This is a genomic window from Caviibacterium pharyngocola, from assembly GCF_002795405.1.
In the GTDB taxonomy this organism is placed as follows: Bacteria; Pseudomonadota; Gammaproteobacteria; order Enterobacterales; family Pasteurellaceae; genus Caviibacterium; species Caviibacterium pharyngocola.
On the sequence record NZ_PHGZ01000025.1, the window covers coordinates 1 to 57,671 of the forward strand.

Below are 57,671 nucleotides of genomic sequence, written 5' to 3' on the forward strand. Positions count from 1 at the left end.
GGTGCAACAGGTGCAAAAGGTGACACTGGCGCAGACGGTAAATCAATCACTGTTACGAAAGAAGAATAAGATACTGACGGTAATACCGTAGTGACTTTCTCTGACGGTTCTACCGCAACTATTTCGAAAGGTGACACCGGTGCAACAGGTGCAAAAGGTGATACTGGGTCAGACGGTAAATCAATCACTGTCACGAAAGAAGAAAAAGATACTGACGGTAATACCGTAGTCACTTTCTCTGACGGTTCTACCGCAACCATTTCGAAAGGCGATACCGGTGCAACCGGCGAGAAAGGTGATACTGGCGCTACCGGAGCCACAGGCGCAACCGGTGAGAAAGGTGATACTGGCGCTACCGGTGCTACAGGTGCAACCGGTGAGAAAGGTGATACCGGCGCTACCGGTGCGACAGGTGCAACCGGTGAGAAAGGTGATACCGGCGCGACCGGGCCGAAAGGTGATACCGGTGCCGGTGGCGCGGCAGGTAAGACTGCGGAAGGTAAAGCCGATTTAGACGCAGATCCGACCAAAGGCGAAACCACAACCCGCATTGTCTATGAAGATAAGAACGGCAATAACCGTGAAGTCGCAACAATGGATGACGGATTGAAATTCGCCGGTAACGATGCAACGATCGTGAATAAACACAAGTTGAATTCCGTCGTAAATATCATCGGTGAAGGCGCGAAATCCGACTTCAACAGCGCGAAAGGTAACTTAAATGTTGTGGCGGACGGCAAAGACACGTTAACCGTTCAGTTATCGAAAGATCTTGATCTCACCTCGAAAGGTTCCGTCACCATCGGTGATACGAGCGTATCGAATAACGGTGTAACGATCAAAGGTAACAACGGCAAGATCATCAGCTTAACGAAAGACGGCTTAAACAACGGCGGTAACAAAATTACCAATGTTGCAGCGGGTGAAGCGAAAACTGATGCGGCGAACGTCGGTCAATTAACCGAAGTGAAAGCCGGCGATAACGTGAAAGTCGAACACTCAAAAGGCGGTAACGGACAAAATGTCTATAAAGTGAGTGTGAAAGGCGACTTAACCGGTATTACATCGATTTCTAACCAAAATACGAAAGTCTCGTTAGAAAAAGGTGCGGTGAACGTTAACGGTAGCAAAGTCACCAATGTTGCCGATGGTAATATCGCCGAAAATAGCAAAGATGCGGTGAACGGCGGTCAAATTCACCAATTAGCGAAGAATATCCAAAATAACTTTAACGGTTTGAATAACCAAATCAATAAAGTGGATAAAGATCTTCGCGCCGGTGTGGCGGGCGCAATGGCAACCGCAGGCTTGTACCACGCAACCTTGCCGGGCAAATCAATGTTTGCGGCGGGTGCGGGAACATATCGCGGTGAAAGCGCGGTAGCCGTAGGTTACTCTCGCTTATCGGATAACGGCAAAATTGGGGTTAAATTTACCGTAAACACCAACACCCGCGGTGACACCGGCGCTGCGGCAAGTGTGGGTTATCAATGGTAATTTAACTCTGCATAATATAAAAATACGGCCTTCGGGTCGTATTTTTGTATAAAATAGTCACAAGTTCCTTCGCTTAAATAGAGATTGATATGTTAAAAAAGAAAACATTATGTTTAGTAATGATCGTGCGTAATGAATCGAAAGTGATTCGACGTTGTTTGGATCGCGTCAAAGATCATATCGATTACTGGGTAATCGTCGATACGGGATCCACGGATAACACACCGGAAATTATTCAAGAGGTATTAAAATCCGTTCCCGGCGAACTTCATCGAGAAAAATGGATTAATTTCGGCGTGAATCGAACGCAAAGTTTGCAATATGCGAAAAATAAAGCGGATTATCTTTTATTATGTGATGCGGATGAACAAATTTTATTTTCCGAGCAATTTAATACCGCACTTTTAGAAAAAGACAAATATCTTATTTCTTATATCGGCGCAAATGATTATTCCGTGCCTTATTTAATTAAAGGTGATCTGGATTGGAAATATGTGGGCGTTACACACGAATATTTAGATTGTGACGGAACGGTGACGCAAGAAAAAATTACTTCCGTGAATATTTTGGATTTAAAAGACGGCGGATTTAAACAAGAAAAATATCAAAGAGATATTGCGTTATTAGAAGAAGGACTACAACAAGAACCGAATAATAGCCGATATAAATTTTATTTGGCGAATTCTTATCGAGATATTGAAAATTATGAAAAAGCTGCCTATTGGTATCAAAAACGCATTGATGACGGCGGCTGGAAAGAAGAAGTCACTTGCGCCTATGAAAATTTAGGAAATTGTTATGAAAAATTAGCACGCGGCGAAGCGGCGTTAAGCACTTGGTTAAAAGGCTATGACTACAACCCGACTCGCTTGGAATGTTTATATCAAGCCATTCGTTTTTTACGCTTACAAGATAATGTTCGTCTAGGTTATCAATTAGGTTTAGCAGCGTTGAAAATTCCGTATCCCGTCAATGATATTTTATTTATCAAAAAAAGCGTCTATGAATTTTGGATTTATTATGAAATGTCGATTTGTTCCTATTATACGGACGATTATCAACTCGGTTACGATTGCTGTAAAAAAGTTTTATTCAATCAACCGAATTCGACTATTTTAAAAGTAACGTTGAATAATCTGCGCTTTTATAAACGAAAAGCGGCAAATGATTCGCCGGAAAATATTAAAAAATTAATCGATATTTTAACGGAATATCTCAAAAATAATCAGGATGAAAACGCTAAAAATACCTTATCTTTCTTGATTACCTTATTGAAAAATTATTAATTTCAACGGTAAAGTGCGGTGAAAAATAATGAAAAAAATTCACCGCACTTTCCAATAACCAATCCATTCTTTTAATGCTTGCATATTGGCGGGCATTGCGCCGGCTTGCGGGATGAAGTGCATTAGGTTTAAGCCGTAATAATCCGGTGTCACTCCGCCGCCCACACTTGCCGGCAGTACGTCGAATCCTTGTTTTTTGAATAATGTTTTTGCCCGTTGCATATGCCATTGATTCGTCACCAAAATAATGCGTCGAACATCATCCGGCAGCAACATTTGTGCGGTGAAATAGGCATTTTGCTCGGTGGTTTGCGCTTGTTCTTCCAACCATTTGGTCGGCACGTCGAAAAAGTCGCGCAGTTCTTTCGCCATAATTTTCGCTTCGGAATTACCGTTCGGGCTGCTGCCGCTGATCAAAATCGGCAAATGAGTTTGTTTATATAAATAAGCGGCGTAACGCAAACGTTCCAGTGGAATTTGCGGCACTGCTAAAGTGGCGTAAAGTTCTTTGCTGTCGCGCAAACCTCCGCCTAAAATTACAATGGCTTGGGCATTTTTATAATCGTCGAGCGTGAGATTATCCTCGTGCACAAGGCTGTCTTGCAATTTTTGCGCGGTGTAAGGAATACTGAAAACATAGAGCAAAAGAATGCCGAGTGCGGTACAAAATCGGCTGGTTTTTTTGTAATTAATGCGATTTAACCACAAGGCGAACAGCCATAATAATAAAATGCTGAACGGCGGTAAAATCATTGCGGTAATCAGTTTGGTCAGTGCGTACATAGTCGGTTCGCTTTCAAAAGAATTTGGCGAAAGCATAATGCGCTTGTAATCTTTTGTAAAGATAATTAATCCTATTGTGCGTATTCGAAAGAATGATTTAAAATAATCCGTTTTCGGCAACAAATGCCGCTATTTCGACGACGGAAAACAGATTAACGATGAACGAAATTTTAGTTTCTCTCAAACAAGATTTGAGCAAAATCCTTGATGTAATTATTAATAAAGACGATGTGTTGTATTTCGACTATCCGCTGCATTTAAATGTGGGCGATTTGTTGATTTACGCCGGCACGGAGCGGTTTTTTCAAGATTACGGCATCAATATTCGTTTGAGACGCTGTTTGCAAAGTTTCGATATTAACGAAGTGAAAAAATATGTGAATGCAGACACCACGTTGTTATGTCACGGCGGTGGTAATTTCGGCGATCTTTATCCGAGTATTCAGCAATTACGCGAAGCATTGGTGCGCGCGTTTCCGCATAATCGCATTGTGGTGTTGCCGCAAACCTCGCATTTTTCATCGCAAGACGCGTTGCAAAAATCGGCGGCATTGTTTTCCGCGCATAAAGATTGTTATTTATTTGCGCGCGATGTGCCGACTTTCGAACTAATGCGCGAACATTTTTCCGATAAGGTGTTTTTATCGCCGGATATGGCGCATCAACTTTACGGCACGTTGCCGACCAAAGCAAAAAGTGCGGTGGAAAATTCAACGGAAAATAATTTGTATTTTTTACGCAAAGACATTGAAGCCAGCCATTTGGAAAAAGAGATTCAAGCGCATTTACCGGCGTCGGCGGCGGTAAAAGATTGGGAAGATATTTTGACCGAGCAAGATAAAAAATACGAATTGTTTTGCGGCAGATTGGCGCGCGTGGCGAATAAATTACATTGGGCGTTTTTGAAAAATAAAGTCAATGAAATGTGGTTTGCTCATTCGTTAGATGTGATCGAACGTGCGCGACAAGAATTTTTGCGTTATGACTGCGTGATCACCAGCCGTTTGCACGGGCATATTTTTTCTTGTTTATTAGAATTGCCGAATCAGGTTTGCGATAATTCTTACGGAAAAAATTCGGGCTATTTTAATCAATGGACGAAAAACATCGAGTTTACGAAAAAATATGAACGCTAATCATCGAAATCTGTTTGGTTTATTGCTTGTCACATTATTAAGTACGGGGTTGACGATGGTCAGCTCCTTTTTACTTGCCCGTTTGTTAGCGGTGGAAGAACGCGGCGCTTTTCAGCTGTTTGTCACTTCGGCGACTTATGTAGTCACGATCGGCGCGGGCGGCGTGGGATTTGCCTTTGCCCTTTGTATGCGCAATAAACAATATGATCATTGGCGTCGTTATTTTTGTTTATTTCTGAGTTTCGCCGCGCTGGTGGCGCTTGTTGCGCTGTATTGTTTTAATATTACCGATTTTTATACCTTATTCGTGCTTAATGTGGTGCTTACCGCGGTGTTGACCATTACGTTGGAAAAAAGCAAGATCGACGCGAATCTAAAAATTTACCGTTTATTATCCTTACAACAGCCGATTTTAGCCGTGTTACTTTACGGCGGATGTTATCTTTTCTTCGGCGAGCAGCAAATTTCCGTCGCTCTTGATTTATTAACCGCGTTAACGGCGATTCAGGCATTGTTCTGTGTATATTATTTATACCAAATCGAACGAAAATTTAAACGGGAAAATAAAACCACAAAAATCGAACCGCACTTTTTCGGCAAAACGTGGATTAAACAAAATTTATTGCAAACCTTCGGTGCCACGACGGTGAATTTGGATAAATTTTTAATCGTGTCTTTAATGGGCAATTACACCCTTGGGCTTTACACCGTATGCATCGCCTTCGACGCTTTATTGACCAAATTTATCAATATGTTGGCGGATTATTATTATTCCGGTTTGTTGAATAACTTAAATCGCATTAAATCGGCATTGCTGTTAATCGCCGTAATGAGCCTAAGTGCGGTGATAATTGTGCCGTTTTTAGCCAAACCCGTGGTGGTATTCTTTTTTAGTGAACGTTATGCGGAAGTGGCGCCGGCGTTAATTTGGTTTATCATCAATTCGATTTTAGCCGGTTTGTCTTGGTTGTTGTCGCAAAATATGTTAATTCTGGGCAAACAAGTTTTATTGTTTACTCGCCAACTGATTTCTATCGTCGTGCTCGCGGTGTTATTTTATTGCTTTAAAGATCACGGACTTTACGGCGTGGCGTATGCCTTAATCGGCGCGAGTTTAACCCGATTACTGATTTCGTTAGTTTATTACTATAAATTTCCGATTCGACCGGTGGAATAAAAGAGACCATAAAATGAAAAAATACCTTATTTCTTTAGAAAAGGACGTCAAGCGTCGCGAATTGTTTTTTGCCCAACCGGATACGCAAGATTTTTCCGTATTCAACGCGATTAATACAATGAACGAAACGGAAGAAAATTTGACCGCACTTTTTGATGCGGAAGGCTTTGCGCAACGCTACGGCAGAAATGTGACCAAAGGCGAAATCGGTTGTACGCTCAGTCATTTGGCGGTTTATCGTTTAATCGAAGCGGATGAAAGTATTGCCGAGGACGAATATTGCCTTGTTTGCGAAGATGATGCCTTGTTTAATCAGGATTTCGCTTATCATTTGGATTGCCTGTTAAAACAACCTTTGCGCGCGGATATTGTGCTGGTCGGGCAGTCTAAAATTCCGGCGTTTAATCATTCGGAATTGGAAATTAATTACCCGACCACCTTTTCTTTTTTACGCAAATCCATTGCCGGATCGCCTTTTAAATATGCCTATACTTACCGCAATTATTTTGCCGGCACGGTGGCATATTTAATTAAAAAATCGGCGGCAAAGGCCTTTTTAGCCGCGTCGGAAAAACGCTTGCCGTTTTGGTTGGCGGACGATTATATTTTATTCGGCGCGGATTTCGCCTTGGAGGTTTGCGCCGTGCGCCCGTTGTTAGTGATTGAAAATCCTTGTTTAACCAGCAACTTGGAAGATTTACGCGGATCGTTACAACATAATTTCTGGCAAAAACTAATAAAATATCCGGCAAAAAAATATTTGGCGGTAAAACGGAATTTAGGGCGTTAAAATGTCGGCATTGTTTAACCTTTTTTATCTTTATGATCCTTGGTTGTTTCATTTTTTCCGAACGGCATTTTTCGTCGGGATCGTCGCCTTGGCATATTTAGCTTACAAATGGCTGCGCGCCGAAAACAAACAAGGAATTTTTCTGCCTTTAGATAGTTTTGGCGTGATTATCGCCTTGATTTTATTCAGTTTTATTCCCTTGTTGATTCACGGCACGCGCGATTTTTCCGTGATTGTGCAATATACTAAGACCTTGATTTTGTTCATCTTCGCAGTCGGGATTTTCAATGTTTTTTATGCCGAATCAAACGGGCAACAAAAAGCAGTGCGTGATTTAAAAATCGGTATCGGCGTTCAAGCCGCGTTAGGATTCCTCGCCTTGGCGGGCGTATCCTTTGCCATTGATTTTGCTTTGTCAACCAATGTGATCCTGCCGAATTTTTACGGCTCGGAGCAGGAATATCGCTTATATAATTTAACTTCTTCCGCCTTTTTCCAGCTCAGTGCGTTTTATTTAATGTTGTTGCATTTTTTGCTGGCGTATAATCAGCGACATAACAACATAAGTGCGGTGTTTTTATTTTTACTTTTGTGTATCGGCTTAATTTCCGGCCGCACTTTTTTGATGTTATCGGTGATCAGCATTGCGTTGTATTTTAAATGGCGCTATGTGCCCGCATTATTAGCATTCGGCGGATTATGCGTATTTTTAGCGATGAATTATGCGGAAAATAAATATGTGGCGCACGCTTTGGAACCTTTGATTAACTTGTTAAATCATCAAGGTTTAAGTAGTTCCTCAACGGATACCTTAATGCAAAAACATTTATTTATACCGACGTTAAAGCAAATTTTAATCGGCGACGGCTATTATGTAACGGCGGACGGCAAATATTACGGCTTAACGGACAGTGGATTTTTGCGCCAAACTTTATACGGCGGCATTGTTAACGTTGCGGTTTGTTTTGCGTTCACCGCTTATTTCGTGCGTAAAATCGCCCTCGTGTGGTTTAACGGCAGTTGGCGTTTCATTTTATCCGCACTTTTTATTTTGTCCGTGCTAAATGTTAAAGCGGATACCTATGCCTTTCCGGGCATAATGTTGGTGCTATTAATGTTTTTATCGCTATTCGGGCAACAGGGAAAATATAAAATCCTCTTTCCGTCTTGGGAGAAATCATAATGTTCAGTATTATCGTGCCGTCTTATAACCGTAAAACGGAAATTCCGCCATTATTAGACAGTCTGACCAAACAAACGGATTTGCGTTTTGAAGTGATTATTGTGGACGATTGTTCTGCGGAACCGGTGGACGCGGAACAACATTATCCGTTTTCGGTGACGGTGATTCGTAACGCGCAAAACCAAGGGGCGGCGCAAAGTCGCAACATCGGCGCAAGCAATGCGCGCTATGACTGGTTGTTGTTTTTAGACGACGACGATCGTTTCGCCGAAACCAAATGCGCCGAATTGGCGCAAGCGATTGAAGCGAATCCGACGGCGAATTTTATTTATCATCCGGCGCAATGCACAATGGTGAACGAAGGTTTCGGTTATATCACGCGACCTTATTCGAATCCGGCGGATTTAACCTTGGATAATATGTTGAGCGCAAATAAAATCGGCGGAATGCCGATGATCGGTGTGAAGAAAGCTTTCTTTTTCGCCATCGGCGGATTATCCCGCGAGCTTAAATCCTTAGAAGATTATGAATTCGTACTTAAAGCGGTCAGCGCAACGGATTTTAACCCGATTTATGTGCCGACGCCCTTAACCCATTGCAGTTTCCACACCAAGCGCGCCAGCGTTTCTACCAACACAACGAATACGCAAAGCGCCATTACCGAAATTGAAAAAAACTATGTACGCAGCGCGCAACAACGCAAAAATTTTGCCTTGAACGCACAATATATGCTGGCGTACCCGAATATAATGAATTTATCCCGTCGCGCGGCAAAATATTATTTTGCAATGTTTAAATTAAGCGGAAATTTAAAATCCTTAATCATTGCAATCATTACGCTGATTTCGCCGTCGTTGGCAATTAATTTGAAAAGGTTTATTTAATGAAATTTTCCGTGTTAATGTCTTTATATATTAAAGAACAACCGCAGTTTTTAATCGAATGTTTCGACAGTTTGCAGGCGCAAACGTTGCCGGCGGACGAAATCGTGCTGGTATTCGACGGGCCGGTGACGCAGGAACTGGAAAGTGCGGTGCAAAAATATCAAGAAATTCTCCCGATTAAAACGGTGAAATTGGCGCAAAACCGCGGCTTGGGCAAAGCCTTAAACGAAGGTTTATTGCATTGTTCGAACGAATGGGTATTTCGAATGGATACGGACGATATTTGTGATCCGCAACGTTTTGAAAAACAAGCGGCGTTTATCGCCGAACATCCGGACACCGTGATTTTCGGCGGGCAAATCGCCGAATTCGGTGCAAATGTTGAGGATATCGTCAGCTATCGTCGCGTACCGACAAGCGCCTCGGACATCGTGAATTTTACCCGCAAACGCAGTCCGTTTAATCATATGACGGTGGCATATCAAAAAACGGCGGTGTTGGCAGCCGGCGGTTATCAAGATCTGCAAGAAGATTATTATTTGTGGATCAATTTGGTCGCAAAATATCCGCAAAATGTTGCAAACTTGGCTGATATTTTGGTCTTTGCCCGCGTCGGCAACGGAATGGTCGGTCGCCGCCGCGGTTGGGCACAAGCAAAATGCGAGTGGAATCTGTTTAAACTAAAACGTCGGCTGAAAATACAAGGCATCGTTTCGGGCGTAATTGTGCTAGCAATGCGCGTGATTCCGCGTTTATTGCCGCTTTCGTTGCTGAAAATCCTGTATAAATTTTTACGCAAATAGCCTGTTGATTTTTTTTTACTTTTATAACTTTAAGGAAAGCAAAATGTTAAAAACTACATTGAAATGTTCGTTACTTATCGCCTCGTTGGCGTTAGTCGGTTGTGCCGGCAATAAGCAAATTCAATCGCTGGATGATAAAGCGACGTATAACAAGCCGCGCACGCTACAAAATTTTGACGATTACGTTCGTTTCCTCAAAGTCAAAGCTGCAGGGCAGGGCGTCTCCGCCTCCGTATTGAACGCGCAGAATAATATTCGTTATATTCAAAAAGCGGTGGATTTAGACAGACAGCAAGCGGGAAAAATTAAAAAACGTGACCCGAGCGCACCGCCGGTCGCCAATCCGAACGGTACGACCAATTATTTAAACCGCGTATTAACCAATAATAAAGTAGATGTGGCGGAAACCCGTTATTGGGAACAGTTGCCGCAGTTGGAGAAAGCGTCCAAACGATTCGGCGTGCAAAAAGAATATTTACTGGCACTGTGGGGAATGGAAAGCAGTTTCGGATATTACCAAGGAAATTATGACGTGTTATCCGTATTAGCGACATTGGCGTTTGACGGGCGTCGCGAAAGTTTGTTCAGTAAAGAATTTATTGTGGCGATGAAAATGTTGGAGCGCGATCATATCCAACGACATAAAATGCTTGGTTCTTGGGCGGGCGCAATGGGACAAACGCAATTTATGCCGAGTTCTTATTTAAGCTATGCCGCGGACGGAAACGGCGACGGCGAAAAAGATATTTGGAAAAATCACTATGACGTTTTCGCGTCTATCGCCAATTACCTACATACCGTCGGCTGGAACGACAAATTGCCTTGGGGTGTGGAAGTGACTTTGACCCAATATATTCCGTTAGAAGCGGGTGGCATTGAAAAAGGCAAAGCGCGTTCATTACGCCAATGGCAAAATCAAGGTGTAATGCTAAAATCACCGACCGCACAAGAATCGCAAAAACTAACCGCACTTTCTTCCGCCGATTTATGGCTAGTTCGTCCGGATCGCGAAGCCGGACGAGCATTCTTAGTCTCAAACAACTTCCGCACAATTCTTGATTGGAACAAATCCAATTATTTTGCCGTCAGTATCGGAATGTTCGCCGACCGTATTCAACAGCGGATTGGGAATTAATTTTTCAGTCAATATCAGCTTGATATAACGAATAATCTCATCGGGAGAGAGCTAATCTCTCCCAATTCAGAACGTGACAGTGCTTAACTTTTTTGAGGCGTGGTGTGTTGAAACATCTCAAATGTCGGCGGAAGTTGCGGATCGGCATCTTCATCGTCCAGTTGTTTAATTGCCGGTTGCGGCGCTAATTCTTCGGTTGGGTGGGCGCTCGGTTCTTTGCCTAATAATTGATTTTGTAATTGTGCGTAACCGCTTTTCGACGATAACCAAACGGCGATTAATGCTTGGTTAAATTGATTATCGAATTCGTGGGCGAGGATGGTATCGTTTAAAATAAAATAGCCGCGGTTATCTAGTGCGATGTAGTTTAGTACGTCGTTAGGCGAGAAATCGGGCATAATTTCTTGCATTTTTTTCAACCAAGCCGCGGAGCTGTCTTTGTTGAAATTTAATGCGTTCATTTCTTTCACCAAACTAATGGCAAAACTTTTTCCTTCGACCGGTTTGGCAAATTTGACGGAAACCATTAGCGGACGTTGATCTTCCGTATATGTGCCGCTTTCCGTATAAAGGCCGACCGTATAAACATAAAACGGACCCCAGTTATAATCGGCGTTCCCTACGATTTTCCATTGGGCGGAAAGTGCGGTTGAAAATAAACACAAAATAGAGAACAAAAAAGCGTGAAGTTTCATCAATATCTACCTTTATGGTTGAAACCCCGCCGTTTATGGCGGATAAAATAATCGGGAGAGTGCGGTCTCTTCCGATTCAAAGTAACACAGAGCCTCGCGTGAGGCTCCGTGTATTGAATCATTGTGCAAGTATTGGGCGCATTATATCAATAAATAAGAAAAAGGCGAGAACCGCGCTCGCCTTTCCTCAAAGTTTTTCGTTTTTATTTTAAGCTGCCGACCATATCTTCCGGACGAACCCATTCATCGAATTGTTCAGCGGTCACTAAACCTAAGTTAATCGCTTCTTCTTTCAAGGTTGTGCCGTTTTTATGTGCGGTTTTGGCGATTTTCGCCGCATTTTCATAGCCGATATGGGTATTTAATGCGGTGACTAACATCAAAGATTGTTCTAATTGATGTTTGATGCGCGGGTAGTTCGGTTTGATACCGACGGCGCAATGTTCGTCGAAAGATACGCAAGCGTCGCCCAATAACTGTGCGGATTGCAAGAAGTTATACGCCATTACCGGTTTATACACGTTTAATTGGAAATGACCTTGTGTGCCGGCGAAGGAAATAGTGACGTCGTTACCTAATACTTGTGCGCAGACCATTGTCATCGCTTCGCATTGCGTCGGGTTGACTTTACCCGGCATAATGGATGAACCCGGTTCGTTTTCCGGAATTAAAATTTCACCGATACCTGAACGCGGGCCGGATGCCAATAAGCGCACATCGTTAGCGATTTTATAAAGTGAAACCGCTAATTGTTTCAACGCACCGTGGGTTTCAACCACGGCATCGTGCGTCGCAAGCGCTTCAAATTTGTTTTGCGCGGTGACAAAAGGTAAACCGGTAAATTGTGCGATGTAATCCGCAACTTTGACATCATAGCCTTTCGGTGTATTCAAGCCTGTACCTACAGCCGTACCGCCTAACGCTAATTCGGCTAAGTGCGGTAAGGTATTTTCTAAGGCTTTGATACCAAAGGATAATTGTGCCGCATATGCGGAAAATTCTTGACCTAATGTTAATGGTGTTGCATCCATTAAATGAGTACGACCGATTTTTACGACATCTTGGAATGCCGCCGCTTTTTCCGCTAAGGTTTTTTGTAAGCGTTTAACGCAAGGCAATGTATGTTCGACGACTTTTTTATAGGCGGCGATATGCATTGCTGTCGGGTAAGTGTCATTAGAAGATTGTGATTTGTTCACGTCGTCGTTCGGGTGAATAACGGATTTTTCGCCCAATTTACCGCCTTGAAGAACGTGTGCGCGGTTTGCCACCACTTCGTTCACGTTCATATTGGATTGTGTGCCGGAACCGGTTTGCCAAATCACCAACGGGAACTGATCATCCAATTTGTTCGCCAAAATTTCATCGCAAGCTTGCGCGATAAGATCACGTTTTTCTAGCGGTAGCACGCCTAAATCGTGGTTAGCATAAGCAGCCGCTTTTTTCAAATAGCCGAAGGCTTCGATAATTTCTTTCGGCATTGAAGCTGCAGGGCCGATTTTAAAATTGTTGCGTGAACGCTCGGTTTGTGCCGCCCAGTATTTATCCGCAGGAACTTGGACTTCACCCATAGTGTCTTTTTCGATACGAAATTCCATTCTAATTACCTCTTGTTAAATGTAAGAAAACGCTAGGATTTTACCACTTAGGCGGTATGAATGGAATGTCGGATAAAGTGTAAACTCCGGTTTTGTGATTTAGATCATAAAGTGCGGTAGATTTTTCGAAGGTTTTTTCGATGACAAAAAATCCGTCATTTTTTATTGAATTCAATAATTAATGTTTTATATTATGACGATTTTTCGCTAAAATCCTTTGGTTTAGAGTCTTTCTTTTTACCTTGAGTATTTTATGGCAAAGCAAGCGCAATTTTATATCCTTGAAAAAACAACGCCGAAATACGGTTTATCCGCAACGGAATCGCTAGCCTGTGATCTCGCGGCGGCGGCGTGGCGGCTGGGAAAACGGGTATTGATTAGTTGTGAAACCGAGCAACAAGCGCTGAATATCGACGAAGCCTTATGGCAGCGGGAACCGGAAGAATTCGTGCCGCATAATCTGTCCGGCGAAGTGACGCGTTATGCCGCGCCGATCGAAATTTGCTGGGCGAATAAACGTAATGCGCAGCGTCGAGATTTATTAATTAATTTGCAAACTCAAGTACCGGATTTTGCCGGCGGATTTAATCAAGCGGTGGATTTTGTACCGAATGACGAAACGTTGAAAATTCAAGCGCGCGAGCGTTATAAGCAATATCGCCAACAAGGCTGGCAACTTAGCACGGAGCAAGCGTAAAATGTTTCGATTCGCCGTGCAAAATTATGGTATTTTGTCGAACGTGGCGGATATGGGGATAAAGAAAATTTAGTCATTTTAGGCGTTTCGAAATGTGGCGATTAAAAACCTTTAAACAGCTTAGCACCTTGGACTTATTTCGAATTTATAAAGCGCGCACGGCGGTATTTGTGGTGGAACAAGAATGTCCTTATCAAGAAGTGGATGATAAGGATTTAATTTCTTCGCATTTATTTACTGAAAAAAATGATGAAATTATCGCTTATTGCCGCATTATTCCGGGGGAAACGATGTATATCGGCAGAGTGTTGGTTGCGAAAAATGCAAGAGGCACGGGCTTGGCAAGATCCTTAATGCTCGAAGCGCTTAATTATTGCCAAACCGAACATCCGGATAAAATCATTCGCTTGCAAGCTCAAGCTTATTTGGAAAATTTCTACCGCACTTTGGGATTTAAGCCGATTTCGGATATTTATTTGGAAGATGGTATTCCGCATTTGGATATGGAATCGGAAGTTAATATGGAGAAAACCAAATGACCAAGCAAGAACAAATCGCCGAGCAACAACGTCAATTACATATTTTGTTTGATGCTTGGATGGCGGATAAGAAAAAGCGTGAAGTAGTGACCTTTAAGCGTCCGAATGGGGATATTGTTGATCATTACCCAGACGGAACGGAAGTGATTATTGAGTATGCAAAAGCAAAATAATTTAGCCATTTTCTACTGTGGTACAAATGGCGCGGGTAAAACAACATTGCGAGGGTTTAACACAGATACCGTGCAAATTGTGATTGATTCCGATCATATCGCAATGCAATTAAACCCTGAAAATCCACGTTTAGCTGACAGTACGGCAGGTAGAAAAGCGATTGAATTATTTAAGTTTGCTATTGAACATCAAATTCCGTTTTCAATGGAATCCACCTTATCAGGAAGTTCCATTTTACAGCGAATAAAAAAAGCCAAAGAAAACGGCTTTTATGTACGATTAAATTATGTTGGTGTTGACGGTGTTTCCATTAACATTAAGCGTGTAAAAGCAAGAGTAGCAAACGGTGGACATTTTATTGATGAAGCCACAATCCGCAACCGTTACGACATCAGTTTGCAAAATTTAATTAAAATCTTACCGCTTTGTGATGAAGTTTTTATTTACGATAATTCAGAAGAAAGACCAAATTTAGTGTTTCATATTGAAGGGGATAATTTTATGCAGTGGTTAGATAAATTGCCGGAGTGGTGTGAGAGATTAAAAATTAATTTTATTTTGTAAAAGTGAGCATAGGAAATGAAAAATAAATGTATTATATTTTTAGATTTTATTGTAGTTGTTATATCTTTTATTTCTCTCTGTGTTTCCTATAACATAGCAGAAAAACAAAATAATTTTTCAAAAGAAAACAATCTCTTTATAATGAATCAAGGATTAGAAGAAAAAATTTCCCTTATAGATGACTTGTATCATAAGAATCAAAGTTTATTAGTTAACATTCATAGTCAGTTAAATTCTATGATTGATTTTGTAAAGAAAGAAAAACAAACTGAATATAATAATTACGAACTTATGTCTATTTTAGACATAATATCTCTTATTAGAGATATAAGGGAACTAAATATGAATAATATTCATCTTCAGCTATTGGTCATAGATAAAAATATCAACATGGCATGGAAACTGAAATAAGGCGTTATATCAGTAAATTAACAGAAGTAAATATAATTATAAATGCCATTATTCAGATTCCAGTAAATGATATAAAAATATATGAAACATCTAATAATGAAAAATTGAATGAGTTATCCAAAACCAATGAAACTTTACTCAAAGTGATGGAAGAACTAGGAACAGCTCACGGAAAATTTATATCTAAATTTTTACAACTAATAAAACATAATTAAAGGTAATCATGACAAAACCATTCCAAATGGCAGATCGCTTCGACGCATCTGCAGTAGAACAAGCCCTGTATAAACACTGGGAAGAGCAAGGCTATTTTAAGCCGAATGAAAATCCGAATGTGCCGAGTTACTGTATCGCCATTCCGCCGCCGAATGTAACGGGATCGTTGCATATGGGGCACGCATTCCAGCAAACCTTGATGGATACGCTGATTCGCTTTAACCGTATGGAAGGCAACAACACCTTATGGCAAGCGGGGACTGACCACGCGGGGATCGCAACACAAATGGTGGTGGAGCGTAAGATTGCGGCAGAAGAGGGTAAAACTCGCCACGATTACGGGCGTGAAGCCTTTATCAATAAAATCTGGGATTGGAAAGCCTATTCGGGCGGTACGATCAGCCAGCAAATGCGTCGCTTGGGGAACTCAATCGACTGGGATCGTGAGCGTTTCACTATGGACGAAGGCTTGTCCAATGCGGTGAAAGAAGTGTTCGTCCGTTTACACGAAGAAGGCTTGATTTACCGTGGTAAACGTCTTGTAAACTGGGATCCGAAATTACATACCGCAATTTCTGACCTTGAAGTAGAAAACAAAGAGAGCAAAGGCTCGCTCTGGCATTTCCGCTATCCGCTCTCCAACGGTTTAAAAACCGCAGACGGCAAAGATTATTTAGTGGTGGCGACTACTCGTCCTGAAACTATGTTAGGCGATACGGCGGTGGCGGTTCACCCTGAAGATGAGCGTTATCAATCGCTAATTGGCAAAAGCGTCATCCTACCGCTTGCCAACCGTGAAATCCCGATTATTGCGGACGATTATGTAGATCGTGAATTTGGTACGGGCGTGGTGAAAATTACCCCAGCGCACGACTTCAATGACTACGAAGTGGGCAAACGCCACGGTTTAGCGATGGTCAATGTGATGACCTTAAATGCGGATATTCGTGATGAAGCGGAAATTATCGGTTCAGACGGCAAACCGCTCACTACTTACGAAGCAATAATCCCTGCGGATTATCAAGGCTTAGAGCGTTTTGTGGCACGTAAGAAAATCGTGGCGGATTTTGAAGCATTAGGTTTATTGGAAGAGATCAAACCGCACGACTTAAAAGTACCTTACGGTGACCGTGGCGGCGTGCCGATTGAGCCGATGCTGACAGACCAATGGTATGTGAGCGTAAAACCACTTGCGGAAGTGGCAACCAAAGCGGTGGAAGACGGCGAAATCCAATTCGTGCCGAAACAGTATGAAAATCTTTATTTCTCCTGGATGCGTGATATTCAAGACTGGTGTATTTCTCGCCAATTATGGTGGGGACACCGTATTCCTGCGTGGTACGATGCCGAAGGTAATATCTATGTAGCTCGTAGTGAAGAAGAAGCGCGTGCGAAGCATAATTTGCCAGCCGATCTTGCTTTAAAACAAGATGAAGACGTGTTGGATACTTGGTTCTCATCAGGCTTGTGGACATTCTCAACGCTCGGCTGGCCGAACCAAACGCCTGATCTGAAAATGTTCCACCCGACCGATGTGTTAATCACCGGCTTTGACATCATCTTCTTCTGGGTTGCACGTATGATTATGTTTACGATGCACTTCATTAAAGATGAAAACGGCAAACCGCAAGTGCCGTTTAAAACCGTGTATGTAACGGGCTTGATCCGTGATGAACAGGGTCAAAAAATGTCGAAATCGAAAGGGAACGTGCTTGACCCGATTGATATGATTGACGGTATTTCCCTTGAAGATTTACTTGAAAAACGCACCGGCAATATGATGCAACCGCAGTTGGCGGAAAAAATTGCTAAAGCGACCCGCAAAGAATTTGAGAACGGCATTGCCGCACACGGTACGGACGCATTGCGTTTCACCCTTGCTGCCCTTGCTTCAAACGGTCGCGACATCAACTGGGATATGAAACGCTTAGAAGGCTACCGCAACTTCTGTAACAAATTGTGGAATGCAAGCCGCTTTGTGCTCACCAACGACAAGCTCGATTTAAGCGAAGGCGAAGTGGAATACAGCCTTGCAGATCGTTGGATCAATTCTGCGTTCAACCGCACCGTTGAAGAGTTCCGCACTGTATTAAGCCAATACCGTTTCGACTTAGTGGCGAACACCATTTACGAGTTTACTTGGAACCAGTTCTGCGACTGGTATTTGGAATTGACTAAACCAGTCTTTGCAAACGGCACAGCGGCTCAAAAACGTGGTGCAAGCAAAACCTTGGTGAGCGTGTTGGAAAAACTCTTGCGTTTAGCACATCCGGTTATTCCGTTTATCACCGAAGAAATTTGGCAAAAAGTGAAAGGCTTTGCGGGTGTGGAAGGCGACACCATTATGTTACAACCGTTCCCAACGGTTGATAGCAACGCCTTTGACGAACAAGCAGAAAGCCAAATCAACTGGATCAAAGAGCTGATTGTTGCCGTGCGTAATATCCGTGCAGAATGTAACATCGCCCCAAGCAAAGGCTTGGATTTACTCGTGCGTAATGCCAACGAAGTAGAACAAAACTGCTTAGAAAGCAACCGCACTTTAATTCAAGCAATGGCGAAGTTAGATGCAATCAACTTGCTAAATTCCGGTGAAAACGCACCGCTTGCAGTAACGAAATTAGTCGGCAACGTGGAATTACTCGTGCCAATGGCAGGCTTTATCAACAAAGAAGCCGAACTTGCACGTTTAACCAAAGAGATCGAAAAACTGCAAGACGAAGTATCCCGCATTGAAAACAAACTCGGCAACGAAGCGTTCGTGGCAAAAGCCCCAGAACAAGTGATTGCCAAAGAGCGTGAAAAAATGCAAGGTTACTTAGACGGACTTGAGAAGTTGAAATCGCAGTATCAGGCGATTGAAAATCTCTAAAATGAGTGTGAAAGTGCGGTCAATTTTGGCCGCACTTTTTATCGTACATAAACTAGCGTCGCAATTCTCTGGGCGATATTTTAAATTGATTTTTAAAACAGGTGGAAAAGTAGCAACTATCGTTAAAACCGCATTCTATTGCAATATCAATAATGGCTTTATCGGTATAACGAATTTGATAATAAGCATTTGAAAGACGTAATTTGATTAAATAATTTTGCGGTGTAAGCCCTATTTTATCTTTAAAGAAGCGATGTAGTGTTCTGACAGATAAGCCGAATTGTCGGGTTAATTTAGCCCAATTTATTTCTTCGGTAAAATTATAAGAAAGCCAATTCAAAATCTGTTGACCTTTTTCTTCGGTTGTTCCCTTCGTTTTGCTATTGATATAATTGTGCTGCATTAAGGTGACGAGCTGAAAAAACGAGCATTCGCATTGTAATTTAGTCTCTGGTGTATTTTGACTAATAAGATGATTAATATTGCTGTTAATTAGATCCAAGGTATTTTGATTAACGATTTTATAGCTTGCATCATTAGGCTTAAGGTTTTTGAGTAAGGCGTCTAGATTATGGATAAAACGAAAATCGTTATGATCTTTCAGCAAAATATTTGCCAGATGCAAATCACTGACATTTTCATATAAATGATGATCTGCTGCATCAATATACAACACCATACCTTTATGTAAATCGTGCTGATAACCGTTTAAAATATGACGACCTTTCCCTTTTGTTACGATAACGAGTTCGCTAAAGTCGTGCGTATGTTCCGGATAGTTCATTTGCGGTGCGCGCGGTTCGATTGCTAATTGCTGTTTAGTTGAATGAAAAAAATCTTTGAATGATAATTTTTGTATCATATCCCTTCTTTCCTTTCTTCCTAGCCATTTATTATTTTTTAGCATATCACAATATTTTTCCTCATTTTGACTAATTTATTGTTCTGTGATCACTGTCACTTCGACTTTTAAAATTTTGCCAACAAGGATGAAATATTGGCAGTAGATTGCAGGAGGAAGGCGAGGAATATTCTTAAACTGCTCTCAAATGAAATGATTCGGAGAACAGATTATGGGAATTTTAAATATTGCTGCGATTGACTTAGGCGCCTCAAGCGGTAGAGTGATGTTAAGCACTTATCATACTGAAAATAAACAACTTTCTCTGGTTGAAATCCATCGCTTCAAAAATCAATTTATTTCATACCAAGGGCACGATTGCTGGGATTTGGTGTACTTAGAGAATGAAATTCTTACCGGATTGCGAAAAATTCTTGAGTCGGGTAAACAGTTGCACAGCATCGGAATCGATACTTGGGGCGTGGATTATGTCCTTTTGGATAAACAAGGCGAAGTGATTGCCCCCACTTATGCATATTGGGATCACCGAACTCAAGGCGTATTAGAAAAAGTGCAAACGGAGCTCGGTAAAGAGAATATCTATCGTAAAACAGGCATTCAATTTCTGACCTTTAATACGCTTTATCAACTGAAAGCAATGGTTGATGAAAATCCTCAATGGTTATCGCAAGTAACAGATTTCCTAATGATTCCCGATTACCTTAATTATCGTTTAACCGGCGTAATTAATCGCGAATATACCAACGCAACAACCACACAATTAGTGAATGTCAATATCGATAGCTGGGATACGGCATTATTGGATTATCTCGGATTACCGGCAAGTTGGTTCGGACGAATTCGTCATCCCGGCATTCAAATCGGCTTTTGGGAAAATCGTGTTCCTGTAATGTCCGTTGCAAGCCACGATACGGCAAGTGCGGTTATTTCTGCACCACTTTCCGATGACTATGCGGCATATTTATGTTCCGGAACTTGGTCATTAATGGGGTTGGATACGACAACGCCTCATAATGACGAGCTGGCAATGAATCTAAATATTACGAATGAAGGTGGTATCGACGGACATTATCGCGTACTTAAAAATATTATGGGATTGTGGCTGTTTAACCGGATTTGCTTAGAAAGACAGGTGGTAAATATTCCGGAATTAGTGGCTCAAGCCGCAAATGAAACACCTTTCCGAAGTCTCATTAATCCGAATGCGGAATGTTTTCTTAATCCGAACTCAATGGTGGAGAGTATTCAACAATATTGTCGAGAACATCGCCAAGTCGTTCCCGAAACAACAAGTCAATTAGCCCGTTGTATTTTTGATAGTCTCGCAATGCTTTATCGCCAAGTTGCTGATGAATTAGCTCGGTTACAAGGACATTCGATCTCTTGTTTACATATTGTCGGTGGAGGTTGTCAAAATGAATTTTTAAACCAACTTTGTGCTGATTTATGTGGCGTTGATGTATTTGCCGGTCCGGTAGAAGCATCTGTTTTAGGGAATATCGGCTGCCAATTAATGGCGCTTGATCAAATCGGTAATGCAAAAGAATTTCGTGAATTGGTTTGCCAAAACTTTCCGTTAAAACATTACAAAAACAACCCGCACTTTATGCCGACGTCTCTCTTAGAGAAAAAATGGCGTGAATTTTGCAATCTTAATTAATTATCTCTAGAAGGAGCATTATGATGAGTAACGTACAAAAAACTTATGAATTAGCCAAACAACAATTTGCCGATATGGGCGTCGATACAGAGCAAGCATTAAAACTATTGGACGACTTGCCGATCTCAATGCATTGCTGGCAGGGGGATGATGTTGCCGGGTTTGAACTGCAAGAAGGCGGTTTAAGTGGCGGGATTCAAGCAACAGGAAATTATCCGGGAAAAGCCCGTAATGCTCAGGAATTACGCGCCGATTTAGATAAAGCGATGTCACTTATTCCGGGTAAAAAACGTTTGAATTTGCACGCTTCTTATTTAGAAGCAGATTATAAAGTTGAGCGTAATGAAATTAAACCGGAACATTTCGCAAATTGGGTGTCTTGGGCGAAAGAAAATCAACTCGGTTTGGATTTTAATCCGACCTATTTTTCGCATCCGCTTAGTGCCGAGGCGACTTTAACGCATCAAAATAAAGCCATTCGGGATTTTTGGATTGAACACGGTAAAGCTTGTCGGAAAATTTCTGAATATTTCGGAAAAGAATTAGGTACGGCATCTGTGATGAATATTTGGATTCCGGACGGAAGTAAAGATTTAGTTGTCGATAAGTTTGCGCCGAGACAACGTTTAGTTGAATCGCTTGACGCTATTATCAGTGAAAAATTGGATCCTAAATATCATTTAGATGCGGTTGAAAGCAAATTATTCGGCATCGGTGTGGAATCTTACACAGCAGGCTCCAATGAATTTTATGCGGCTTATGCCGTATCTCGTGGGACGGCGTTATGTTTGGATGCCGGACATTTTCACCCGACAGAAGTCATTTCAGACAAAATTTCTGCAGTAATGCCGTTTGTGCAACATCTATTATTACATGTTAGTCGTCCGGTACGTTGGGATAGTGATCACGTCGTATTACTTGATGATGAAACTCAAGCGATTGCAAATGAAATCGTGCGTAATCAATTATTTGATCGAGTACATATCGGATTGGATTTCTTCGACGCTTCCATTAACCGCATTGCCGCTTGGGTAATCGGTACGAGAAATATGCAAAAGCCTTATTAAAAGCGTTATTGGAACCGACACAAACATTACGTGAATTGGAGAATGCTCGTGATTTTACAGCTCGGTTAGCCTTATTGGAAGAACAAAAATCACTTCCGTGGCAAGCGGTTTGGGATATGTATTGCGAAATGAATAATGTTCCTGTCGGTAGTCGCTGGCTGAATGATGTTCGCCAATATGAAGAAAACGTGCTCAGTCAACGTTAAACGTTTAGGAGAATTATTATGCAAAATGTGATTGATTCTTGGTTTGTGCAAGGAATGATTAAAGCAACGAATGATATGTGGCTAAAAGGCTGGGATGAACGAAATGGCGGGAATATCAGTTTGCGTTTACTCGATTCGGATGTCGCACCTTATTTACACGAATTTTCATCAGCACCACGTCACGTTGATATAACACAAAATGTCGAAAAGTTAGCTAATCATTATTTTATCGTAACGGGTTCAGGTAAGTTTTTCCGTAACGTTATTTTAGATCCGGAAGATAACTTAACAATTATTCGAATAGATGAAACGGGCAAAGGTTATTACATTCTTTGGGGATTAAAAAATGGAGGCGTACCGACATCTGAATTAGCGGCCCACCTTCAATCTCATATTGTAAGAATGGAAGCGAGTGCTAATCGAGATAGGGTAATTATGCATTGTCATCCGACAAACCTTATTGCTCTGACTTATGTTATTGAATTAGATAGTAAAATTATCAGTCGTGAATTATGGGAAATGAGTACGGAATGTCTTGTTGTATTTCCCGATGGTGTTGGGATCTTACCTTGGATGACGCCGGGAAAAGATGAAATCGGTTATGCAACGGCAGAACAAATGCAACGTCATCACTTGGTTCTATGGGCTTTCCACGGCGCATTCGGGTGTGGAGAAAACTTAGACGAAGCTTTCGGCTTAATTGATACGGCGGAAAAATCGGCGGAAATTCTGGTTAAAGTTTTATCTATGGGCGGAAAACGACAAACAATTAAAACGGAGGAGTTTAAATTATTAGCTGAGCGTTTCGGTGTGACGCCAATGGAAGGTGTTTTTTAATAACCTCGGTTCGGCGCGGCGGCGTCGAACCGCTTAACTCTGAAAAACTTTAAATTATCAAGAACATAAATGATTATGTTATATAAGGAGTATATATGAGTAGTTCAATTTTGTTAGGTATCTTTTGGCATTTTATCGGCGCTACATCAGCTGCTTGTTTCTATGCACCGATGAAAAAAGTGAAAAATTGGTCGTGGGAAACAATGTGGGCGATCGCTGGTATTTTCTCTTGGATCCTATTGCCTTGGAGTATCAGCTATTTTTTATTACCTGATTTCGGTGCTTATTATGCCTCATTTAGCCAAGATGTTTTATTACCGGTATTTTTATTCGGTGCGATGTGGGGAATCGGTAATATCGGTTACGGTTTAACGATGCGTTACTTAGGAATGTCTATGGGCATCGGTATTGCTATCGGCATTACATTGATTGTCGGAACATTGATGACGCCGATTATTCAAGGGCGCTTCGGTGAGTTGCTGGCTAGTACCGGCGGGCAATTAACGATTGTGGGTGTTATCGTAGCGGTTATTGGTGTTGCAATCGTCTCTTATGCAGGATTATTAAAAGAAAAAGCGACCGGCGTTACAGCAGAAGAATTTAATTTGAAAAAAGGGCTCGCGCTGGCAGTAATGTGCGGTATTTTTTCTGCTGGAATGTCATTTGCGATGAGTGCAGCAACGCCAATGCACGAAGAAGCGGCTAGATTAGGTGTAGATCCGCTTTATGTCGCACTACCGAGCTATATCGCCATTATGGGAGGCGGCGCGATTATTAATTTAGGCTATTGTATTATTCGTCTGATGACACGACCTGAATTATCTTTTAAATCCGATGTAAGTGTCGCAAAAGGATTATTAATCAGTAATATTTTATTCTCTGCATTAGGCGGCATTATGTGGTATTTCCAATTCTTCTTCTATGCTTGGGGACACGCAAATATTCCTGCCGAATACGGATTTATCAGCTGGATGTTACATATGAGTTTCTATGTTTTGTGCGGCGGAATTGTCGGTTTGATTTTACACGAATGGAAAGGAACAGGAATCAAACCTACGCGAGTACTTTGTATTGGTTGTTTGGTTATTGTTCTTGCTGCGAATATCGTAGGTTTAGGAATGGCAAATTAGTTAAGGAGTATTTTATGATAAGAAAAGCATTTATTATGCAGATTCATCCGGATAGCCACGCAGAATATAAAAAGCGTCATAATGAGATTTTTCCCGAATTAGTTTTAGAGCTTAAATCTCACGGTAGCCATAATTACTCTATCTTTTTAGATAAAGAACGAAATCTATTATTCGGTTATGTGGAAATCGAGAGTGAAGAACGTTGGAATGCTATTGCGCAAACTGAAGCCTGTCAAAAATGGTGGCATTTTATGAAAGATATAATGCCGTCTAATCCAGATAACAGCCCGATTTCACAGGAATTGGAGCAAGTGTTTTATTTGGCTTAAATAGACGGTCCTGCCCAAAAGATCCGATAGATAAATCCATTGGTATTTTATTTATCGGATCTCACATTTCCCAATCTCCCCAATTATTGCTAGAATCTTCATCAATCTTATTTGTCTATTTGCCTAAAGTGATATTAAAGAGGGTCGCGATGAAAAATATTTATTTCGGTAAGATCTATGCGTTAGATGAAATTCTTTCCTTAAAGGAAAAGATTTGTTTGTGTGAACAGCAAATTAAATTTTTGAATCCGATTTTGCAGAAAACGACGGCGGTGGAGGAGGATTTTGCGAACTTAACATTAAAAGTGACGTTTTTTCACGGTAGTCGGTTTGTGCGGACGTTGTGTTTTTCTTCTTATCGAGCGGCGCAGTTATTTTCTTCGAAGCCGGAACAGCAGCAGGCGTTATCTGAAATTTTTGGCAAAACCGACAGTTTAGGCAATATTGTACTGACTGCCGGCGCGGAAGGGTTGAGTGAGGCGTTAATTAGAAATGCGTCTTGGTTTATTCGCTCGTCGGATACGTTGGAGCAGGGTGATTTTATGATTTTGCCGAATGAATGGCGGGCGATTGACGGGCGGGGAATGGCGTTGTTCGAACGGTTTGGTAAAATTGATCACGCGTATCGCCAAGTGTTTTTGATTATGCTGGCATTGGCATATTATGATGCCTTACATCAAATCAGCGAGGAGCTGGCGGCGATGTTGGTCGAACCGATTAATGTGGAGGAATTGGATAAACTTTATACCGAAGCGGCAGTGTTTAATGCGCGGTATTATTTCGATAATCCGGTGGAATTTTCGCGTTATGCGTTGTTTCAGGCGTGGCAAGATGTTCGCGAAGCTTATCATTTACGCGAAAAAAATGCCGAAGTCACTTCGCAGTTGGCGCAAGTTCATCAGATTTTGAGTTACACGCAGCAGAAAAAAGAACAAACCGCCAACGAAGAACGAAATTTGAAGTTAGCGGTTTTTGGGATCACACTTTCCATTCTAGGTATTGTGGAAGTGATTGATATTGTGAGTAATTGGCTGTCTTAGTGAAAATAGCCCAATAAGATCGCGCCGATAAGCGCGCCGCAAGCCAAAAGCAGCTTTTGCACTTTAGGTTCTTTTACGTCTTTATGAAAATATTCCGACGCCCAAATGGCGTAGCAAGCTAGTAACACCAGTTTGGCGATAATCCACCAAGGAAAACCGAATCCGACGCTAAACAGCACGGCGATTCCGCTGACAATCAAGAGCGTATCGGATAAGTGCGGTAGAATTTTTAATAATTTTATCGCTCGCCAATTTTTGCCGTGAAACTGCATCGTGCCGCGCGTAATGAGCAGCGCAAGGCTGATAAAGGCGCAGGCAATGTGAAGATAGAGTAGAGAAAGTATCATTTTTTATCGCTTAGGTTGAATTAAATACCGGCGCGATATCGTCTGCGCCGGCAAGGATTGTTATTTTGAAAATATCGGTAGAATAAGAAAGCGGGTGTCAGGCGAAACCCGCTTTTATGCGTTATTCTGCCGAATTTTCCACCGCACTTTCAGCCGAAATTTCGGTGTTTTCGTCATCGTCCGCATCGCAAACGCGTTCCAAGCTGACGAGGTGTTCGTCATCGCCGGTGCGAATTAAGCGCACGCCTTGGGTATTACGACCGACTATGCTAACTTCGCTGACACGAGTTCTGACCAAGGTGCCGGCATCGGTAATCAACATAATTTGATCGCTTTCTTCCACTTGGGTGGCGGCGACAACTTTACCGTTGCGCTCGCTGACTTTGATCGAAATAACGCCTTTCGTATTGCGTGATTTGGTCGGATATTCGGAAAGCGCGGTGCGTTTTCCGTAACCGTTTTGTGTCGCGGTGAGAATCGCGCCGTCATTTTTCGGCACTACAAGAGAAACCACTTTGTCGATATTCAAATCAAGAGTTTCTTCAGTGTTTTCATCGGAAACGTCGTCGATTTCCACCGCACTTTCGTCATCGGATAATTCATTGGTAAGCGCCAATTTAATTCCGCGCACGCCGGTTGCCGCGCGTCCCATTGCGCGCACGGCGTTTTCGTCGAAACGCACCACGCGACCTTGCGACGAGAACAACATAATTTCATTGTTGCCGTCGGTAATATCCGCGCCGATTAATTCGTCTTCATCACGCAAGTTAAGCGCGATAATGCCGCTTGCACGCGGTCGGCTGAATTCGGTTAAGGCGATTTTCTTCACAATACCGCCCGCCGTCGCCATTACGACGAATTTATTGTCTTCATAAGCCGTCACCGGCAGAATGGCGGTGATTCGTTCATTGGCTTCTAGCGGCAGAATGTTCACGATCGGACGTCCGCGTGAACCACGGCTGGCTTGCGGCAGTTGATAAACTTTCAGCCAATATAAACGCCCGCGGCTGGAGAAACACAAAATGGTGTCGTGCGTATTGGCAACTAAAAGACGTTCGATGAAATCTTCTTCTTTCATTTTGGTCGCCGATTTACCTTTGCCGCCGCGACGTTGCGCTTCGTAATCGGTAATCGGTTGATATTTAACGTAACCTTCGTGCGAAAGGGTGACGACGACATCTTCCTGTGCGATCAAATCTTCCAAATTAATATCGCCGGAAGCCGCGGTGATTTCGGTTCGACGCGGATCGTTAAACTCGGCTTTCACCCGTTCTAATTCTTCGCGTAGTACTTCTTTTAAGCGTACCGAGCTGTTTAAAATGTGCAATAATTCACCGATTTCTAGTAAAATTTCTTGATATTCGGTGACGATTTTTTCGTGTTCCAAACCGGTGAGGCGTTGTAAACGCAAATCCAAAATAGCGCGTGCTTGTTCGTCGGAAAGGTAATATTGTCCGTCGATAATACCGAATTCTTCGGCTAAATCTTCCGGACGGGACGCATTTTCGCCGGCGGCTTCAAGCATTGCGCTCACATTGCCGAGCGCCCAAGGACGGGACAATAAGCCTTCTCTGGCTTCTTCCGCGGTTTTTGAGGCGCGAATCAATTCGATCACCGGATCGATATTTGTCAAAGCGATCGCTAAACCTTCCAAAATATGGGCGCGTTCGCGCGCTTTGCGCAATTCGAACACAGTACGGCGAGTGACCACTTCGCGGCGATGTTTAACGAAAGCTTCAATAATTTGTTTAAGGTTGAATAATTTCGGCTGACCGTGATCCAACGCCACCATATTGATACCGAAGGTCACTTGCATTTGAGTCAAAGCGTAAAGGTTATTCAGCACCACTTCGCCGACGGCATCGCGTTTGACTTCGATTTCAATGCGAAAACCTTCTTTGTTCGACACGTCGAGCACGTTACTAATGCCTTCGATTTTTTTATCGCGCACCAATTCGGCGATTTTTTCCACCAAACGGGCTTTATTCACTTGATACGGAATTTCCGTAACGATAATGGTTTCGCGCCCTTTATCGTTGGTTTCGATTTCCGCTTTGGCACGAACATAAACTTTGCCGCGGCCGGTTTTATAGGCATCTTCGATACCTTTTCGACCGTTGATTAACGCCGCTGTCGGGAAATCCGGTCCCGGAATATAGCTCATTAATTCATCGATGGTAATTTCTTCGTTATCGATATAAGCCAAACAACCGTCCAACACTTCGCCTAAATTATGCGGCGGAATATTCGTCGCCATCCCGACCGCAATTCCGGAGGATCCATTGACCAATAGCGCCGGAATTTTTGTCGGCAACACATCGGGAATCATTTCTTTGCCGTCATAGTTCGGCGAGAAATCAACGGTTTCTTTGTCTAAATCGGTGAGTAATTCTTGGGTGATTTTTTGCATCCGCACTTCGGTATAACGCATTGCGGCGGGCGCATCGCCGTCCACCGAGCCGAAGTTGCCTTGTCCGTCAACCAACATATAACGCAATGAGAAAGGTTGCGCCATTCGCACGATAGTGTCGTACACTGCGCTGTCGCCGTGCGGGTGATATTTACCGATAACGTCGCCGACTACACGAGCAGATTTTACATAGGCTTTGTTAAAGGTAATTCCGCTTCGATCCATCGAAAACAGCACTCGACGGTGTACCGGCTTTAAGCCGTCGCGCACGTCGGGCAAAGCACGTCCGACAATCACGGACATCGCATAGTCAAGATAGGAGGATTTGAGTTCTTCCTCAATACTGACCGAGGTAACATTTGGGACTAAATCAGTCATTAATAGCTTCCTAATCGCATAAAAAATTAGCGAGATTATAGCATAATTTCTAGGGCAGCTCTAATTTTATAGTGAATTTTTACCGCACTTAGGGAATAATAAGCCATTATTTTCGTTGATTATTAAATGGGTTCGAATATGCAAAACCTTGATCCGCAAGAGTTGGAAAAATTTGAAAAAATGGCGCAAAGTTGGTGGGATCCGCAAGGCGATTTTAAACCGATTCATCAACTCAATCCGTTGCGTTTGGATTATATCTCGGCGCAAGCGGAAGGTTTGGCGGGGAAAAACGTGTTGGACGTCGGTTGCGGCGGCGGGATTTTGTCGGAAAGTATGGCAAAACGCGGAGCCAAAGTGATCGGTATCGATATGAGCGTTGCGCCGCTTGAAATGGCGAAATTGCACGCCCAATCGCAAGGGTTACAAATTGAATATCAACAAACGACGATTGAAGATTTCGTGCAAAAACACACCGCACTTCAAGGCGAAAAGTTCGATGTGATTACTTGTATGGAAATGTTGGAACACGTTCCCGATCCCGCTTCAGTGATTCAGTCGTGCAAAACTTTATTGAAACCGAACGGCGTGCTATTTCTTTCCACAATTAACCGCACGTTTAAAGCTTGGACGTTGGTGGTATTGGGCGCGGAATATGTGCTGAAGATGTTGCCGAAAGGCACGCACGATTATGATAAATTCATTAAACCAGCGGAATTACTGGCGTGGACGGATCGCGCCGAATTGGAATGTCGGAATATGGTCGGTTATCATTATAATGTATTGACCGGACGTTTTTGGTTGAACAAAGACGTAAGCAGTAATTATATGGCGAGTTTTAAGTTGAAATAGCTTGGTTAAAGACGAAAAAGTGCGGTGGTTTTTGGGATAATTTTTGCTGATTCGAGCGCATTATGTCGAATAAAAGTCGAATAAAAAAGGGATCCGCCGATCCCTTTTTTAGTATAACCGATTATTTTTTCTTTTCGTCGCAGTTCGTAATATCGCTGCATTTGCCGTATAAATATAAACTGTGGGTTTTCAGTTTAATGCCGTGTTCCTCGCTGATTTCGCGTTGGCGTTTTTCGATCACTTCATCGTTAAATTCAAATACTTTGCCGCAATCGACGCAAATAATATGATCGTGATGTTCCGTCGGCGCCAGTTCGAAAACGGATTTATTTCCTTCAAAATTATGACGAATTAAAATATTGGCTTCATCAAATTGGTTTAACACGCGGTAAACCGTGGCAAGCCCGATGTCCTCACCGCGTTCCAACAGCATTTTATATACGTCTTCCGCCGAAAAATGTGACATTTTGTTCTCTTGCATTAACGCCAAAATGGTCAAACGGGGTTCGGTAATTTTAAGACCGGCTTTTTTTAATAGTTTGATGTTTTCTTCAGACATAATTGCCCCTTATTTTCGGTATTTCGATATAAAACCAAGTGATTAAGCCAGTTCCGCCAAGCACATTTCATCGTAAACTTGTTTCGTCCATTTTTCGACGCGCTCGCCGGTTAATTCCGGTTGGCGATCTTCGTCGATACACAAACCGACGAAAGTATTTTCATCAACTAATGCTTGCGAAGATTCGAAAGTGTAACCTTCGGTTGACCAGTTACCGACGATAATCGCGCCTTTCGGTTCGATAATATTGCGCACCGTGCCCATTGCATCGCAGAAATATTCGGCATAATCCTCTTGATCGCCGCAACCGAAAATCGCCACCAATTTATCGGTGAAATCGATTTGTTCCAATGTCGGGAAAAAATCGTCCCAATCGCATTGCGCTTCGCCGTAATACCACGTCGGAATACCGAACATTAAAAAATCATAGGCTTCGATATCTTCTTTCGTGCTTTTGGCAATATCGCGAATATCAACCAATTCCGCACCTAGCTGTTTTTGAATCATTTTGGCAACATTTTCGGTGTTGCCGGTGTCACTACCATAAAATAAACCGACGATAGCCATTGTAATTACCTATTTTTCCTTGCTATTAAAATAATCTTGTAAAATTGTTACGATTAAATCCGAACGACTAACACACTGCACGGAGGCTAAATCTTCTAATTGTCGAACCAAATTTGCGTGTAATTTCAGCTCGACGCGTTTTAATCCGCTGGATTTATCTCGCCGCAGTTGATTACGTTTATTAATGCGAATTTGTTGTTCTCGGCTTAGCGGATTGGTTTTCGGCCGCCCGACCTTCGGTGTATTAGCAAACAGATCTAAGGTTATGCAATCCGCATCTTGTTTTGCCATTTTAAATCACAACCGTTATATCCACCGTAGCTAATTGAGAATGATAAGCTACAACTTATAATTGGCGCCACTATATCACAATTCACCGGTGATTAAAACCCTATTAATTAAGTCAGAATTAAGATAAAAAACGTTTTATCGCACGCACGACGAATTCCGGTTTTTCGGCGTGCACCCAATGTCCGCTGCCGTTGATGGTAAAGGATTCGGCGCGCGGAAATTGCGCCAAAACGGTTTGAGTATAAGCGGGCAAAATATAATCCGAATCGCCGCCTTTGATAAATAACGTCGGATGCGGAAAATACACATTTTGCCAATCCATTAAATGCACATAATTGCGATAAAGTGCGGTCAAATTAAAGCGAAAATATTCGGCGGCGTGCTGGTCGAAGGATTTCAGCATAAATTGTTGCACGCTTTCTTGTGAAATATGTGCGGCGAGAATCGGTTTTGCTTGTTGGCGAGTTTGCGGCGCAGCGTGTTTTACCGCAAATAATCCGGCAAATACACTGTCGTGACCGTGATTACCGTAATTCACCGGTGCAATGTCAATAACGACTAATTTTTCCACTAACTCAGGACGCAATGCCGCCGCACACATCGCCGTTTTGCCGCCCATCGAATGCCCGATTAAAATGACTTTGCGCAGCTGCAAATGATCCAATAAATCAAGCACATCCTGCGCCATTAGTGCATAATTCATTTCGTCGCAATGAAAACTTTGCCCGTGATTGCGCAAATCGATGCGTAAGATCGAATAGTCTTCGGCAAAGGCGCGGGCAATGACGCCCAAGTTATTCATATCGCCGAATAAACCGTGTAGAAACACCAAAACGGGACGGCTAGAGTCTTGTTTTAATTGATGAAATTGAAAGTTAAGTAAATTGCGATGCGACATAATTTTTGCGTAGAGTATTTGTAAAGAAGTCGTTATAATGTTGCAAAAACATAAATAGATCAAGTAATGGAGAGCGAAAATGAAAATAATCGAAGTGGATGAAGAACTTTATCAATATATTGCCGGACAAACGCAATCTATTGGCGAAAGTGCCTCGGATATTTTGCGTCGTTTACTTCATTTTTCTTCCGTTAAAAGTGCGGTGAAAACGGAGCAAGTTTTTGCGCCGGAAACTTTTATTGCGCCGCAACAAAATGAGAATGTCGAGCCGGTACAGGAAATGCGTATGCAGGCAGCGAGCGAAGCGCCGAAAGTGACGACGAAAAAACAATCGGACGAAGCCATCGGTAAAATCGTCGAGAAAGTTCGCGCGTTAATACATTCGGCGGATTTTCAGCAAGAAAGCAAAGCAGTCGTGCGTTTTTTAGCGATTTTACGCGTGCTGTATCGCACCAATCCGGAAAGTTTCGCCCAAGCGACGGAATCCCTACAAGGGCGCACGCGCGTATATTTCGCTCGTGACGAAGCCACATTATTAATGGCGGGAAACCACACCAAACCGAAACAAATTCCCGATACGCCTTATTGGGTGATCACCAACACCAACAGCGGGCGTAAAATGTTAATGTTGGAAGGTGCAATGCAATCAATGCATTTGCCTGATGATTTAATTGAAGAAGTCAGAGCGTTTTTTACCGCCAACTAATCGAACAGGACATCAAAACCCTATGTTTTTATGGCGGCAATATGCCGCGTCTCCGTTATTTCAAGATAAAATTGCCTTGCGAACCGAGCAAGGCGAATTTTTTACTTGGCGCCAGCTTGCCGAGAAAACGGAAGATTATGCCGCAGCATTACAACAACAAGGCGTAGCACAAGGCGAGGGTATTGCCTTATGCGGAAAAAACAGCACGGATATTCTCTTGCTTTATCTTGCCGGTATTCAATGCGGCGCGCGGGTGTTGGGCGTGAATCCCGCTTTTCCGACGGAAAAAATCGCCCGACTTTGCGCGGAAAATCATATCCGCTTTTATTTTTCCTCCGAACTGAAAACGTTGCCGAATGTGACCGCACTTTCTTTGCCGAGCGCCGATTCCAACGTCGTATTTATACCGATTGAAGATGATTGGCAACGTCCGGCGACAATGACCTTGACCTCCGGTTCGAGCGGCTTGCCGAAAGCGGTGGTGCATAATGTACAAGCGCATTCGGACAACGCGCAAGGCGTGTGCCGGTTAATGCAATTTTCGGCGCAAGACGCGTGGTTGTTGTCCTTGCCGCTTTATCACGTTTCCGGACAAGGCATTGTATGGCGTTGGTTAAGCGTCGGCGCCGAATTACATTTGCCGACCACGGATTTTTACGCCTCGCTGCTACAAGCCACGCACGCATCGTTGGTGCCGGTTCAGCTGCAACGCTTATTGGATTATTTACATCAGTGCGCACCGAACACATTTCGCACGCGCCATATTTTGCTCGGTGGAATGCATATTCCCGTTGCATTGACTCAAGCGTTGGCACAATTCGGCATTCAAAGCTATTGCGGATACGGAATGACGGAAATGGCGTCCACCGTATTTGCCAAGCAAAGCAACGGTTCGGCGGGCGTCGGGCAACCTTTGCCGCAGCGCGAATTTAAATTGGTGAACGGCGAAATTTGGCTGCGCGGTGCCGGTGCGGCGTTAGGTTATTGGAAGAATAACCGAATTGTGCCTATAATGAACGACGAACAATGGTTTGCCACCAAAGATCGCGGCGAATGGCGCGATGATGAACTGGTTGTATTAGGCAGAGCGGATAATATGTTCATTTCCGGCGGAGAAAATATTCAACCGGAAGAAATCGAACGGGTAATCTTAGCCTGTGAAAATGTCGAACAAGTGTTTATTCTGCCGAAAGAGGACGAGGAATACGGACAACGTCCGGTGGCAATGATAAAATTTAAGGATAATTTCAGCGAAAGTGCGGTCAAAAATTTAACGATTTGGTTAAACGATAAATTGGAAAAGTTTAAACAACCCGTGCAATATTTCCCGCTAAACTCGGAAAATCGGCAAGGAAATATCAAAATTTCTCGCGTCCAGTTAAAAGCGGAATTACTCGATTTATTAGGAAAGTAAAATGAAACGACTCTCTTTTTTCTCCCGAATTTTTGCCGTATCGGTGTTATTTTGGGCGTTTAATGCGTATGCGACGGTAGAATTGCCCACCGAACAAGCCGTGCAAACTCAGTTGGCAGCGGCAAAAGAAACGGATCAAAACGATCCGAATAACAAAGCCTTGGTGCAAAATTTAGAAGACACCTTGACGTTGTTGAATAAGATCGCGAAGCAAAAGACCGATAACAAAGCCTTAACGGATTCCATCGCTAGCGCGCAAAAAGCCACGGCGAGCGCGCAAAATGCCGTAGATGAATTGAAAGAAGCGGAGACGCAAACGGCGAATACTTTCGCTAAGCTAAGTTTAGCGGAGTTGCAAACGCAGTTGAATCAAACTCAACAAAAACTGCAACAAATTCAAACTGATCTGACCGGTATTAATGCACAATTAGTGAATCAACGCGCCGCGCCGGATCGCGCGCAAGCGGCATTAAGCGCCAATTTAATTCGCTCGCAAGAAATCGATAAACAGTTATTTAATACGGAAATCGATGCGGCGGAGAGAACCAAATTGCAAACCGAAGCGGCGTTGATTGAGTTGCAAAATGCGTATAATCAAACCTTGTTGCAAGGCAACAATGATTTAACCTCGCTTTATACCGTTCAGCTGGAAGAAAAAAATCTCATTCAGCAGCAATTACAAACTAAGCAAACTCTGTTGCAAGAGGTGATTAATGAAAAAAATCTGCAAGAAACTCAGCAACAAGCGGAGCAATTAAAGCAATCGCAACAAAAAGGGAGCGATCAAACCAATCCGTTAATTGCGGAAGAACAGGCATTTAATTTAAAAATCAGTCAAGATTTAGTGAACCAAACCGCGCAGCTTAATACCTTATCGCAAGATAATTTGCGCATTAAGGGCGTGTTGGACAATTTGCAACAAACGGAACGCAACATCAACGAGCAAATCAGTGCGCTGCAAGGTACGTTGGTCCTTTCGCGCATTATTAATAAACAAAAACAATTATTGCCGCAAGATCAAATGATTAGCGGCTTGTCAAAGCAGATTACCGATTTGCGGGTTAAAATTTTCGATTTAACGGAAGCGCGCGATCATTTATATGACACGCAAAGCTATCTTAATGATCTGGAAAAGAAAAATAATATCGAACTGAAAGATGCGGAATGGGATCGTTTGACCTCCATTTTGCAGGAACGACGCAAATTATTGTCCGATACGATCACTACATTGAATAATCAACTGAATTTGGCGATTAACATTGAATTAAATCAACAACAAGTAATGGCAATTAGTGACGCCTTGCAAGGCAAATTACAGCAACAAAGCTTTTGGGTGAAAAGTAACGCGCCGATCGATTTAAGCTGGTTCGCTAACTTTTTGCCGAGCGTGAATTTTCAGCTGAAAGATATTAACGAACAAATTAATTTTACCAACTGGAAAGATAACATCGTACCGGCGACCTTGTTGATCGTTTTGCTGTCTTTTTTGACCGCACTTATTCAATGGAAAAAAGAAAAGATCAAGCAACGTTTGGCTTATATTAATACGAAAATCAATACCTTAACCGGCGATCGCCAACGCTATACGCCGGAAGCCGTGTGGTGGACGTTAGTACTTTGTTTACCGAGCACCTTGCTGTTTTTGTCAGGATTAATTTTGATCACCTTTATTTGTTTCGAAAATCCCGAACAATTTTGGTGGTGGTCGCTAAGAATGTCCGGTTATTGGCTATTTTTCGCCTTTGTTTTAGCTTTGCTGCGCCCGAACGGAATGGCGTATCGACACTTTAATATGCCGCAGCAGAACGTAAAAATTTTTTACAGCGTGTCGAAACGTTCCGTTTGGATCTGTGCATTGTGGCTGAATGCTTCTATTTTCACGCATTTGGATGCGGGTATTACCAACGATGTACTCGGTCAGGTAATGACGATTTCGATTTTAGTGATTACTTTGTTTATCGTCGGACCGCGTTTACGTTATGCGGTGCGCGTGTATCAAAAAAGCACGCAAGAAAAATCGGGTGCGCAAGGTTATTTGTTCCGATTTGCTCGCGCTTTATTGGTGCTTGCGCCGATTGCGCTCATCGTGTTGATCCTAATGGGCTATTACTACACGGCATTGAATTTAATGGAACATTTAATGTCGTCTTATTTTGTGTTTATCCTTTGGATGTTGTTCCGCGATATTATTTATCGCGGCTTCACCGTGTCGGCGAGACGCTTGGCATATCGCCGCGTGCAGGAAAAAAGCGCGCAATTTGAAACGCAAAAAATCGAAACCGATGACGGCGAAGTGAATATCGATCTTCAACAAGAAGAAGCTTTAGCGCTTTCGCAAGTGAAAGATCAAGTGAAACGCGTGGCGGATATTTTGCTTTGGTTGGCGTTATTCGGTTTGTTCTATTGGGTATGGTCGGATTTGATTACCGTCGCCTATTATTTGCAAGGCGTCACCTTATGGCAGCAAAGCGTCACCACCGATGCCGGCACTACGATGGAATCCGTCACCTTACTGAATTTATTGCTCGCGATCGTGATTCTTGCGGCGACTTATGCCTTGGTGCGCAATATCGCCGGCTTGTTGGAAGTGTTGGTGTTTTCGCGCGTTAATCTTTCGCAAGGCACGCCTTACACCATCACTACGCTATTGATTTATTTTATTATCGCTATCGGCGGCGGGATCGCGTTCTCCACCTTGGGAATGTCTTGGTCGAAATTGCAGTGGCTATTCGCCGCACTTTCCGTCGGTCTCGGTTTCGGTTTGCAGGAAATTTTTGCGAATTTCGTTTCGGGCATCATTATTTTGTTCGAACGTCCGGTGCGAATCGGCGATGTGGTGACCATCGGGAATTTCTCCGGTACGGTTTCTAAAATTCGTATTCGTTCGACAACTTTAATCGATTTTGATAAAAAAGAAGTGATTGTGCCGAATAAAGCTTTCGTCACGGAACGCATCGTCAACTGGGCATTAACCGATTCAATGACGCGCGTGTTGGTGAAAGTGGGTGTGGCTTACGGTTCGGATGTGGAACTGGTAAGAAAATTATTATTGCAAGCGGCGGCAGAATGTGATCGCGTATTGAAAGATCCGGAACCGATGGCATATTTCTTGTCCTTCGGCGACAGCACCTTAGATCACGAATTGCGGGTTTATGTGGGGAAAATCGGCGATAGAACCCGCACAGTTGACTTCTTAAATCGTCGCATTAACGCATTATTTGCGGAAAATAATATTGATATTGCGTTTAATCAGCTGGACGTATTTATTAAAAATCAATCGACCAATGAAGAAATTCAAGTGGCGTCGGAAAAACTTGGCTTAAAAAATTAAGGAATAAAAATGGCAGGAAATAGTATCGGACAACTTTTTCGCGTCACCACTTTCGGTGAATCGCACGGCATCGCGCTAGGCTGTATCGTGGACGGCGTACCGCCGGGGTTAATGCTTTCCGAACAGGATATTCAGCCGGATTTGGATCGTCGTAAACCGGGAACATCACGTTATACTACGCCGCGTCGCGAAGATGACGAAGTGCAAATTTTATCCGGCGTATTTGAAGGCAAAACCACCGGTACCAGTATCGGAATGATCATCAAAAACGGCGATCAACGTTCGCAAGATTACGGCGAAATCAAAGATCGTTTCCGTCCCGGTCACGCGGATTATACCTATCAGCAAAAATACGGCTTGCGCGACTATCGCGGCGGCGGACGTTCTTCCGCGCGCGAAACGGCAATGCGGGTTGCCGCGGGGGCGATTGCGAAAAAATATTTGCGCGAACATTTCGGCATTGAAGTGCGCGGTTATTTATCGCAAATCGGCAATGTGAAGATTAACCCTGAAACGGTGGCGGATATCAGTAAAATCGATTGGGCGCAAGTCAACGACAATCCGTTTTTCTGTCCGGATCAAAGTGCGGTGGAAAAATTCGACGAATTAATTCGCGAATTGAAAAAAGAAGGTAATTCTATCGGCGCGAAATTGACCGTGGTGGCGGAAAACGTACCGATCGGCTTGGGCGAGCCGGTATTTGATCGCTTGGATGCGGATCTGGCGCACGCCTTAATGGGCATTAATGCGGTGAAAGCGGTGGAAATCGGCGACGGTTTTGCCGTAGTCGAACAGCGCGGTACCGATCATCGCGATGAAATGACGCCGCAAGGTTTTTGTTCTAACCACGCGGGCGGCATTTTGGGCGGAATCAGTTCGGGACAACCGATTATTGCCACCATTGCGCTTAAACCCACATCAAGCATTACGATTCCCGGTCGTTCGGTAAATCTGGACAATCAACCTGTCGAAGTCGTCACCAAAGGTCGTCACGATCCTTGTGTCGGTATTCGCGCCGTACCGATTGCCGAAGCGATGACCGCAATCGTGTTGTTGGATCATTTGTTACGCTTTAAGGCGCAATGTAAATAAAGAAACATATTCATAAACGCAGGAGCGGATCGGCGAGTCTGTTCTAAAAATGAGTTTAATCAATTAATTATCATTATGCTAAATAAATTAAAAATGGGCGAACACATCGGTTCGCCCCTACATAAATTTCTCAAAACAGCGGTAATTTCCACCGCACTTTTGGCTGCTGCGGCGGCAACGGCGAATCCGCAATATTGGCAATCGGTGAAACGTCCGATTCCGGGCGAGCCGACTCCGGTCGGATCATACAGCAATGGTTGTATTATCGGCGCGCAGCCGCTGCCGTTTGACGGTGACGGTTATCAAGTAATTCGTACCAACAAAAATCGCTATTACGGTCATCCCGATATGATCGCGTATTTGCAACGTCTGGGTAAAAAAGTGAAAGAGGCGGGAATGCCGACAATGCTTATCGGCGACATTGCAATGCCGGGCGGCGGGCGTTTTCTGACCGGACACGCCAGTCATCAAGTGGGTTTAGATGCAGATATTTGGTTGAGAATGGGGCGCTTATCCGCCGCCGATGCGCAAGATCCGTCTGGAATGGGCTTATTGGTGGTGAATCGTAAAGCGCAGCGGGTGGATGATAATTTATGGACGGAAAATCACACGAATTTGATCCGCTTGGCGGCGCAGGATAAACAAGTTAGCCGTATTTTCGTCAATCCGGCGATTAAGTTGAAACTGTGCCAAACCGTGCGCGGCGATCGCGCGTGGTTGCAAAAAATTCGTCCGTGGTTCGGTCACGATTCGCATTTTCACGTTCGTTTAACTTGTCCGCAAGGCGCGAGTTATTGTGAAAATCAAGCGCCGGTGCCGGCGGGTGATGGTTGCGGTGATGAATTATATTCTTGGTTCGAGCCGGCAAAACCGTCCTCAACACCGGCGAAACCCAAAGCCGTTCCGCCTGAACCGATGCTGTGTCAACAAGTTATCAACGCACCGAATCGGAGCGAATGGTTAGAATAAGGGAAATAAAATGATCGAATTAAGCGTTCAGTTGGTGGTTATCTTATTTTTTGTCGCGCTCATCGCCGGTTTTATCGACGCTATTGCGGGCGGCGGCGGGTTGATCACCATTCCGGCATTATTAATGACCGGTATGCCGCCGGCGCTTGCTTTAGGAACGAATAAATTACAGGCTTGCGGTGGATCTTTTTCGGCAAGTTTGTATTTTTTGCGCAAAAGAGCGGTGGATTTAAAAACATTTTTTTTGATTATTTTGATGACGTTTATCGGCGCGGTGCTTGGTACGGTGCTGATTCAAGCAGTGGACGCGAGTATTATTAAAAAAATCTTGCCGGTTTTAGTGTTATTGATCGGCTTGTATTTTTTATTTACGCCGAAATTGGGCGATGAAGATCGGCATCAACGGATTTCTTATGCCGCATTCGCCTTTACGGCAGGCTTAGGCATCGGCTTTTACGACGGCTTTTTCGGGCCGGGGACGGGATCTTTATTCAGCTTGGCTTGCGTAACCTTGCTCGGTTTTAATTTGGCGAAAGCCACGGCACACGCGAAAGTGCTGAATTTTACCTCAAATATTGCGTCGTTAATTTTCTTCTTGCTCGGCGGACAAATTATGTGGACGGTCGGTTTGGCAATGATGGCGGGGCAGTTTATCGGCGCAAATTGGGGCGCGAAAATGGTGTTAAGTAAAGGCAAAGCGCTGATTCGACCGATGGTTGTGGTGATGTCCTTTATTATGACGGCGAAAATGGCGTATGACCAAGGTTGGTTCGGCTAAGGAGCATAAATGGCGGAGCAAAATGATATTCGTTTAACCGCGCGCGTCGGCTATCAAGCCCATTGGTCGTGGTCTTATTTATTGCCGAAATATTGGGGCGTCTGGCTCGGCATTGCGGCGCTTCTGGTGCTTGCCTTTGTGCCGTTTCGGCTGCGCGATAAATTGGCGGCGAAATTGGGTGTATTGATCGGACGCAAAGCGAAAAAACAACGACACCGTGCCGAGGTGAATTTGCGCTATTGTTTTCCGCACTGGACGGATGCGCAACGCGAGCAAGTGATCGATGAAATGTTTGTTTGCGTCACGCAAGTAATGCTAGGCATTGGTGAAATCGCCGTGCGCTCGGCGAAGCATTTGCAAACGCGCAGCGAATTTATCGGTTTGGAGCATATTAAGAACGCCAAAGCGGAAGGCAAAAATATTATTTTAATGGTGCCGCACGCGTGGGCGATCGACGCGTCGGGCATTATTTTGCATACGCACGGAATGCCGATGACGTCAATGTATAATCCGCATCGTAATCCGTTAGTGGATTGGCTATGGACGATGACTCGTCAACGTTTCGGCGGCAAAATGCACGCGCGCCAAAACGGTATTAAACCTTTTTTGAACGCGGTGAAAAAGGGCGAAATGGGCTATTATTTACCCGATGAAGATTACGGCTCGGAATTGAGTGAGTATGTTGATTTTTTCGCCACTTATAAAGCGACCTTACCGGGCTTAAATAAAATGGCGAAATTGTCGAAAGCCGTGGTGATCCCAATGTTTCCGCGCTATAACGCCGAATGCGGCAAATATGAAATGGAAATTCATCCGGTAATGCAATTAAGCGACGAACCCGAACAATCTGCCCGCGCGATGAATCAAGAAATCGAAACCTTTGTAACGCCGACACCGGCGCAATACGTGTGGATTTTGCGCTTGTTAAAAACGCGCAAAGACGACGAGGATATTTATCGTTAAAAAAGCGAATTTATGTTATGATTCGCGTCGATAATTTTAAAAAAACGGTTAAATTTTTGACCGCACTTTTTAGGTAACAAAATGCATAATTCATTAGAACTCATCAAATCATCCATTAAATCTATTCCCGATTACCCGAAAAAGGGTATTATTTTTCGTGATATTACCGGCTTAACCGAAGTGCCGGCGGCGTTTAAAGCGGCGATCGATCTGATTGTCGCCCAATATCAAAATAAAGGTATTACGAAAGTCATCGGCACGGAAAGTCGTGGATTTATTTTCGGTGCGCCGGTGGCGTTAGCCTTGGGCGTTCCTTTCGTATTAGTACGTAAACCGGGCAAATTACCGCGCGAAACCATTGCGCAATCTTATCAGTTGGAATACGGTGAAGATACCTTGGAAATTCATACGGATTCCGTTCAAGCCGGCGATAACGTGTTGATTATCGACGATTTATTGGCAACCGGCGGCACGGTGGAAGCCACGGTAAAATTGGTACAACGCTTACAAGGCGAAGTAAAACACGCCGCTTTCGTGATTAATTTGCCGGAATTGGGCGGCGAAGCGCGCTTGCGCGGTTTAGGTGTTGAGCCTTTCACCTTGGTTGATTTTGCAGGACATTAATTTTCATTAAAGGACGGCTGATGAGTTATCAGGTTTTAGCAAGAAAATGGCGACCGAAAAATTTCGCCGAAGTGGTCGGACAGAGCCATATTTTGACCGCACTTTCTAACGGCTTGAAAGAAAATCGCCTACATCACGCGTACTTGTTTTCCGGCACGCGCGGCGTGGGAAAAACCTCAATCGCCCGTCTGTTTGCAAAAGGCTTGAATTGTATCAACGGCGTCACCGCCGATCCTTGCGGCGCTTGCGAGCATTGCAAAGCCATCGAAGAAGGGCGTTTTATCGATTTAATCGAAATAGACGCTGCCTCGCGCACCAAAGTGGAAGATACGCGCGAATTGTTGGATAACGTGCAATACAAGCCGACGCAAGGTCGCTATAAAGTGTATTTGATCGACGAAGTGCATATGCTATCGCGTCATTCCTTCAACGCCTTGCTTAAAACCTTGGAAGAGCCGCCGGAATATGTCAAATTCTTGTTGGCGACCACGGATCCGCATAAATTGCCGATTACCATTCTCTCGCGTTGTATGCAATTTCATTTAAAAGCCTTGGAACAACCGCAAATCGCCGCACATCTGGCGCATATTCTTGACGCGGAAGGTATCGCTTACGAATCCTTGGCGACGGAAAAACTTGCCAAAGCGGCACAAGGCAGTATCCGCGACGGGTTAAGTTTAACGGATCAAGCGATCGCAATGACCAACGGGAATATTACCTTAAGTGCGGTCAACGAAATGCTCGGTTTGTTGGACGATAACCAGCCCGTCGAAATTTTATATGCGCTGCAACAAGGCAACGGCGAAGCTTTGATGAAATGCGTTCAATCCGTTGCCGAACAAGGCGGCGATTGGGAAGAATTACTCAATGCCGTAGCGGAAAACCTGCATAAAATCGCAATGCGTCAGTTGTTGGCGCAAGGACGGATTAACGACGAAGGCCCGATCGGTTTTCTGGCGAAGCATATTTCGCCCGAAGACGTTCAATTCTTTTATCAAATTATCGTTAACGGACGTAAAGAATTGGCATTTTCGCCGGATCGTCGAACCGGTGCGGAAATGGTCTTATTGCGTGCCTTGGCGTTTCATCCGAAATTGATCGCGCCGATCGCCGTGCAATCCGTTGACGCTCCTAGCGTTTCGCCGATTTCTGCGCCTGTCGTCGTGCCGCAAGAATCCGCACCGAAATTAGTGGAAATGCCGGTCGTATCGCAAGCGGTGAAAGCGACTTATTCTTCACAAAGCGGGCGTGATACTGCGACGAACTTATCCGACAATTCCGCGCTTGCTGCGTTAGATGCCTTGGAACAACTTTCCAAACCCGTGTCGGATATTGCCGTTTCCGCCGATAGCGAAAAAAAAAACCGTAATCTCCGTAAAAGTGCCGAACCTTTAACGCCACAAAACGTAATATCGCCGCAGCCTTCGGATTCCGCCGAACCTATTGCTACGCCGCAAACCGCCGAAACGGCGAAATCAAACGAAAGTGCGGTAGAAAATCACGCAGAAAATGACGGCGAAAACGAAGAAAACTACACGGCGGAAACTTATCGTTGGGAATGGATTAATCCCGAAATGGCAAAAGAACAAACCGCCGTTCGCCCGTCGGAAATCAAACAAGCCATTTTGCAGGAAATGACGCCCGAATTGCACCAACGCATAATTCAAACGGCGCGGCAACGTGATGAATGGACGAATATTGTGGAACAAATCGATATTGTCGGTTTGGCGAAAGAAATGGCAATTAACTGCTTCATTTTACAACAAACGGAAAATCGGATTCGACTGGGGTTGCGTTCTTCACATTCTCATTTGAATCGGGAAAAAAATTATCACGCATTGAACGCTGCGTTGAACGCATTTTATCAAAAACCGCTGGAACTGGTGCTGGAGGAAAATGACGACGCGGCTTATTTCACACCGGCGGATTATCGACATTCCATTTATCAGGAATTTAGCCAACAAGCCAAACAGGATTTACAGCAAGATAAAAAAATTCAGCTTTTGCAGAAAGAATTTGCTGCAAATCTGGATTTAGAAAGTATTCGTCCGGTTTAGTCTTTTCTTATTTCATCGGTCGCTTAAGCGACCGATTTTTTTGTCTCACACCAAGGTTAATTGTCTTTTTTATGCAGTAAGTCCATATATCCGCGACGTTGTAAGGTGGCTTCTTTAGATTTTTTAACCATTGTTTCAATGGTTGTGCCTTGTACCAAAATCGAGAACATTACCACAGCGTAGGTCATTACTAAGATCAAATCACGAATATCCATTCCGATAGCGGGAATGAATAAGCCGCCGGTCGGGATCGAAAGTGCCATTGCCAGCGATAACCCGCCGCGTAATCCGCCCCAAGTTAAAATTCGCAACGTATAAGGATTATATGTTGTTTTTCGGCTGAGAAATTTGAACGGAATCCAAACGCTGATGTAGCGTCCCAATAAACAAATCGGGATGGCAATCAGGCTTAATAGAAAACCTTGGGTGGTGAAATCGACCAATAATAGCGCCAAGCCGATCAAAAGGAATAGCAAAGAGTTCAAGAAATGGTCGATCATTTCCCAAAAGTGATCCAAATTGTGCCGACTTTGTTCGGAAAAGCCGGTATTGCGCGTCCAGTTGCCGATCATTATGCCGGCGACCACCATTGCCAAGGCGCCGGAAACGTGCAATAAATTGGCGAGCATAAATCCGGCGGTCGGAATGGTTAAAGTTAACAGAATTTCCAAGCTGCCGTCATCGGTTGCGGAAATTAAAAAATGCGCAATAACGCCGATGACCAAGCCGAAAGCGATTCCGCCCAAGGCTTCCACTAAAAATAATTCGGAAATGCCACTTAACGTCGGCGAATGTCCGCCGAAAGCAATGGCAAAAATCGTGGTGAAAATCACTAAGCCCACGCCGTCGTTAAATAAGGATTCGCCTTCCACTTTCATCGATAACTTTTTCGGTGCTTTTAAATTTTTAATAATCGCCAACACAGCAATCGGGTCGGTCGGCGAGATAAGCGCACCGAATAACAGGCAATAAATCAAATCGACGGGTAAACCGATTAAGGTAGTGAGCGCGAATAAAAATAAGCCGATTAAAAAGGTCGAGGCGAGGCTGGAAAATAATGCCAAAATCGTGATTTCTAATTTTTGGCTTTTCATTACCGGTAATTTAATTCCCAATGCACCGGCGAAAAGCAAAAAGCCTAAAATACCGTTAAGTAAAAAGCTTTTAAAATCAAGCTGTTCCATTATGTCACGGGTGATGTTATCTAAATTAAACCAATTTAAATAACCGAAAACCAGTAATCCTAAGGAACCCACCATTGATGTGGCAGTGACGGCGATAGTATATTGAATTTTGTCACTGATTTTTTGTGTGACAAAGCCGATAAGAATAGAAATTGCCGATAAAAAGCAAATATAAGTATAGACGTTCATAAAGAGCCTTAGCTAAAATCCGAGTGAGAAAATGGTATCCCTAAATGGAATTGGCGTAGTATAAGTAAACTGCTATGATTTAGAAAGATTCATCCGACAAAATACATCAAAATGAGTAAGGTTAAAGGCTTTTTATTCTTGTTTTTCGCATTAATCGTTATCGGCGGCGGATATGTTTATTTAACTATCAAGATTGAGACGCCGCCTCGCGCCAACTTTTCAACGGCGACGAATGCGGATTACTATGCAAAACCGCTCGGCGAAAACATTCAATGTTTTGAGCGCACGAGCGCCGTTGCGCCGATTTCGCAAAATACTTTCCGCTTATTGGTGTGGAATATGCATAAAGGGCAGGATCAAGGGTGGCAAACGGCGTTGTCCGAATTTGCCGAAGATCGGGATTTTTTACTTTTACAGGAAATTTCCGAAAATATGTCGCTGCCCGCCGAAATTTCCGCGCGATTTTCCACCGCACTTTACGTTTCCGCGTTTCGTTATCGCGGCGAGCTTTCGGGTGTGGGCGCATTGACTCCATTTATTCCGCAAACTTATTGCGTCGGCGCTTCGACGGAACCTTGGATCCGTATTCCGAAAGTCGGCAACGCAATGATTTTCCCGCTTGAAAACAGCGAATCCTTATTGGTGATCAATGTGCATTTGGTGAATTTCGAATGGTATCCGACATATTATAAACGCCAGCTTGAAGCAATGTTGGCGCTTGCCGCCGCACATCGCGGGCCGATTATTTTAAGCGGCGATTTTAATTCGTGGAATCAAGGCAGATTAACTTTCTTGCGTGAAACGGCGCAGCAATATCAATTAACGGAAGCGACTTTTCAGCCGGATTATCGTCTGCGTTTTTTCGGGCATCCCTTGGATTGGGTATTTGTTCGCGGCTTAAAGGTTGTGCAGGCAACAACGGTTGAAACCGACAGTTCCGATCACAATCCGTTGTTGCTGGAATTGAAATTGCTTACTGCGCCGCAGTAATAACGATTTCCACTTTCCACGCCGGATTGGCGAGTTTGGCTTCCACCGTCGCGCGGCTCGGTGGGTTTTCCGTATCCACCCATTCGTCCCACGCACGATTCATTTGTGCGTAATCTTGCATATCGGCAAGGAAAATTTGTGCGCTGAGAATACGGCTTTTATCCGATTCCGCTTCGTTTAACAATTTATCAATGAGCCCTAACACTTCTTGCGTTTGTGCGTAAGCGTCGGCTTGCTCGTTTTCGGCGACTTGTCCGGCAAGATAAACCACACCATTATAAATACTGGCTTCGGATAAGCGACCGTTGGAATAAAGACGTTGAACTTTTGACATATTTTTCCCTCTAAAATTAACACGGAAAGATTATACCGATTTTGTTTGAAAACCACTAAAATTCTTTTATTTTTAACCGCACTTTAAACCGATGAAATTACTGATTTCCAATCAACACGGCGCGATTGTAATGGCGCTAATGCCGTTTCTATACGGCGCAGCGTTGTCGCAACAACTGATTTGGCAGCATATTTTCTTGCTGGCGGCGTGGTTTGCGCTGTATTTAATGACTTATCCGTTTTTTAATTTATTCAAAGGGCGGAATTTGCCGTTATATCGGCGTTGGACGCTAGGTTATGGACTGGCGAGTGCGATATTCGCCTTGCCCGCCTTGTTGTATAATTGGAAAATGATTTATTTTATTGCGGCGATGTTGCCCTTTGTCGCTATTTCGGTGTATTTTGTCAAACGAAAGGACGAACGGGCTTTATTGAACGATCTTGCCGGCATCTTGATTTTTTTAATTGCCGGAATGGGCGCGTATTATTTCGCCGAAAGGGCGTTTGATGCGAAAATTTGGCTGATTCCGTTATATCAAGGTTTATTTTTCCTCGGCACCACGTTATATGTGAAATCCGTTTTGCGCGAGCGAAAAAATCCGCGTTATTTATGGGCTTCCATCGGATTTCATTGGCTTTGTCCGTTATGTTTTATCTTCGCCGAACAATACGGCGTAGCCCTTGCTTTTGTCTTGCCTGCGGTGCGTGCCGTGCTGCTGCCGAAAATGAAATTATCGGTGAAAGAGGTCGGATTGGCGGAAATGGCGGTGTCGCTGTACTTTTTTATCATCATTTTATGGGCAACCTTATAGAGAATCGAATGAAGAAATTGATTTACGGATTATTGTGTTTGGCAACGGCGGTTTATGCCGAAAGCGATCCGGTACCTGAAAAAAACGCGATAACATCCGACATTAGCGCGCAGAACGTATCGCCGGAAATGAGCGATCAACAACGACGTGACGCGGCGCAAGCGGCGGCGAATCAAGGAAATTGGACGGCGGCGTTCGAATGGATTTATCCGCTCGCATTAAAAGGTGATGCCAATGCACAAGCCAATGTCGGCATATTATATTTACAGGGAAAAGGCGTTGAGAAAGATACCGAGAAGGCCTATTGGTGGCTAAGCGAAGCGGCGGAGCAGGGCAATATTAAGGGCATAAATTACCTTGCGTTTATGTATTTGGACGGTAACGGTACGAAAAAAAGCTTGCCGCACGCGATGAAATTATTACAGAAAACCGCGAATGCCAAGGATCAAACTGCAATGTTTGTGTTGGGAATGTTGTATTATCGCGAACTGAAAGATTTCAAAAATGCCTTTTTGTGGTTGGAAAAAGCGGCGAAGGCGGATCACAACGAATCGAAATTCCGCTTGGCGACAATGTATGAAGAAGGCAAAGGCACCAAACGCAATGCGGAAAAAGCGGTTTATTGGTATCAACAAACTTTAAAACAATCGGATCGTTTCGCCGAACAAGCGCAAAAACGTTTGCAACATTTACAAATGCCGAAATAATCCTTTATTTTTCAAATAAAAAACGGGAGACAAATGATTGCCTCCCGTTTTTTTAGCGCAAAAATTAAGGATTTTCTTTCGCCGGTTTATCTTCCGGTAGAATCAAGTTCAAAATTAACGCTAATAATGAACCGACCGTAATACCCGAACCTAGAACTTCTTTGAAAAAGTGCGGTAATTTATCCAATAATTCCGGACGTGTCGTTACCGCAAGTCCGCAACCGATTGAAATCGCAATAATTAACCCGTTACGTTTGCTGCGTTCAATGCTGTCTAACATCTGAATCCCTGCGGCGATAATCATTGCGAACATCATTAACCCCGCGCCGCCCAACACCGGCAACGGAATGGAAACGATTAACGCGCCGAACACCGGAAATAAACCGGCAAGCGCCAATAATCCGCCGGTGAGGGCGACAACGTGACGGCTGGCGACACCGGTGAGGGAAATTACGCCGATATTTTGCGAGAACGAAGAAAACGGTGTGGTGGACATAATGGCGGCTAAAGCGGAACCCAATCCGTCGCATAACACACCGCCGCGTAAATGTTTGCCGGTGATTTCGGTTTTGGTGGCGTTGCCTAACGCAAGAAAGTTTCCGCTGGATTCTACGATAGTGACCAAATAGGCGATAGACATCCCGATGATCCCCGCGATCGGAAATTCCAAACCGAAATGCAAGGGTTGCGGAACGGCGAAAACTTGCGCATTTTTCACCCCGTCGAAACTTACCCAACCCAGCGCAAGAGCGACGATATAGCCGGTCATCATCCCGATAACGATAGCAGCGGCGGAGAAAATACCTTTACCCCATTGCACGAGCACCACCACGATAATTAGCACGAAACTTGCCATTGTGAGATTTTCCGGTGTGGCATAATTGGCGTCGCCGCGCTGACCGCCGGCAAACCAATCCACCGCGACCGGAATTAAACTTAATCCGATCATCATTACTACCGTGCCGGTAACGACCGGCGGAAAGAGTTTACGAATGTACGGCATAAAGAAACTGCCGATAATCATCACCAAAGAACCGACCAACGACGCGCCCAAAATGCCTGCGACACCGGCTTCGCTGAAACCGATCGCCAAGGCTGCGGCGACGAAAGTAAAGCTAGTACCCATTACGCTCGGTAAGCGAATACCGATAGGCCCGATACCGCGACATTGAATGATTGTCACCACACCGGAAATTAACAACGCAGCATTAACCAAAGTAATGGTATCTTCGGTCGGCAACTGTAATACATTCCCGATTACCAACGGCACGGCGATAATACCACCCAAAGCGGCAAGTAAATGTTGCGCGGCTAATAACAAACTTAACCCGAACGGCGGTTTATCTTCCACGGAATAGAGTAGATTTGAGTTCATAGTTTTCCTTAAAAATAAATAATGATGGCGAATTATACTGTAATTTTTGATTTGCGCAAACGTTTGCGTATTGGGTGAAAAAAGCGCGGTGAATTTTCACCGCACTTTTAGCCGATTTTTATGTGAACGGGTTAGCCCCAATCGAAATTTAATAAAACCTGAATCGCCCAAATAAATAATAAGGCAAATACCAGCAATAATCCCTTTTCCCATTTGTTCAAATTGAATTTGCCGCCTTGGTGACGATAACGGGAATGTAAGAACAGCGCGATACCCGGCACATACAGCGAAACGGAAATTAATAAATAATCCAATCCTGCGGCGTATAAAATCCAAATGCCATATAATGTTGCCATAAAGCCGGTTAATTTAATGTGCCACGCGGCGTTTTGCAAAAACGCCAGTTTCAACAAATAAGCGCCGATCAACAAATAAGGCACTAAAATCATTGACGTGGAAATCAGCAATAAAGCTTCGTAACTTTTGCCGGTTAATAGCACCAACACTAAACAAAATTGCACGATAAAACCGGTAAACCATAAAGAATTAATCGGAATATCATTGCTATTCAATTTGTTTAAAATTTGCGGAAACGCACCATTTTGCGCGCCGCGATAAGGAATCTCAGAGGAATACATCGTCCAACTGATATAAGATGCCAACACCGACACGATCAAGCAAAACGTGATGATAATTTTGCCGCTCGAACCGATCATTTCGTTCAATAAGCCCGCCATTGACGGATTCGGCATTGCGGCGATAACTTCACGCGGTAAAATACCCAGAGATAGCACCGTAATCGCCACATAAAGCACCAAGGCGATGACAATGCCGAGCACCGTCGCCAAGCCGACGTCCGAACGTTTTTTCGCGTGCGCAGACAACACCGCCGCACCTTCAACGCCGGTGAATACCCAAAGGGTGATCAGCATTGTATTTTTAACTTGATCGCTCACCGAGTTGTTTAATGCGCTGCCTTGCATATCTTGTCGGAAGGTTTCCGGCGAGAAATACCACAGCGCTAAGGCGATAAATAAAATCAACGGAAACACTTTCACTACGGTGGCGACTAAATTCACCGAGGCGGCTTCTTTCACGCCTTTGGCGATTAAAAGATGTACCAACCACACGATAACGGAGGAGCCGATAAATGAGGCGACGGTATTACCCTGACCGAAAATCACCTGATTTTCGCTGTCGGTAAAGGTGCCGATGCCTTCAAACGCCACCACTAAATAGCCGACGATACCGATTGTGGCGCAAAGCCAATAGCCCCAAGCGGACAGAAAGCCGGTTAAATCGCCGAATCCTTCGCGCGCATAGGTGTAAATTCCGCCGTCCAATTCCGGTTTTAAGCGAGAAATATAGAAGAAAGATAGTCCCAAAAAGATAATGCCCACGCCGGTGATCGCCCAGCCGATCAACAAGGCTTCGGAGCCGGCGACCGCCGCCATATTTTGCGGCAAACTGAAAATACCGGAGCCGATCATTGAACTCAAAACTAAAGCAGTGAGTGAAACTAAACCGATTTTTTTATTCGACATTACGAACTCTCAACCCTTAAGCCTTGAAATGCGCAGCAAGATGACGAATATGATCAATGCCGATACCGCAACAGCCGCCGATAATGCTCGCGCCGCAGTCCGCCCATTTTTTTGCCCAAGTTAAATAGGCTTCGGGATCTAAGTCGCGGCGTACTTCGTCCAAACCGTCGTTTGCCGTTGCGTCTTTCGGTTGCGGCGCAAAGGCGTTGGCGTAAGCGCCGATACGAATTTGCGTCGCATTGTGTTCGCGTAAGAGGGTTTGAGTGATTTGCAAGGCGCGTTCGATTACTTCCGGTTGGCAGCAGTTGAATAAAATCGCGCTTACGCCCAATTCGATCATTTTTTCCACCGCACTTTTCACCGTTTCTCCCGAACGTAATTGCGGTTCCGGCGTCGGTTCGTCGTCGATGAGGGTGAACGACACCCAAAACGGACGATTATCCGGCAATAAAGGCTTAATGGATTGCGGCTCTATAATGGCGCTTTGGGTTTCGCATAACCAAAAGTCCGCATAAGGCGCAAGCCCGTCGATAATCGGTTGCGCCAATTCTTTTACTCGCTCGGCGCGGAATAAATCCGGACGGTAGGAACCGAATAACGGCGGAATGGAACCGGCGATTTGCACGGATTTATCTTGTTTTTCCACCGCACTTTTCGCCAAGCGACCGGCTAAATCCGCCAAGGTTTTCGCGTCGGCGGCAAAGCGTTGTTCGCCGATATGAAACGGCACCACCGCATAACTGTTGGTAGTAATTACATCCGCGCCGCTTTGAATAAAATCTTCGTGCACTTGTTGCACGGCGGAAGGCAGTTCGTAAAGCGAAAGCGCCGACCATTCCGGTTGGCGAAAAGGTGCGTTTAAGCGCATTAATTCACGGCTCATTCCGCCGTCAAGGATTGTGATTGTCATCAATTAAGCTTCCCATAATAAAATAATCGGGTTCGTCTTTAGCGAACCAAGTTTTTCAAGGTAAAAAAATACCGCACTTTCCATTAAAGTGCGGTGATTTTTCAGTGAGTTTTACACGTTGAAACGGAAGTGCATTACATCGCCGTCCTGCACGATATAATCTTTTCCTTCCAAACGCCATTTGCCGGCTTCTTTGGCACCGTTTTCGCCTTTGAATTGAATGAAATCTTCATAGGCGATCACTTCGGCGCGGATAAAGCCTTTTTCAAAATCCGTGTGAATTACGGCGGCGGCTTTCGGTGCGGTGGCGCCGACGGAAACCGTCCACGCGCGCACTTCTTTGACGCCGGCGGTAAAATAGGTTTGTAGATTCAACAGGGCATAGCCGGCGCGAATCACGCGATTTAACCCCGGTTCTTCAATGCCTAAATCTTGTAAAAATTCGGTTTTTTCATCGTCGTCCAATTCGGCGATTTCCGCTTCGATTGCCGCACAAACCGGCACCACGACCGCGCCTTCTTTTTCCGCGATTTCGCGCACGCGATCCAAATACGGATTATTTTCAAAGCCGTCTTCGTTCACGTTGGCGATATACATCGTCGGTTTTAAGGTTAAAAAGTTATAGCTTTTTATGGCTTGCAATTCGTCTTTATCTAATCCGACGGAACGAATCATTCCGGCATTTTCTAACACCGGCAGAATTTTTTCCATAATCGAAAGTTCGAATTTCGCGTCTTTATCGCCGCCTTTCGCACGTTTTTGCAAACGTTGAATCGCGCGTTCGCAGCTGTCTAAATCCGCCAATGCCAATTCGGTGTTAATGGTATCGATATCTTCCGCCGGATCGATTTTACCCGCGACGTGAACGATATCGTCGTTTTCGAAACAACGCACAACGTGACCGATAGCGTCGGTTTCGCGAATATTGGCTAAGAATTTATTGCCCAAGCCTTCGCCTTTGCTTGCACCGGCAACCAGACCTGCGATATCGACGAATTCCATAGTGGTCGGCAACACGCGTTCCGGTTTCACAATTTCGGCTAAGGCGTCAAGGCGCGGATCCGGCATCGGCACCACGCCGGTATTCGGTTCGATAGTACAAAACGGATAATTCGCCGCTTCGATACCGGCTTTGGTTAATGCGTTAAAAAGAGTCGATTTGCCGACATTCGGTAAGCCGACGATACCACATTTAAATCCCATACTGTTTTCCTTTATTGTTTATTTTATGCTTTAAAGCCGTTCAACCGATTTGTTGCTTTGGTTATGCCGTCTTTGAATAAGATTTCTACACAACTGACGGCTTCATCCAATGCTTTATCGATTAATTGGCGATCCGCCGGCGCAGGTTTGCCTAACACATAAGCGGAGACCAAATTTTTGTCACCCGGATGTCCGATTCCTACGCGTAAACGATAGAAATTTTTATTGTTGCCTAATTGCGCAATACTGTCGCGTAATCCGTTGTGTCCGCCGTGACCGCCGCCCAATTTGATTTTTGCCACGCCGGGCGGCAAATCCAATTCATCGTGAATCACCAAAATTTCTTCCGCTTTAATCCGATAAAATCCGGCTAAGGCACTGACCGCTTTGCCACTTAAATTCATAAAAGTGGTCGGCACTAAAAAACGAATTTCCTCGCCGTTAATCACCGCGCGCGCGGTTTTACCGAAAAACTTGTTTTCTTCTTTTAAGCTGAAATTGAATCGCTCGGCAAGCCGATTGATCAACCATTCTCCCGCGTTGTGACGAGTTTCCGCATATTTTTCGCCGGGATTGCCCAAACCGACGATTAATTTGATTTCCGACATTATTTGTTCCCGTTTAACGAACTTGTTTCTCGTTTCGCCTAAAAAATAGTGCGCTATTGTAGCGGAAAAGCGCGTTTGACTCAATTCCCAAGGCGCTTATAAGGCTAAAACCAGCACGCCCGACAAAATTAACGCAGCGCCGATAAGCAACTTGGCGCTAATCGGCTCGCCTAAAATCACCACGCCTAAAATAATCGCGATGACCACACTGAGTTTATCAATCGGCGCCACCCAAGACGCCGGCGCTATTTGCAGCGCACGATAATAACATAACCAAGACAAACCGGTGGCGACGCCGGACAACAGCAAAAACGTCATCGGTTTGACGGCGATATGTTGCGGCAGTTGCCATTCGTTGCGCATCGTAATAATGCCGCCCGCGACGAATAACACCACGATCGTTCGGATAAATGTGGCTAAATTACTGTTGATACCTTCTACGCCCAATTTACCCAAAATCGCCGTTAAACCGGCAAAAAACGCCGAACCGACGGCAAACCATAACCAATTCATATTCTTTCCTTATTTTGACCGCACTTTTTCGTTATAATAGCCTAATCCGTTTCATATATCACGACGAATTAAAATGCCGAGTATTAATCAAAGCGCGTTAGTCCCTTACAGCGCCGAACAAATGTATGATTTAGTTAATAATTACGAGCGTTATCCGGAATTTGTGCCCGGCTGCGCCGCAAGCCGCACCTTAACTCGCACGGAATCCGAACTGACGGCGGAATTGGTGATCAGCAAAGGCGGAATCAGCCAACGCTTTACCACCAAAAACACAATGGAAGAACATCGCTCGATTAAAATGCAACTGGTGGAAGGGCCGTTTAAGTTTTTACACGGCGAATGGCGTTTTGAGCCTTTGGACGAACAATGCTGCAAAATATCCCTGCGCTTGGATTTCGAATTTTCCAGCCCGATTATCGCTTTGGCGTTCGGTAAAATTTTTACCCATTTAACCGCCAAAATGATCGATGCGTTCAAACAACGAGCGAAAGCCGTTTATCAATAATCAAGGAGCGAAAATGGCACAGATAAATATCGAAATCGCGTATGCTTACCCCGAACGTTATTATTTGAAAAATTTTCAAGTGGAAGAAGGCACAATGGTGCAAAGCGCGATTTTGCAATCGGGCATTTTGCAACAATTTACCGACATTGATTTACGTGAAAATAAAGTCGGCATTTTCAGCCGACCGGTGAAATTAACCGATCAACTCAAAGACGGCGACCGGATCGAAATTTATCGCCCGCTATTGGCGGATCCGAAAGAAATTCGCCGAAAACGTGCCGAACAGCAACAAAAAGAAGCCAAAATACAAAAAGAGGCGGAAAAAGCCGCTAAAAAAACGAAACAGGAGCCGCAAAATGAGCAATAAATTCTGCTTACCCGATCACATCACCCCCGAAATTTTTCTCAAAGAATATTGGCAGAAGAAACCTTTATTGATTCGTAACGGCTTGCCGCAAATCGTCGGGCAATTCGAACCCGCCGATATTCTTGAATTGGCGCAAGGCGAGGATGTTACCGCGCGTTTGTTGAAACAATATTCGGAAGATAATTGGAAACTGAAACTCAGCCCGTTAAGCGAAGCGGATTTCGCCGAACTGCCGGAGCAATGGACGGTGTTGGTGCAAAATATGGAGCAATGGTCGTCGGAGCTCGGCGAACTGTGGAACCAATTCGGCTTTATTCCACAATGGCAGCGCGATGATATTATGGTTTCCTACGCGCCGAAAGGCGGCTCCGTCGGCAAGCATTACGACGAATACGACGTGTTTCTTGTGCAAGGCTACGGACATCGCCGCTGGCAATTAGGTAAATGGTGTAATCCGAGTACGGAATTTAAGCCGAACCAACCGATTCGCATTTTCGACGATATGGGCGAATTGGTGTTGGACGAAGTAATGGCGCCGGGCGATATTTTGTATATTCCGTCCCGTTTGTCCCATTACGGCGTTGCGCAAGACGATTGCTTAACGTTCTCCTTCGGCTTGCGTTATCCGAATTTAACCGATTTATTGGAAAACGTGCAAAAAGGCTTTTGTCATCAAAATCCGGACATCGATTTAACCGCGTTTAATATTCCGTTGCGATTAACGCCCGATTTGCAGCAAGCCGGCGAGCTCGCGCCGCAAGCGGTGGCGGAAATGAAACGGCAATTTTTGGAAAAACTGGCGAGTGACGAACAATTTGATCGCCTGTTTCAGCAAGCGGTCGCCACGGCGGTCAGCGCGCGCCGTTATGAACTTTTCCCGACGGAAGAAATGTCCGATCCGGAAGAAGTGCGGTCGATTTTGGCGGAGGAAAACGGCATTTTGCGTCAAGACAATAATTGCAAATTGGTTTACAGTCAAAATCCGCTGCAAATTTATGCTAACGGCGAATGGTTGGACGAATTGAATCCGTTGGAACGCTCTTTGCTTAAACGCTTGGCGGACGGCGAATGTATTGATTTCGCCGATTTATCTGCGCTAGTGGAAACGACGCAAGATAAAGACACTGCGCTGGATTTGTTGTTGGACAGCATTTGCAACTGGCTTGACGACGGTTGGGTTTTGTTGGATTAAGCAAATGACGGAAGCGGCAATTTATAGTGTTTCACAACTGAATCAATCCGTCCGGCAGCTGCTGGAAGGTCAGTTGGGTTTAGTGTGGTTAAGCGGCGAAATTTCCAATTTCACCCAGCCTGTTTCGGGACATTGGTATTTAACCCTGAAAGACGAAAACGCACAGGTGCGTTGCGCAATGTTCCGAATGAAAAATCTGCGCGTGAGTTTTCGTCCGCAAAACGGAATGCAAGTGTTGGTGCGGGCGAGCGTGAGTTTGTACGAACCGCGCGGCGATTATCAATTAATTATCGAAAGTATGCATCCCGCCGGCGAAGGCTTGTTGCAACAACAATTCGACGCACTGAAAATGAAATTGGCGGCGGAAGGTTTATTTGCGCAAAATTTAAAGAAAAACCTACCGCACTTTTGTCAATCCGTCGGCGTGATTACTTCATCGACGGGTGCTGCCTTGCAAGATATTTTGCAGATTTTGCAGCGACGGGATCCGAGCCTAAACGTGGTGATTTATCCCACTGCCGTGCAAGGCAAAGAGGCGACGGAAGAAATCGTGAAAATGATTGAACTGGCGAATCGCCGGCAAGAAACCGACGTTTTGATTGTCGGGCGCGGCGGCGGCTCGTTGGAAGATTTATGGTGTTTTAACGAAGAAGCGGTGGCGCGCGCGATTTTTAATTCCGCGTTGCCGATTATCAGCGCGGTCGGACACGAAACGGACGTCACCATTGCGGATTTTGTCGCCGATGTCCGCGCGCCGACGCCTTCCGCCGCGGCGGAATTGGTTAGCCGTGATCAAACGGAATTAACCCGCCGATTACAACATCAGCACCAACGGCTGGAAATGGCGTTCGACCGTTATTTCGGGCAAAAAGCGCAAGATTTACAGTATCTTCGCCTGCGCTTGCAACATCAACATCCGCAAGCTCGCTTGAACGCGCAAGTCGATTATTTACGTCAATTACACCATCGTTTGACGCTGGCAATGCGCCGTTCGGCAGATAAAAAACAACAGCAATTTTCGCAGTTAAACGAACGTTTACGCAAAAATCCGCTGCCTTATCAGCTACAAAAAAATCAACAACATATCGCACAAGCGCAAGTGCGGTTACATTCGGCGTTGGAAAAAATTACCGTCTCCAAAGGGCACGCTTTGGTAAATTTATGCGGCAAATTGGACGGATTAAGCCCGTTAAAAGTGTTAGCGCGCGGTTATTCCGTCACGCACAACGAGCAAGGGCAAGCGATAAGCGACATCAGCCGAATTCGCCTTGGTGAACGGCTGACAACGCGAGTTGAAAACGGCGTGATTATTAGTCGAATCGAAGAAACGAAAAAAGTCGATTAATCTTTCGGGCGGAAATTGTGTTTTCATCGATTTCCGCCGATTCTTTTACTTTTCCCGAACAAAAATAAATGTATAAAATGCTAAAAAAAG

56 protein-coding genes and 1 pseudogene are annotated in these 57,671 nt (G+C 44.2%); 39 read left to right on the top strand and 18 right to left on the bottom strand.

Annotated elements, in window-relative coordinates; genetic code table 11:
• Positions 1-90 precede the first annotated feature (90 nt).
• Both CVP04_RS12335 and CVP04_RS10100 read left to right on the top strand, forming a co-directional pair.
• Positions 91-1,497, top strand: coding sequence for a YadA family autotransporter adhesin (locus CVP04_RS12335; protein WP_100297389.1), 1,407 nt, complete (start codon positions 91-93; stop codon positions 1,495-1,497).
• Between the two features lie 89 nt (positions 1,498-1,586).
• Complete coding sequence (locus CVP04_RS10100) at positions 1,587-2,783, top strand: glycosyltransferase (RefSeq protein WP_100297390.1); 1,197 nt, start codon at positions 1,587-1,589, stop codon at positions 2,781-2,783.
• A gap of 39 nt (positions 2,784-2,822) precedes the next feature.
• Here CVP04_RS10100 and CVP04_RS10105 read toward each other — a convergent pair whose 3' ends face one another.
• A complete protein-coding gene (locus CVP04_RS10105; RefSeq protein WP_100297440.1) occupies positions 2,823-3,566 on the bottom strand; it encodes a YdcF family protein in 744 nt (247 codons plus the stop codon).
• A 158-nt stretch (positions 3,567-3,724) separates the two neighbouring features.
• Between CVP04_RS10105 and CVP04_RS10110 the strand changes: the two genes are divergently transcribed.
• Genes CVP04_RS10110 through CVP04_RS10140 form a run of 7 tightly spaced genes read left to right on the top strand, consistent with a single transcriptional unit; the run spans position 3,725 to position 10,674 of the window.
• The gene (locus tag CVP04_RS10110) at positions 3,725-4,702 is read left to right on the top strand and encodes a polysaccharide pyruvyl transferase family protein (RefSeq protein ID WP_100297391.1); all 978 of its coding nucleotides are present in this window, start codon (positions 3,725-3,727) and stop codon (positions 4,700-4,702) included.
• On the top strand, positions 4,692-5,879 hold the full coding sequence (locus CVP04_RS10115; protein WP_100297392.1) for a lipopolysaccharide biosynthesis protein: 1,188 nt from the start codon (positions 4,692-4,694) through the stop codon (positions 5,877-5,879). The genes CVP04_RS10110 and CVP04_RS10115 overlap by 11 nt, the downstream gene beginning before the upstream one ends.
• A 13-nt stretch (positions 5,880-5,892) precedes the next feature.
• A complete protein-coding gene (locus CVP04_RS10120) occupies positions 5,893-6,669 on the top strand; it encodes a glycosyltransferase family 25 protein (protein WP_100297393.1) in 777 nt (258 codons plus the stop codon).
• Between the two features lies 1 nt (position 6,670).
• Positions 6,671-7,852: a hypothetical protein gene (locus CVP04_RS10125; RefSeq protein WP_100297394.1), complete on the top strand. Its 1,182-nt coding sequence runs from the start codon at positions 6,671-6,673 to the stop codon at positions 7,850-7,852.
• Positions 7,852-8,736, top strand: a complete 885-nt coding sequence (locus tag CVP04_RS10130) for a glycosyltransferase family 2 protein (RefSeq protein WP_100297395.1) — start codon at positions 7,852-7,854, stop codon at positions 8,734-8,736. The genes CVP04_RS10125 and CVP04_RS10130 overlap by 1 nt, the downstream gene beginning before the upstream one ends.
• Complete coding sequence (locus CVP04_RS10135; RefSeq protein ID WP_100297396.1) at positions 8,736-9,539, top strand: glycosyltransferase family 2 protein; 804 nt, start codon at positions 8,736-8,738, stop codon at positions 9,537-9,539. Before CVP04_RS10130 ends, CVP04_RS10135 begins: the two co-directional genes overlap by 1 nt.
• Positions 9,540-9,582: 43 nt before the next feature.
• The gene (locus CVP04_RS10140; protein WP_100297397.1) at positions 9,583-10,674 is read left to right on the top strand and encodes a lytic murein transglycosylase; all 1,092 of its coding nucleotides are present in this window, start codon (positions 9,583-9,585) and stop codon (positions 10,672-10,674) included.
• Between the two features lie 83 nt (positions 10,675-10,757).
• Here CVP04_RS10140 and CVP04_RS10145 read toward each other — a convergent pair whose 3' ends face one another.
• Positions 10,758-11,369, bottom strand: coding sequence for a chalcone isomerase family protein (locus CVP04_RS10145; RefSeq protein ID WP_100297398.1), 612 nt, complete (start codon positions 11,367-11,369; stop codon positions 10,758-10,760).
• A 203-nt stretch (positions 11,370-11,572) separates the two neighbouring features.
• Complete coding sequence (gene fumC, locus CVP04_RS10150; RefSeq protein ID WP_100297399.1) at positions 11,573-12,967, bottom strand: class II fumarate hydratase; 1,395 nt, start codon at positions 12,965-12,967, stop codon at positions 11,573-11,575.
• Positions 12,968-13,220: 253 nt separating this feature from the next.
• Here fumC and CVP04_RS10155 point away from each other — a divergent pair, with 253 nt between their 5' ends.
• The 7 genes from CVP04_RS10155 (at position 13,221) to CVP04_RS10180 (ending at position 18,440) form a co-directional block, all read left to right on the top strand.
• On the top strand, positions 13,221-13,664 hold the full coding sequence (locus CVP04_RS10155; protein ID WP_100297400.1) for a DNA polymerase III subunit chi: 444 nt from the start codon (positions 13,221-13,223) through the stop codon (positions 13,662-13,664).
• Positions 13,665-13,756: 92 nt separating this feature from the next.
• Positions 13,757-14,203, top strand: a complete 447-nt coding sequence (locus CVP04_RS10160; RefSeq protein WP_100297401.1) for a GNAT family N-acetyltransferase — start codon at positions 13,757-13,759, stop codon at positions 14,201-14,203.
• Positions 14,200-14,376, top strand: a complete 177-nt coding sequence (locus CVP04_RS12280) for a hypothetical protein (RefSeq protein WP_165772793.1) — start codon at positions 14,200-14,202, stop codon at positions 14,374-14,376. The genes CVP04_RS10160 and CVP04_RS12280 overlap by 4 nt, the downstream gene beginning before the upstream one ends.
• Positions 14,360-14,941 carry an ATPase gene (locus tag CVP04_RS10165; RefSeq protein ID WP_100297402.1) on the top strand — a complete coding sequence of 194 codons (582 nt, stop codon included), beginning with the start codon at positions 14,360-14,362 and terminating at the stop codon, positions 14,939-14,941. The genes CVP04_RS12280 and CVP04_RS10165 overlap by 17 nt, the downstream gene beginning before the upstream one ends.
• 15 nt (positions 14,942-14,956) lie before the next feature.
• Positions 14,957-15,352 carry a hypothetical protein gene (locus CVP04_RS10170; protein ID WP_100297403.1) on the top strand — a complete coding sequence of 132 codons (396 nt, stop codon included), beginning with the start codon at positions 14,957-14,959 and terminating at the stop codon, positions 15,350-15,352.
• Positions 15,337-15,567, top strand: coding sequence for a hypothetical protein (locus tag CVP04_RS10175; RefSeq protein WP_100297404.1), 231 nt, complete (start codon positions 15,337-15,339; stop codon positions 15,565-15,567). The genes CVP04_RS10170 and CVP04_RS10175 overlap by 16 nt, the downstream gene beginning before the upstream one ends.
• Positions 15,568-15,575: 8 nt before the next feature.
• Entirely contained in the window at positions 15,576-18,440 is a 2,865-nt protein-coding gene (locus CVP04_RS10180; RefSeq protein ID WP_100297405.1) for a valine--tRNA ligase, read from the top strand.
• 52 nt (positions 18,441-18,492) lie between these two features.
• Here the strand turns inward: CVP04_RS10180 and rhaS are convergent, their stop codons facing one another.
• On the bottom strand, positions 18,493-19,302 hold the full coding sequence (gene rhaS, locus CVP04_RS10185; RefSeq protein WP_165772794.1) for an HTH-type transcriptional activator RhaS: 810 nt from the start codon (positions 19,300-19,302) through the stop codon (positions 18,493-18,495).
• 211 nt (positions 19,303-19,513) lie between these two features.
• Between rhaS and rhaB the strand changes: the two genes are divergently transcribed.
• The 6 genes and pseudogenes from rhaB (at position 19,514) to CVP04_RS10215 (ending at position 25,571) form a co-directional block, all read left to right on the top strand.
• Positions 19,514-20,962, top strand: a complete 1,449-nt coding sequence (gene rhaB, locus CVP04_RS10190) for a rhamnulokinase (RefSeq protein ID WP_100297407.1) — start codon at positions 19,514-19,516, stop codon at positions 20,960-20,962.
• A 74-nt stretch (positions 20,963-21,036) separates the two neighbouring features.
• Positions 21,037-22,235 (top strand): annotated as a pseudogene (locus CVP04_RS10195) (L-rhamnose isomerase).
• An 18-nt stretch (positions 22,236-22,253) separates the two neighbouring features.
• Positions 22,254-23,072 carry a rhamnulose-1-phosphate aldolase gene (rhaD, locus tag CVP04_RS10200; RefSeq protein ID WP_100297408.1) on the top strand — a complete coding sequence of 273 codons (819 nt, stop codon included), beginning with the start codon at positions 22,254-22,256 and terminating at the stop codon, positions 23,070-23,072.
• A gap of 95 nt (positions 23,073-23,167) precedes the next feature.
• Positions 23,168-24,202 (top strand): L-rhamnose/proton symporter RhaT, encoded by a 1,035-nt coding sequence (gene rhaT / locus CVP04_RS10205; protein ID WP_100297409.1) that lies wholly within the window; start codon positions 23,168-23,170, stop codon positions 24,200-24,202.
• 14 nt (positions 24,203-24,216) lie between these two features.
• On the top strand, positions 24,217-24,531 hold the full coding sequence (gene rhaM / locus CVP04_RS10210; RefSeq protein WP_100297410.1) for an L-rhamnose mutarotase: 315 nt from the start codon (positions 24,217-24,219) through the stop codon (positions 24,529-24,531).
• Positions 24,532-24,680: 149 nt separating this feature from the next.
• Positions 24,681-25,571: a hypothetical protein gene (locus tag CVP04_RS10215; protein ID WP_100297411.1), complete on the top strand. Its 891-nt coding sequence runs from the start codon at positions 24,681-24,683 to the stop codon at positions 25,569-25,571.
• On the opposite strand, the gene CVP04_RS10220 is transcribed toward CVP04_RS10215, so the two are convergent.
• Complete coding sequence (locus CVP04_RS10220; RefSeq protein ID WP_100297412.1) at positions 25,568-25,918, bottom strand: SirB2 family protein; 351 nt, start codon at positions 25,916-25,918, stop codon at positions 25,568-25,570. The genes CVP04_RS10215 and CVP04_RS10220 overlap by 4 nt on opposite strands.
• A gap of 121 nt (positions 25,919-26,039) precedes the next feature.
• Complete coding sequence (gene gyrA, locus CVP04_RS10225; RefSeq protein WP_100297413.1) at positions 26,040-28,706, bottom strand: DNA topoisomerase (ATP-hydrolyzing) subunit A; 2,667 nt, start codon at positions 28,704-28,706, stop codon at positions 26,040-26,042.
• Between the two features lie 138 nt (positions 28,707-28,844).
• Between gyrA and ubiG the strand changes: the two genes are divergently transcribed.
• Entirely contained in the window at positions 28,845-29,555 is a 711-nt protein-coding gene (gene ubiG / locus CVP04_RS10230) for a bifunctional 2-polyprenyl-6-hydroxyphenol methylase/3-demethylubiquinol 3-O-methyltransferase UbiG (protein WP_100297441.1), read from the top strand.
• A 121-nt stretch (positions 29,556-29,676) separates the two neighbouring features.
• Here the strand turns inward: ubiG and fur are convergent, their stop codons facing one another.
• The 4 genes from fur to CVP04_RS10250 all read right to left on the bottom strand — a co-directional run bounded on the left by fur (position 29,677) and on the right by CVP04_RS10250 (position 31,870).
• Positions 29,677-30,114 carry a ferric iron uptake transcriptional regulator gene (gene fur, locus CVP04_RS10235; RefSeq protein WP_100297414.1) on the bottom strand — a complete coding sequence of 146 codons (438 nt, stop codon included), beginning with the start codon at positions 30,112-30,114 and terminating at the stop codon, positions 29,677-29,679.
• A gap of 42 nt (positions 30,115-30,156) precedes the next feature.
• Positions 30,157-30,681: a flavodoxin FldA gene (gene fldA / locus CVP04_RS10240; RefSeq protein ID WP_100297415.1), complete on the bottom strand. Its 525-nt coding sequence runs from the start codon at positions 30,679-30,681 to the stop codon at positions 30,157-30,159.
• A gap of 9 nt (positions 30,682-30,690) precedes the next feature.
• Positions 30,691-30,972, bottom strand: coding sequence for a LexA regulated protein (gene ybfE, locus CVP04_RS10245; protein ID WP_100297416.1), 282 nt, complete (start codon positions 30,970-30,972; stop codon positions 30,691-30,693).
• Positions 30,973-31,090: 118 nt separating this feature from the next.
• Positions 31,091-31,870, bottom strand: a complete 780-nt coding sequence (locus tag CVP04_RS10250; RefSeq protein WP_100297417.1) for an alpha/beta fold hydrolase — start codon at positions 31,868-31,870, stop codon at positions 31,091-31,093.
• Between the two features lie 79 nt (positions 31,871-31,949).
• Between CVP04_RS10250 and seqA the strand changes: the two genes are divergently transcribed.
• The 9 genes from seqA (at position 31,950) to dnaX (ending at position 43,804) form a co-directional block, all read left to right on the top strand.
• Positions 31,950-32,576 (top strand): replication initiation negative regulator SeqA, encoded by a 627-nt coding sequence (gene seqA, locus CVP04_RS10255; RefSeq protein ID WP_100297418.1) that lies wholly within the window; start codon positions 31,950-31,952, stop codon positions 32,574-32,576.
• A gap of 22 nt (positions 32,577-32,598) precedes the next feature.
• On the top strand, positions 32,599-33,990 hold the full coding sequence (gene menE, locus CVP04_RS10260) for an o-succinylbenzoate--CoA ligase (protein ID WP_100297419.1): 1,392 nt from the start codon (positions 32,599-32,601) through the stop codon (positions 33,988-33,990).
• A gap of 1 nt (position 33,991) precedes the next feature.
• On the top strand, positions 33,992-37,321 hold the full coding sequence (gene mscK, locus CVP04_RS10265) for a mechanosensitive channel MscK (RefSeq protein ID WP_100297420.1): 3,330 nt from the start codon (positions 33,992-33,994) through the stop codon (positions 37,319-37,321).
• Positions 37,322-37,330: 9 nt separating this feature from the next.
• Positions 37,331-38,413 (top strand): chorismate synthase, encoded by a 1,083-nt coding sequence (gene aroC, locus CVP04_RS10270; protein ID WP_100297421.1) that lies wholly within the window; start codon positions 37,331-37,333, stop codon positions 38,411-38,413.
• A gap of 93 nt (positions 38,414-38,506) precedes the next feature.
• A complete protein-coding gene (gene mepA / locus CVP04_RS10275; protein WP_100297442.1) occupies positions 38,507-39,382 on the top strand; it encodes a penicillin-insensitive murein endopeptidase in 876 nt (291 codons plus the stop codon).
• Between the two features lie 10 nt (positions 39,383-39,392).
• A complete protein-coding gene (locus CVP04_RS10280) occupies positions 39,393-40,160 on the top strand; it encodes a TSUP family transporter (protein ID WP_423738304.1) in 768 nt (255 codons plus the stop codon).
• A 9-nt stretch (positions 40,161-40,169) separates the two neighbouring features.
• Positions 40,170-41,123 carry a lauroyl-Kdo(2)-lipid IV(A) myristoyltransferase gene (gene lpxM, locus CVP04_RS10285; protein WP_100297422.1) on the top strand — a complete coding sequence of 318 codons (954 nt, stop codon included), beginning with the start codon at positions 40,170-40,172 and terminating at the stop codon, positions 41,121-41,123.
• A gap of 81 nt (positions 41,124-41,204) precedes the next feature.
• On the top strand, positions 41,205-41,747 hold the full coding sequence (gene apt, locus CVP04_RS10290; RefSeq protein ID WP_100297423.1) for an adenine phosphoribosyltransferase: 543 nt from the start codon (positions 41,205-41,207) through the stop codon (positions 41,745-41,747).
• A 20-nt stretch (positions 41,748-41,767) separates the two neighbouring features.
• Positions 41,768-43,804, top strand: coding sequence for a DNA polymerase III subunit gamma/tau (gene dnaX, locus CVP04_RS10295; protein WP_100297424.1), 2,037 nt, complete (start codon positions 41,768-41,770; stop codon positions 43,802-43,804).
• 56 nt (positions 43,805-43,860) lie between these two features.
• Here the strand turns inward: dnaX and CVP04_RS10300 are convergent, their stop codons facing one another.
• Positions 43,861-45,177, bottom strand: coding sequence for a cation:proton antiporter (locus tag CVP04_RS10300; protein WP_100297425.1), 1,317 nt, complete (start codon positions 45,175-45,177; stop codon positions 43,861-43,863).
• A gap of 111 nt (positions 45,178-45,288) precedes the next feature.
• Between CVP04_RS10300 and CVP04_RS10305 the strand changes: the two genes are divergently transcribed.
• On the top strand, positions 45,289-46,167 hold the full coding sequence (locus CVP04_RS10305; protein WP_100297426.1) for an endonuclease/exonuclease/phosphatase family protein: 879 nt from the start codon (positions 45,289-45,291) through the stop codon (positions 46,165-46,167).
• Here the strand turns inward: CVP04_RS10305 and CVP04_RS10310 are convergent.
• Positions 46,151-46,501 (bottom strand): RidA family protein, encoded by a 351-nt coding sequence (locus tag CVP04_RS10310; RefSeq protein WP_100297427.1) that lies wholly within the window; start codon positions 46,499-46,501, stop codon positions 46,151-46,153. The genes CVP04_RS10305 and CVP04_RS10310 overlap by 17 nt on opposite strands.
• A 91-nt stretch (positions 46,502-46,592) precedes the next feature.
• Here CVP04_RS10310 and CVP04_RS10315 point away from each other — a divergent pair, with 91 nt between their 5' ends.
• Positions 46,593-47,312: a YwiC-like family protein gene (locus CVP04_RS10315; protein WP_100297428.1), complete on the top strand. Its 720-nt coding sequence runs from the start codon at positions 46,593-46,595 to the stop codon at positions 47,310-47,312.
• An 8-nt stretch (positions 47,313-47,320) separates the two neighbouring features.
• A complete protein-coding gene (locus CVP04_RS10320) occupies positions 47,321-48,019 on the top strand; it encodes a tetratricopeptide repeat protein (protein WP_100297429.1) in 699 nt (232 codons plus the stop codon).
• 64 nt (positions 48,020-48,083) lie between these two features.
• On the opposite strand, the gene CVP04_RS10325 is transcribed toward CVP04_RS10320, so the two are convergent.
• From CVP04_RS10325 to CVP04_RS10350, 6 genes are all read right to left on the bottom strand, one after another.
• On the bottom strand, positions 48,084-49,394 hold the full coding sequence (locus CVP04_RS10325) for a nucleobase:cation symporter-2 family protein (RefSeq protein ID WP_100297430.1): 1,311 nt from the start codon (positions 49,392-49,394) through the stop codon (positions 48,084-48,086).
• Between the two features lie 131 nt (positions 49,395-49,525).
• Positions 49,526-50,938, bottom strand: a complete 1,413-nt coding sequence (locus tag CVP04_RS10330) for a basic amino acid/polyamine antiporter (protein WP_100297431.1) — start codon at positions 50,936-50,938, stop codon at positions 49,526-49,528.
• Positions 50,939-50,954: 16 nt separating this feature from the next.
• Entirely contained in the window at positions 50,955-51,848 is an 894-nt protein-coding gene (locus CVP04_RS10335) for a homocysteine S-methyltransferase family protein (protein ID WP_100297432.1), read from the bottom strand.
• A gap of 111 nt (positions 51,849-51,959) precedes the next feature.
• On the bottom strand, positions 51,960-53,051 hold the full coding sequence (ychF, locus tag CVP04_RS10340; RefSeq protein WP_100297433.1) for a redox-regulated ATPase YchF: 1,092 nt from the start codon (positions 53,049-53,051) through the stop codon (positions 51,960-51,962).
• A 23-nt stretch (positions 53,052-53,074) separates the two neighbouring features.
• The gene (pth, locus tag CVP04_RS10345; RefSeq protein ID WP_100297434.1) at positions 53,075-53,659 is read right to left on the bottom strand and encodes an aminoacyl-tRNA hydrolase; all 585 of its coding nucleotides are present in this window, start codon (positions 53,657-53,659) and stop codon (positions 53,075-53,077) included.
• A gap of 96 nt (positions 53,660-53,755) precedes the next feature.
• Positions 53,756-54,172, bottom strand: coding sequence for an EamA family transporter (locus CVP04_RS10350; RefSeq protein ID WP_100297435.1), 417 nt, complete (start codon positions 54,170-54,172; stop codon positions 53,756-53,758).
• 73 nt (positions 54,173-54,245) lie between these two features.
• Between CVP04_RS10350 and CVP04_RS10355 the strand changes: the two genes are divergently transcribed.
• From CVP04_RS10355 to xseA, 4 genes are read left to right on the top strand one after another with little or no spacing between them, the layout of a single operon-like run.
• Positions 54,246-54,677, top strand: a complete 432-nt coding sequence (locus CVP04_RS10355) for a type II toxin-antitoxin system RatA family toxin (RefSeq protein ID WP_100297436.1) — start codon at positions 54,246-54,248, stop codon at positions 54,675-54,677.
• A 13-nt stretch (positions 54,678-54,690) separates the two neighbouring features.
• Positions 54,691-55,044, top strand: a complete 354-nt coding sequence (locus CVP04_RS10360) for an RnfH family protein (protein WP_100297437.1) — start codon at positions 54,691-54,693, stop codon at positions 55,042-55,044.
• Positions 55,034-56,236, top strand: coding sequence for a ribosomal protein uL16 3-hydroxylase (locus CVP04_RS10365; RefSeq protein WP_100297438.1), 1,203 nt, complete (start codon positions 55,034-55,036; stop codon positions 56,234-56,236). The genes CVP04_RS10360 and CVP04_RS10365 overlap by 11 nt, the downstream gene beginning before the upstream one ends.
• A 4-nt stretch (positions 56,237-56,240) precedes the next feature.
• A complete protein-coding gene (gene xseA, locus CVP04_RS10370; protein ID WP_100297439.1) occupies positions 56,241-57,581 on the top strand; it encodes an exodeoxyribonuclease VII large subunit in 1,341 nt (446 codons plus the stop codon).
• Positions 57,582-57,671 lie beyond the last annotated feature (90 nt).

What these genes read in the sequence shown, in the direction of transcription:
- rhaB (WP_100297407.1), top strand. Translation starts at nt 19,514, where the DNA reads ATGGGAATTTTAAATATTGCTGCGATTGACTTAGGCGCCTCAAGCGGT.
- CVP04_RS10180 (WP_100297405.1), top strand. Translation starts at nt 15,576, where the DNA reads ATGACAAAACCATTCCAAATGGCAGATCGCTTCGACGCATCTGCAGTA.
- CVP04_RS10280 (WP_423738304.1), top strand. Translation starts at nt 39,393, where the DNA reads ATGATCGAATTAAGCGTTCAGTTGGTGGTTATCTTATTTTTTGTCGCG.
- CVP04_RS10175 (WP_100297404.1), top strand. Translation starts at nt 15,337, where the DNA reads ATGGAAACTGAAATAAGGCGTTATATCAGTAAATTAACAGAAGTAAAT.
- CVP04_RS10115 (WP_100297392.1), top strand. Translation starts at nt 4,692, where the DNA reads ATGAACGCTAATCATCGAAATCTGTTTGGTTTATTGCTTGTCACATTA.
- CVP04_RS10320 (WP_100297429.1), top strand. Translation starts at nt 47,321, where the DNA reads ATGAAGAAATTGATTTACGGATTATTGTGTTTGGCAACGGCGGTTTAT.
- CVP04_RS10335 (WP_100297432.1), bottom strand. Translation starts at nt 51,848, where the DNA reads ATGACAATCACAATCCTTGACGGCGGAATGAGCCGTGAATTAATGCGC.
- ychF (WP_100297433.1), bottom strand. Translation starts at nt 53,051, where the DNA reads ATGGGATTTAAATGTGGTATCGTCGGCTTACCGAATGTCGGCAAATCG.
- CVP04_RS10325 (WP_100297430.1), bottom strand. Translation starts at nt 49,394, where the DNA reads ATGAACTCAAATCTACTCTATTCCGTGGAAGATAAACCGCCGTTCGGG.
- rhaM (WP_100297410.1), top strand. Translation starts at nt 24,217, where the DNA reads ATGATAAGAAAAGCATTTATTATGCAGATTCATCCGGATAGCCACGCA.
- CVP04_RS10315 (WP_100297428.1), top strand. Translation starts at nt 46,593, where the DNA reads ATGAAATTACTGATTTCCAATCAACACGGCGCGATTGTAATGGCGCTA.
- menE (WP_100297419.1), top strand. Translation starts at nt 32,599, where the DNA reads ATGTTTTTATGGCGGCAATATGCCGCGTCTCCGTTATTTCAAGATAAA.
- CVP04_RS10135 (WP_100297396.1), top strand. Translation starts at nt 8,736, where the DNA reads ATGAAATTTTCCGTGTTAATGTCTTTATATATTAAAGAACAACCGCAG.
- CVP04_RS10100 (WP_100297390.1), top strand. Translation starts at nt 1,587, where the DNA reads ATGTTAAAAAAGAAAACATTATGTTTAGTAATGATCGTGCGTAATGAA.
- CVP04_RS10155 (WP_100297400.1), top strand. Translation starts at nt 13,221, where the DNA reads ATGGCAAAGCAAGCGCAATTTTATATCCTTGAAAAAACAACGCCGAAA.
- CVP04_RS10365 (WP_100297438.1), top strand. Translation starts at nt 55,034, where the DNA reads ATGAGCAATAAATTCTGCTTACCCGATCACATCACCCCCGAAATTTTT.
- CVP04_RS10145 (WP_100297398.1), bottom strand. Translation starts at nt 11,369, where the DNA reads ATGAAACTTCACGCTTTTTTGTTCTCTATTTTGTGTTTATTTTCAACC.
- seqA (WP_100297418.1), top strand. Translation starts at nt 31,950, where the DNA reads ATGAAAATAATCGAAGTGGATGAAGAACTTTATCAATATATTGCCGGA.
- CVP04_RS12280 (WP_165772793.1), top strand. Translation starts at nt 14,200, where the DNA reads ATGACCAAGCAAGAACAAATCGCCGAGCAACAACGTCAATTACATATT.
- pth (WP_100297434.1), bottom strand. Translation starts at nt 53,659, where the DNA reads ATGTCGGAAATCAAATTAATCGTCGGTTTGGGCAATCCCGGCGAAAAA.
- CVP04_RS10140 (WP_100297397.1), top strand. Translation starts at nt 9,583, where the DNA reads ATGTTAAAAACTACATTGAAATGTTCGTTACTTATCGCCTCGTTGGCG.
- CVP04_RS10355 (WP_100297436.1), top strand. Translation starts at nt 54,246, where the DNA reads ATGCCGAGTATTAATCAAAGCGCGTTAGTCCCTTACAGCGCCGAACAA.
- ubiG (WP_100297441.1), top strand. Translation starts at nt 28,845, where the DNA reads ATGCAAAACCTTGATCCGCAAGAGTTGGAAAAATTTGAAAAAATGGCG.
- CVP04_RS10250 (WP_100297417.1), bottom strand. Translation starts at nt 31,870, where the DNA reads ATGTCGCATCGCAATTTACTTAACTTTCAATTTCATCAATTAAAACAA.
- rhaD (WP_100297408.1), top strand. Translation starts at nt 22,254, where the DNA reads ATGCAAAATGTGATTGATTCTTGGTTTGTGCAAGGAATGATTAAAGCA.
- CVP04_RS10120 (WP_100297393.1), top strand. Translation starts at nt 5,893, where the DNA reads ATGAAAAAATACCTTATTTCTTTAGAAAAGGACGTCAAGCGTCGCGAA.
- rhaS (WP_165772794.1), bottom strand. Translation starts at nt 19,302, where the DNA reads ATGATACAAAAATTATCATTCAAAGATTTTTTTCATTCAACTAAACAG.
- CVP04_RS10350 (WP_100297435.1), bottom strand. Translation starts at nt 54,172, where the DNA reads ATGAATTGGTTATGGTTTGCCGTCGGTTCGGCGTTTTTTGCCGGTTTA.
- CVP04_RS10215 (WP_100297411.1), top strand. Translation starts at nt 24,681, where the DNA reads ATGAAAAATATTTATTTCGGTAAGATCTATGCGTTAGATGAAATTCTT.
- CVP04_RS10165 (WP_100297402.1), top strand. Translation starts at nt 14,360, where the DNA reads ATGCAAAAGCAAAATAATTTAGCCATTTTCTACTGTGGTACAAATGGC.
- CVP04_RS10160 (WP_100297401.1), top strand. Translation starts at nt 13,757, where the DNA reads ATGTGGCGATTAAAAACCTTTAAACAGCTTAGCACCTTGGACTTATTT.
- mepA (WP_100297442.1), top strand. Translation starts at nt 38,507, where the DNA reads ATGGGCGAACACATCGGTTCGCCCCTACATAAATTTCTCAAAACAGCG.
- apt (WP_100297423.1), top strand. Translation starts at nt 41,205, where the DNA reads ATGCATAATTCATTAGAACTCATCAAATCATCCATTAAATCTATTCCC.
- ybfE (WP_100297416.1), bottom strand. Translation starts at nt 30,972, where the DNA reads ATGGCAAAACAAGATGCGGATTGCATAACCTTAGATCTGTTTGCTAAT.
- CVP04_RS10300 (WP_100297425.1), bottom strand. Translation starts at nt 45,177, where the DNA reads ATGAACGTCTATACTTATATTTGCTTTTTATCGGCAATTTCTATTCTT.
- rhaT (WP_100297409.1), top strand. Translation starts at nt 23,168, where the DNA reads ATGAGTAGTTCAATTTTGTTAGGTATCTTTTGGCATTTTATCGGCGCT.
- CVP04_RS10360 (WP_100297437.1), top strand. Translation starts at nt 54,691, where the DNA reads ATGGCACAGATAAATATCGAAATCGCGTATGCTTACCCCGAACGTTAT.
- fumC (WP_100297399.1), bottom strand. Translation starts at nt 12,967, where the DNA reads ATGGAATTTCGTATCGAAAAAGACACTATGGGTGAAGTCCAAGTTCCT.
- CVP04_RS10220 (WP_100297412.1), bottom strand. Translation starts at nt 25,918, where the DNA reads ATGATACTTTCTCTACTCTATCTTCACATTGCCTGCGCCTTTATCAGC.
- aroC (WP_100297421.1), top strand. Translation starts at nt 37,331, where the DNA reads ATGGCAGGAAATAGTATCGGACAACTTTTTCGCGTCACCACTTTCGGT.
- CVP04_RS10105 (WP_100297440.1), bottom strand. Translation starts at nt 3,566, where the DNA reads ATGTACGCACTGACCAAACTGATTACCGCAATGATTTTACCGCCGTTC.
- lpxM (WP_100297422.1), top strand. Translation starts at nt 40,170, where the DNA reads ATGGCGGAGCAAAATGATATTCGTTTAACCGCGCGCGTCGGCTATCAA.
- CVP04_RS10125 (WP_100297394.1), top strand. Translation starts at nt 6,671, where the DNA reads ATGTCGGCATTGTTTAACCTTTTTTATCTTTATGATCCTTGGTTGTTT.
- fldA (WP_100297415.1), bottom strand. Translation starts at nt 30,681, where the DNA reads ATGGCTATCGTCGGTTTATTTTATGGTAGTGACACCGGCAACACCGAA.
- CVP04_RS10305 (WP_100297426.1), top strand. Translation starts at nt 45,289, where the DNA reads ATGAGTAAGGTTAAAGGCTTTTTATTCTTGTTTTTCGCATTAATCGTT.
- CVP04_RS10330 (WP_100297431.1), bottom strand. Translation starts at nt 50,938, where the DNA reads ATGTCGAATAAAAAAATCGGTTTAGTTTCACTCACTGCTTTAGTTTTG.
- CVP04_RS10310 (WP_100297427.1), bottom strand. Translation starts at nt 46,501, where the DNA reads ATGTCAAAAGTTCAACGTCTTTATTCCAACGGTCGCTTATCCGAAGCC.
- CVP04_RS10110 (WP_100297391.1), top strand. Translation starts at nt 3,725, where the DNA reads ATGAACGAAATTTTAGTTTCTCTCAAACAAGATTTGAGCAAAATCCTT.
- CVP04_RS10130 (WP_100297395.1), top strand. Translation starts at nt 7,852, where the DNA reads ATGTTCAGTATTATCGTGCCGTCTTATAACCGTAAAACGGAAATTCCG.
- xseA (WP_100297439.1), top strand. Translation starts at nt 56,241, where the DNA reads ATGACGGAAGCGGCAATTTATAGTGTTTCACAACTGAATCAATCCGTC.
- dnaX (WP_100297424.1), top strand. Translation starts at nt 41,768, where the DNA reads ATGAGTTATCAGGTTTTAGCAAGAAAATGGCGACCGAAAAATTTCGCC.
- fur (WP_100297414.1), bottom strand. Translation starts at nt 30,114, where the DNA reads ATGTCTGAAGAAAACATCAAACTATTAAAAAAAGCCGGTCTTAAAATT.
- CVP04_RS10170 (WP_100297403.1), top strand. Translation starts at nt 14,957, where the DNA reads ATGAAAAATAAATGTATTATATTTTTAGATTTTATTGTAGTTGTTATA.
- gyrA (WP_100297413.1), bottom strand. Translation starts at nt 28,706, where the DNA reads ATGACTGATTTAGTCCCAAATGTTACCTCGGTCAGTATTGAGGAAGAA.
- mscK (WP_100297420.1), top strand. Translation starts at nt 33,992, where the DNA reads ATGAAACGACTCTCTTTTTTCTCCCGAATTTTTGCCGTATCGGTGTTA.